Source organism: Glaciimonas sp. Gout2 (assembly GCF_035018905.1).
Classification (GTDB): Bacteria; Pseudomonadota; Gammaproteobacteria; order Burkholderiales; family Burkholderiaceae_D; genus Glaciimonas.
Map to the genome: position 1 here is coordinate 173,014 of NZ_JASJXA010000003.1, position 47,875 is coordinate 220,888.

The 47,875-nt window shown below is 49.9% G+C and carries 42 protein-coding genes (1 of these 42 cut by a window edge); 20 read left to right on the forward strand and 22 right to left on the reverse strand.

Going from position 1 to position 47,875, the window contains the following annotated elements:
* From mdoH to QN379_RS04380, 3 genes are all read left to right on the forward strand, one after another.
* Positions 1 to 1,917 carry the 3' portion of a glucans biosynthesis glucosyltransferase MdoH gene (gene mdoH, locus QN379_RS04370; protein WP_322236430.1) on the forward strand. 789 nt of this gene lie to the left of the window's left edge, so the window shows 1,917 of its 2,706 coding nt (coding positions 790-2,706); its start codon lies beyond the left edge, outside the window; the stop codon is at positions 1,915 to 1,917.
* Positions 1,918 to 2,438: 521 nt separating this feature from the next.
* A complete protein-coding gene (locus QN379_RS04375; RefSeq protein ID WP_322236432.1) occupies positions 2,439 to 3,857 on the forward strand; it encodes an efflux RND transporter periplasmic adaptor subunit in 1,419 nt (472 codons plus the stop codon).
* An 11-nt stretch (positions 3,858 to 3,868) separates the two neighbouring features.
* Complete coding sequence (locus QN379_RS04380; protein ID WP_322236434.1) at positions 3,869 to 5,335, forward strand: efflux transporter outer membrane subunit; 1,467 nt, start codon at positions 3,869 to 3,871, stop codon at positions 5,333 to 5,335.
* A gap of 239 nt (positions 5,336 to 5,574) precedes the next feature.
* Here the strand turns inward: QN379_RS04380 and QN379_RS04385 are convergent, their stop codons facing one another.
* Complete coding sequence (locus tag QN379_RS04385) at positions 5,575 to 6,549, reverse strand: thymidylate synthase (RefSeq protein WP_322236436.1); 975 nt, start codon at positions 6,547 to 6,549, stop codon at positions 5,575 to 5,577.
* 588 nt (positions 6,550 to 7,137) lie between these two features.
* Here QN379_RS04385 and QN379_RS04390 point away from each other — a divergent pair.
* Positions 7,138 to 7,686 carry a polymer-forming cytoskeletal protein gene (locus QN379_RS04390; RefSeq protein ID WP_323506103.1) on the forward strand — a complete coding sequence of 183 codons (549 nt, stop codon included), beginning with the start codon at positions 7,138 to 7,140 and terminating at the stop codon, positions 7,684 to 7,686.
* 266 nt (positions 7,687 to 7,952) lie between these two features.
* A complete protein-coding gene (gene purU, locus QN379_RS04395; RefSeq protein ID WP_322240496.1) occupies positions 7,953 to 8,822 on the forward strand; it encodes a formyltetrahydrofolate deformylase in 870 nt (289 codons plus the stop codon).
* Positions 8,823 to 8,996: 174 nt separating this feature from the next.
* Here purU and QN379_RS04400 read toward each other — a convergent pair whose 3' ends face one another.
* The 5 genes from QN379_RS04400 to QN379_RS04420 form a co-directional block, all read right to left on the reverse strand.
* Positions 8,997 to 9,443, reverse strand: coding sequence for a copper-binding protein (locus tag QN379_RS04400; RefSeq protein ID WP_323506104.1), 447 nt, complete (start codon positions 9,441 to 9,443; stop codon positions 8,997 to 8,999).
* A gap of 215 nt (positions 9,444 to 9,658) precedes the next feature.
* Positions 9,659 to 10,114, reverse strand: a complete 456-nt coding sequence (locus tag QN379_RS04405; protein WP_323506105.1) for a DUF411 domain-containing protein — start codon at positions 10,112 to 10,114, stop codon at positions 9,659 to 9,661.
* 44 nt (positions 10,115 to 10,158) lie between these two features.
* Positions 10,159 to 10,650 carry a cupredoxin family protein gene (locus tag QN379_RS04410; RefSeq protein ID WP_323506106.1) on the reverse strand — a complete coding sequence of 164 codons (492 nt, stop codon included), beginning with the start codon at positions 10,648 to 10,650 and terminating at the stop codon, positions 10,159 to 10,161.
* Between the two features lie 46 nt (positions 10,651 to 10,696).
* Complete coding sequence (cueR, locus tag QN379_RS04415; RefSeq protein WP_323506120.1) at positions 10,697 to 11,104, reverse strand: Cu(I)-responsive transcriptional regulator; 408 nt, start codon at positions 11,102 to 11,104, stop codon at positions 10,697 to 10,699.
* Positions 11,105 to 11,108: 4 nt separating this feature from the next.
* Positions 11,109 to 13,628, reverse strand: a complete 2,520-nt coding sequence (locus QN379_RS04420) for a heavy metal translocating P-type ATPase (protein WP_323506107.1) — start codon at positions 13,626 to 13,628, stop codon at positions 11,109 to 11,111.
* A gap of 155 nt (positions 13,629 to 13,783) precedes the next feature.
* Between QN379_RS04420 and QN379_RS04425 the strand changes: the two genes are divergently transcribed.
* Positions 13,784 to 13,987 (forward strand): heavy-metal-associated domain-containing protein, encoded by a 204-nt coding sequence (locus tag QN379_RS04425; RefSeq protein ID WP_322236450.1) that lies wholly within the window; start codon positions 13,784 to 13,786, stop codon positions 13,985 to 13,987.
* 82 nt (positions 13,988 to 14,069) lie between these two features.
* Here QN379_RS04425 and QN379_RS04430 read toward each other — a convergent pair whose 3' ends face one another.
* The 3 genes from QN379_RS04430 to yjgA form a co-directional block, all read right to left on the reverse strand.
* A complete protein-coding gene (locus QN379_RS04430; RefSeq protein WP_322236452.1) occupies positions 14,070 to 14,738 on the reverse strand; it encodes an alpha/beta hydrolase in 669 nt (222 codons plus the stop codon).
* A gap of 66 nt (positions 14,739 to 14,804) precedes the next feature.
* Complete coding sequence (gene mog, locus QN379_RS04435; RefSeq protein ID WP_322236454.1) at positions 14,805 to 15,542, reverse strand: molybdopterin adenylyltransferase; 738 nt, start codon at positions 15,540 to 15,542, stop codon at positions 14,805 to 14,807.
* Positions 15,484 to 16,083, reverse strand: coding sequence for a ribosome biogenesis factor YjgA (yjgA, locus tag QN379_RS04440; protein ID WP_322236456.1), 600 nt, complete (start codon positions 16,081 to 16,083; stop codon positions 15,484 to 15,486). The genes mog and yjgA overlap by 59 nt, the downstream gene beginning before the upstream one ends.
* Before the next feature lie 614 nt (positions 16,084 to 16,697).
* On the opposite strand from yjgA, the gene QN379_RS04445 reads away from it, so the two are divergent.
* The 6 genes from QN379_RS04445 to QN379_RS04470 all read left to right on the forward strand — a co-directional run bounded on the left by QN379_RS04445 (position 16,698) and on the right by QN379_RS04470 (position 22,813).
* Positions 16,698 to 17,888, forward strand: a complete 1,191-nt coding sequence (locus QN379_RS04445; RefSeq protein ID WP_322236459.1) for a CoA transferase — start codon at positions 16,698 to 16,700, stop codon at positions 17,886 to 17,888.
* A 201-nt stretch (positions 17,889 to 18,089) separates the two neighbouring features.
* Positions 18,090 to 19,289 (forward strand): acyl-CoA dehydrogenase family protein, encoded by a 1,200-nt coding sequence (locus tag QN379_RS04450; protein WP_323506108.1) that lies wholly within the window; start codon positions 18,090 to 18,092, stop codon positions 19,287 to 19,289.
* Positions 19,286 to 20,422 carry an acyl-CoA dehydrogenase family protein gene (locus QN379_RS04455; protein ID WP_323506109.1) on the forward strand — a complete coding sequence of 379 codons (1,137 nt, stop codon included), beginning with the start codon at positions 19,286 to 19,288 and terminating at the stop codon, positions 20,420 to 20,422. The genes QN379_RS04450 and QN379_RS04455 overlap by 4 nt, the downstream gene beginning before the upstream one ends.
* Before the next feature lie 32 nt (positions 20,423 to 20,454).
* On the forward strand, positions 20,455 to 20,847 hold the full coding sequence (locus QN379_RS04460) for a Zn-ribbon domain-containing OB-fold protein (protein ID WP_322236465.1): 393 nt from the start codon (positions 20,455 to 20,457) through the stop codon (positions 20,845 to 20,847).
* Positions 20,844 to 21,998 carry a thiolase gene (locus QN379_RS04465; RefSeq protein ID WP_322236467.1) on the forward strand — a complete coding sequence of 385 codons (1,155 nt, stop codon included), beginning with the start codon at positions 20,844 to 20,846 and terminating at the stop codon, positions 21,996 to 21,998. Before QN379_RS04460 ends, QN379_RS04465 begins: the two co-directional genes overlap by 4 nt.
* The gene (locus QN379_RS04470) at positions 21,890 to 22,813 is read left to right on the forward strand and encodes an enoyl-CoA hydratase/isomerase family protein (protein ID WP_322236469.1); all 924 of its coding nucleotides are present in this window, start codon (positions 21,890 to 21,892) and stop codon (positions 22,811 to 22,813) included. Before QN379_RS04465 ends, QN379_RS04470 begins: the two co-directional genes overlap by 109 nt.
* A gap of 90 nt (positions 22,814 to 22,903) precedes the next feature.
* On the opposite strand, the gene QN379_RS04475 is transcribed toward QN379_RS04470, so the two are convergent.
* The 4 genes from QN379_RS04475 to QN379_RS04490 form a co-directional block, all read right to left on the reverse strand.
* Positions 22,904 to 23,848 carry a LysR family transcriptional regulator gene (locus tag QN379_RS04475; RefSeq protein WP_322236471.1) on the reverse strand — a complete coding sequence of 315 codons (945 nt, stop codon included), beginning with the start codon at positions 23,846 to 23,848 and terminating at the stop codon, positions 22,904 to 22,906.
* Positions 23,849 to 24,208: 360 nt separating this feature from the next.
* Positions 24,209 to 26,038 (reverse strand): acyl-CoA dehydrogenase family protein, encoded by a 1,830-nt coding sequence (locus QN379_RS04480; RefSeq protein WP_322236474.1) that lies wholly within the window; start codon positions 26,036 to 26,038, stop codon positions 24,209 to 24,211.
* A gap of 95 nt (positions 26,039 to 26,133) precedes the next feature.
* Positions 26,134 to 27,336 (reverse strand): CoA transferase, encoded by a 1,203-nt coding sequence (locus QN379_RS04485; RefSeq protein ID WP_322236476.1) that lies wholly within the window; start codon positions 27,334 to 27,336, stop codon positions 26,134 to 26,136.
* Between the two features lie 59 nt (positions 27,337 to 27,395).
* Positions 27,396 to 28,364 carry a tripartite tricarboxylate transporter substrate binding protein gene (locus tag QN379_RS04490; RefSeq protein WP_323506110.1) on the reverse strand — a complete coding sequence of 323 codons (969 nt, stop codon included), beginning with the start codon at positions 28,362 to 28,364 and terminating at the stop codon, positions 27,396 to 27,398.
* 373 nt (positions 28,365 to 28,737) lie between these two features.
* Between QN379_RS04490 and pmbA the strand changes: the two genes are divergently transcribed.
* A complete protein-coding gene (pmbA, locus tag QN379_RS04495) occupies positions 28,738 to 30,102 on the forward strand; it encodes a metalloprotease PmbA (RefSeq protein ID WP_323506111.1) in 1,365 nt (454 codons plus the stop codon).
* Between the two features lie 226 nt (positions 30,103 to 30,328).
* Here pmbA and cadR read toward each other — a convergent pair whose 3' ends face one another.
* Complete coding sequence (gene cadR / locus QN379_RS04500) at positions 30,329 to 30,784, reverse strand: Cd(II)/Pb(II)-responsive transcriptional regulator (protein ID WP_322236482.1); 456 nt, start codon at positions 30,782 to 30,784, stop codon at positions 30,329 to 30,331.
* A gap of 149 nt (positions 30,785 to 30,933) precedes the next feature.
* Here cadR and QN379_RS04505 point away from each other — a divergent pair, with 149 nt between their 5' ends.
* Positions 30,934 to 33,285, forward strand: a complete 2,352-nt coding sequence (locus tag QN379_RS04505; RefSeq protein ID WP_322236483.1) for a heavy metal translocating P-type ATPase — start codon at positions 30,934 to 30,936, stop codon at positions 33,283 to 33,285.
* A 108-nt stretch (positions 33,286 to 33,393) separates the two neighbouring features.
* Here QN379_RS04505 and QN379_RS04510 read toward each other — a convergent pair whose 3' ends face one another.
* The 4 genes from QN379_RS04510 to QN379_RS04525 all read right to left on the reverse strand — a co-directional run bounded on the left by QN379_RS04510 (position 33,394) and on the right by QN379_RS04525 (position 36,208).
* Positions 33,394 to 33,627, reverse strand: a complete 234-nt coding sequence (locus tag QN379_RS04510; protein ID WP_322236485.1) for an RNA-binding S4 domain-containing protein — start codon at positions 33,625 to 33,627, stop codon at positions 33,394 to 33,396.
* A 118-nt stretch (positions 33,628 to 33,745) separates the two neighbouring features.
* Positions 33,746 to 34,138, reverse strand: a complete 393-nt coding sequence (locus tag QN379_RS04515; RefSeq protein ID WP_322236487.1) for an MAPEG family protein — start codon at positions 34,136 to 34,138, stop codon at positions 33,746 to 33,748.
* An 85-nt stretch (positions 34,139 to 34,223) separates the two neighbouring features.
* Entirely contained in the window at positions 34,224 to 35,096 is an 873-nt protein-coding gene (locus QN379_RS04520) for a neutral zinc metallopeptidase (protein ID WP_322236488.1), read from the reverse strand.
* Positions 35,097 to 35,209: 113 nt separating this feature from the next.
* Entirely contained in the window at positions 35,210 to 36,208 is a 999-nt protein-coding gene (locus tag QN379_RS04525; RefSeq protein WP_323506112.1) for a hypothetical protein, read from the reverse strand.
* Between the two features lie 760 nt (positions 36,209 to 36,968).
* On the opposite strand from QN379_RS04525, the gene QN379_RS04530 reads away from it, so the two are divergent.
* A complete protein-coding gene (locus QN379_RS04530; protein ID WP_323506113.1) occupies positions 36,969 to 39,488 on the forward strand; it encodes an acyl-CoA dehydrogenase in 2,520 nt (839 codons plus the stop codon).
* Positions 39,489 to 39,679: 191 nt separating this feature from the next.
* Positions 39,680 to 40,216 (forward strand): spermidine N1-acetyltransferase, encoded by a 537-nt coding sequence (gene speG, locus QN379_RS04535; protein ID WP_322236495.1) that lies wholly within the window; start codon positions 39,680 to 39,682, stop codon positions 40,214 to 40,216.
* A 173-nt stretch (positions 40,217 to 40,389) separates the two neighbouring features.
* On the opposite strand, the gene sbcB is transcribed toward speG, so the two are convergent.
* A complete protein-coding gene (sbcB, locus tag QN379_RS04540) occupies positions 40,390 to 41,823 on the reverse strand; it encodes an exodeoxyribonuclease I (RefSeq protein WP_323506114.1) in 1,434 nt (477 codons plus the stop codon).
* A gap of 270 nt (positions 41,824 to 42,093) precedes the next feature.
* Here sbcB and QN379_RS04545 point away from each other — a divergent pair, with 270 nt between their 5' ends.
* Positions 42,094 to 42,318, forward strand: a complete 225-nt coding sequence (locus QN379_RS04545) for a DUF3563 family protein (protein ID WP_322236498.1) — start codon at positions 42,094 to 42,096, stop codon at positions 42,316 to 42,318.
* Positions 42,319 to 42,564: 246 nt separating this feature from the next.
* Here QN379_RS04545 and QN379_RS04550 read toward each other — a convergent pair whose 3' ends face one another.
* Positions 42,565 to 42,867, reverse strand: a complete 303-nt coding sequence (locus tag QN379_RS04550; RefSeq protein ID WP_322236500.1) for an antibiotic biosynthesis monooxygenase — start codon at positions 42,865 to 42,867, stop codon at positions 42,565 to 42,567.
* A gap of 317 nt (positions 42,868 to 43,184) precedes the next feature.
* Here QN379_RS04550 and QN379_RS04555 point away from each other — a divergent pair, with 317 nt between their 5' ends.
* Positions 43,185 to 43,982 carry a transporter substrate-binding domain-containing protein gene (locus QN379_RS04555; protein WP_322236501.1) on the forward strand — a complete coding sequence of 266 codons (798 nt, stop codon included), beginning with the start codon at positions 43,185 to 43,187 and terminating at the stop codon, positions 43,980 to 43,982.
* A gap of 196 nt (positions 43,983 to 44,178) precedes the next feature.
* Here QN379_RS04555 and QN379_RS04560 read toward each other — a convergent pair whose 3' ends face one another.
* Positions 44,179 to 44,883 (reverse strand): glutathione S-transferase C-terminal domain-containing protein, encoded by a 705-nt coding sequence (locus QN379_RS04560; RefSeq protein WP_323506115.1) that lies wholly within the window; start codon positions 44,881 to 44,883, stop codon positions 44,179 to 44,181.
* A 177-nt stretch (positions 44,884 to 45,060) separates the two neighbouring features.
* Here QN379_RS04560 and QN379_RS04565 point away from each other — a divergent pair, with 177 nt between their 5' ends.
* Entirely contained in the window at positions 45,061 to 45,702 is a 642-nt protein-coding gene (locus QN379_RS04565) for an FMN-binding negative transcriptional regulator (protein ID WP_322236506.1), read from the forward strand.
* A 154-nt stretch (positions 45,703 to 45,856) separates the two neighbouring features.
* Complete coding sequence (locus QN379_RS04570) at positions 45,857 to 46,375, forward strand: DUF1269 domain-containing protein (RefSeq protein ID WP_323506116.1); 519 nt, start codon at positions 45,857 to 45,859, stop codon at positions 46,373 to 46,375.
* A 270-nt stretch (positions 46,376 to 46,645) separates the two neighbouring features.
* On the opposite strand, the gene QN379_RS04575 is transcribed toward QN379_RS04570, so the two are convergent.
* Positions 46,646 to 47,356 (reverse strand): phosphatase PAP2 family protein, encoded by a 711-nt coding sequence (locus tag QN379_RS04575; protein ID WP_323506117.1) that lies wholly within the window; start codon positions 47,354 to 47,356, stop codon positions 46,646 to 46,648.
* Positions 47,357 to 47,875: the final 519 nt, after the last annotated feature.

Below are 47,875 nucleotides of genomic sequence, written 5' to 3' on the forward strand. Positions count from 1 at the left end.
GTCCTGTTTGCGATTCTGTTTTGCTGGGTTTCGGCGGGATTCTGGACTGCGATGGCAGGTTTTCTGGTTTTGATGCGCGGGACCGATCGCTACGTTATTTCGCGGGAAGATGCGGCGCCTGGGCCGATTGCTGGCAATGTGAGAACGGCGATTGTCATGCCGATCTGTAATGAGGACGTCAATCGCGTATTTGCTGGGTTGCGTGCGACGTATGAGTCGGTATTGCAAAGTGGTGAGTTGGATCGTTTCGATTTCTTTGTACTAAGCGATAGCGGTGATCCCGATATCTGCACTGCAGAACTGGATGCATGGGTAACTTTATGTCGCACGCTCGGGGGATTTGGTCGTATTTTTTATCGACACCGTCGCCGTCGGGTTAAGCGCAAGAGTGGCAATATCGACGATTTCTGCCGCCGTTGGGGTGCGAATTATGATTACATGATTGTGCTGGACGCCGATAGTGTCATGAGCGGCACCTGTCTGACGACACTCGTGCGTTTGATGGAAGCAAATTCAAGCGCTGGTATTATTCAGACCGCGCCGCGTGCCGCTGGCCGCGATACTTTGTATGCGCGGATTCAACAGTTTTCTACACGCGTATATGGGCCGTTGTTCACCGCAGGTTTGCATTACTGGCAATTGGGCGAGTCGCACTATTGGGGCCACAACGCGATTATCCGGTTGACGCCTTTCATGAAGTATTGCGCTCTCGCACCGCTGCCTGGCGAAGGATCGTTGGCCGGTGAAATTCTGTCACATGACTTTGTCGAAGCGGCATTGATGCGACGCGCTGGTTGGGGCGTCTGGATTGCTTATGATCTGGCTGGTAGTTTTGAGGAAATGCCGCCAAATCTATTGGATGAACTTAAGCGCGATCGCCGTTGGTGTCAGGGAAATCTGATGAATTTCCGATTATTTCTGGCGCGCGGCATGCATGGTGTTCATCGTGCAGTATTTGTTACCGGTGTGATGGCGTACATTTCGGCACCACTTTGGTTCGGATTTTTAGTATTGTCGACGGCGTTGCTTGCCATGCATACGTTGATTGCACCTGAATATTTTGTGACCCCGGGTCAACTATTTCCCGTGTGGCCGGAATGGCATCCTGAGAAGGCGTTAACTTTATTTAGCGCAACAGCGACGCTGTTATTTCTTCCTAAAATCTTGAGCGTCATTTTGATTTGGGCTAAAGGCGCACGTGAGTTTGGCGGTGTTGTCCGGCTAACGATGGGCATGATCATTGAATTGTTGTTTTCTATGATGCTGGCCCCGGTCAGGATGTTATTCCACACGCGCTTTGTGGTCGGTGCTTTTCTTGGATGGGCGATTAGCTGGAAGTCACCGCCTCGCGAAGATACGGAAACCACTTGGGGCGAGGCAGTTCGGCGACACGGCTGGCACACGGCGCTGGGGATAGCGTGGGGCGCAGGTGTATTCTTTTTGGAACCATCATTTTTGTGGTGGTTATTGCCGATTGTCGGCTCTCTGGTGCTTTCGATTCCATTATCAGTATTTTCAAGCCGAGTTTCATTGGGGCGCAGTTTCCGCCACGCTGGGTTATTTGTGATTCCGGAAGAGGTCGATTTACCACCCGAACTTGCCGCGACTACGGCATATAACGAGGCAAGCAGACGCTTGGCTGGTTTTACTGAAGCAGTGGTTGATCCAATTATTAACGCATTGGTCTGTGCTTCGGTCACGGCGCGGCCAAATATTCCTGCCGCTAGTGTCGCAGCGCATGCCGCGTTAATCAAAGCAGCATTGATCCATGGACCCGATAGTTTATCCTCTGGCCAAAAAAGTGCTGTACTGGATAATCCATTGATGTTGTCGCAATTGCATTTGGACGTATGGAGTGCACCAGAGGCCAATCGCTTGTGGATGGGATTGACCGAAAGAAACGTTGCCTCTTCCTAGTGAGCGTCTTTGCGTTTCTATTGCAATCAGATTACTCAACCTGATTATTTGTGTTTGAGCATGGCATCTTAAAAGAATATGCATCCTTTTAAGATGCCCTGATAGGCATTCAAAATGCAGAGGTACAGTGCCGGTTCGGGTGACGGAGTCTTTAAATTAACGTCTGATTAAGCGTTTTATGAAGCGCCTGATTAAGCGCTCAGGACAATAAAATTCAGTCACTAAAGTGACTTCGGTATTAATAGCGAATGGGCCTGACTCCCCTAAATGTTAGTGCGTTTCGTAACAACTGTTACCATTCTGTTTTGGCGCACGACGGAGTATTTTGGTTATTCCGTCTAAAATACGGGTTGTATTTCAAATACGCGGATTGTGTTTTTTCGTCATGTTTGTCAAAAAATTAATCTACGTCACACCCTTAGTTATGTATTTATTATTCGCCCGACGCAGACCTTTGGTCAACGCTTGGGCTATTTGTGATTCTAGCCAGCTATTTTTTTGTTTATTTTGACGTGCTACCAATGACTGTTGATCAGACCAAAGCTTTACCTATTGCCTCTCGTTTTTCTTCTCGGCTATTTCGTCGCAGCAGTCTTGCTGTCGGATTGTCGCTCGTAGTCGTGCTTAGCGCAGGGGTTGTAATTGCGCAAGTGTTGCAACAGCCGAAGCCGGTATCGGCCATCAATCCTGAGATGGGACCGCCAGCGCCAATCAAGTTCGATACGGTGACTATTCAGCGCGGGGATATTCAACAGACGGTTGAGGCGGGCGGAAAGCTCCAACTTTACAAATACGCTGATGCCAACGCGCAGGTAACCGGACAAATCAAGGATGTGCTGGTTGCCGTCGGCGATACGGTGCAGATCGGCAAGATGGTTGTTGAAATTACACCAACTTTACAGCCCGCCAAAGTCGAAACCAATCGTGCTCAAATGGCGCGGTTACAGGCTGAACTGGCAGACCAGCGCGCGCAGATGGATTTTGCTGAATTGCAGTTTAAACGCCAAACGCAACTCAAAGCGCAAAACGCCACGCGTGAAGAATCTTTTGAGTCCAGCCGCATGAGTATGTCCTCTGCGAGCGCCCGCGTGGATGCTATTAATGCACAGATTCGCCAGGTTGAGGCCACACTTAAATTCGACGAGGAGAGTCGTCAGCACACGCAGGTATTGGCGCCTATTTCGGGAACGGTAGTTGCTCTGAATGCCCGCGCAGGACAATCGGTTGGTGCACCGCTGCCGGTTGTTCCACTGATGCGTATTGCCGATTTGTCAAAAATGACTGTTCAGGCGCGTGTTGCCGAAATTGATGTTACGCGTTTGCGGCGCGGCATGACGGCGAACTTTACGACGCCGGGTTATCCGGGAAAACAATGGTCAGGCAAGTTACGTCAGGTAATTCCTGTACCCGCAGATGGATCGGGCGAGCAAGGTAAGCAGACTTTTTATAACGTGTTATTTGAAGTCGATAACCCTGATCAGGAATTAATGAGCGGTATGAGTACGGAGGTTGAGTTCATCGTGGCACAAGCTAAGGATGCTGTCTTACTGCCAATAAAGCTATTGGCTAAACCTGATAGCGATGGCATTTATAGCGCTAATGTCTTGGATAGCAATCAACAACTCAGTGTGCGGAAGCTAAAAATTGGCATACGAAATCAGCAACAAGTACAAGTTTTATCCGGTTTAGCAGCCGGCGAACAGTTGCTAGTTGGACCTGTTCCTGCTGTACTGCTTAAGCCTAAACCGGTGAGTCCGCCAGTTACGCCCGCCGCGGCTGCAACTCCCGCAACTACAAGCGATGCGACCAATTCGTCGAATGCAAACAAGTCGGTGACTCCCGCGGCAGCATCATTTTCGACACTGATTCCACAGCCTAAAAATGTTATTTCGCCAAGTAATCCGTCAAATGGTGCAAGCGTTACATCGGTAACGCGTTAATGGAGCCGGACATGCGCCTTTCTCGATTGTTTCACTTGACATTTTTATCCCCTCCGTCCCTGTCCACATTAATGTTAGGTTTGCTGTGCGCCGTTTTAGCTGGCTGTGCGCACAATATCCCTATATCGGAGCCGCCTCCGGCAGTAGAGATGCCGGCAGGTTGGACATTAAGTGGAAAGGCGAGCAACCAGGAGTGGCCCGATAATGACTGGTGGAAGCGTTTTGGCAGCGCTGAGCTAACGCAATTAGTCGATGAGGGCCAGCATAGCAATCTCGAGATTGCAGCGGCCCTTGCGCGCGTGCGACAGGCGGAAGCACAAGCACGCATTGCGGGTGCACCGTTATTACCCACTGCTGAATTTTCTGCCGGTGGTAATCGCGATCTGCCCCTAGGAAATAACGGAAGCGCGAATACTTCGGCAAGCGGACTGTTGCAGGTCAGTTACGAAATTGATTTTTGGGGAAAGAATAAGGCCAGTCTGGCGTCTGCGGAAGCCTCGTTAAAAGCGAATCGTTATGATCGTCAAACTGTCGCTTTGACCGTCACAAGTGGCATCGTTTCCACGTATTTGCAGGTACTGTCATTGCATGACCGAATCAATATCGCGCGTGAGAATGTGGCGAACGCTCAAAGAGTGCTCGTGCTTGTCGAGGCGCAAAGTAGCGCCGGAGCCGCATCACCACTGGATCTCGCCCGTCAGCGCTCGGCAGTCGCCGGACAAAAGGCTTCGCTTCCAGATTTAATGCAGCAAGAACGTGAGGCGCAGTCTGCGCTGGCGATTTTGTTAGGTCGGTCATCCCAAACCTTCAAAGTGGCAGATCACGGACTTGACACCATAGGGCTGCCCGATGTGACGCCTGGACTGCCTTCGGAGTTGCTCTCAAGGCGACCGGATATTCGGCGCGCCGAGGCACAACTTGCGGCGGCCAATGCGAACGTCGCGGTGGCACGTGCTGCTTTGTTTCCGAGTATTCGCCTGACCGGATCGACGGGCGCACAGAGTAGTGCGTTGTTATCATTATTTAATGGCCCCAACTTGCTCGCCAACGTGGGAACATCCTTGGTAGCACCGATTTTTGATGCTGGCCTATTGAAAAATCAACGGGATTTGGCAATCGCACAAAAGCAGGAGTTGGTGCAGGTTTATCGGTCAACAGTTATTGCGGCGCTGTCGGAAGTAGATACCGTGCTGGGTCAGATCAGAAGTCTGGACGAGCAACGTTCATTGAAAACGACCGAAATGGAACAAGCCCGTTTTGCGTTTAATTTGTCGGAGATTCGCTATCGGGTTGGTGCTGAAGATTTGATGACCGTGCTGGATACGCAACGGGCTTTATCAGACGTGCAGAACGAATTAGGCGCATTGAAATTGAAGCGATTACAAGCCACCGTCTCGCTGTATAAGGCGCTTGGTGGCGGCTGGCAGGACGATGCAAGTCACAAGAAAACGCCGACTACCGCCGGTGCTGGCGCTTAAAATAATTGGAACGTGGTTAATATTTTGTCGGTGGAAAATAAACATAAGCCGACGATTTTGATGGCTAGTGATAGCAAATTTTGATCAACGCCGCAGCGAGATTTTTTTTGTCTTTTCCCAGGCTTTAAAAATTAAGCATAGGTAATTCCTGCTGCCTGATTGTTTGCGGATGAGCGATGCGACAAAATCAGTCTGCCACCGCAAGCCGTCACACTCGCACGGCATGGTCGGCAGCGATTTTAGACGGCCATCGGGGCAGTCAGTGGTGCATGATGTTGATAGCTATCAAGCGAAAAGTCACCAGGTTCGATTTTTTCTAGCCATTCCGGTTCGTATTTTCCTGTTTTTGCAAAATCAGGAATGCGATCCGATATCACCAGATTCGGGGCTGGATGGGGCGCACGTTGGAGTTGCTCATTCAGCATGCTCAAATGGTTCTCATAAATATGCGCATCGCCTATGAAGTAGGTGAACCACTTCGGCGTATAGCCAGTGAGCCGTGCGACTAGATGCAATAATGCAGCACCTTCAGCGAGATTAAATGGCGTACCTAAACCGATGTCATTACTTCGTATGTAGAGGCAAAGCGATATTTCTTTAGTCGCGGCATTGGGCAAAAATTGGTATAAAAGATGACACGCCGGAAGTGCAATGGCATCCAGATCGGCACAATTCCAACCGTGAAATAAAATACGCCGACTACCTGGATTTTCCATAATTGTGTCCAGACAATCGCGAAGCTGGTCAATCGCTTTGTATAAAAGAACTTTTTCTTTCCCGTCCTCTTGTAAAGAGGAAATCAGCCGAAATCCTCTTTGCTGGGCATCTGCGATCTGGCTAACCTCGGTTTTTTCCAATAGTTTATAGGCGGGCCAGGCGCGCCATTGGACACCGTATACAGGGCCTAGGTCGTCTTCCCCTAGTCGATACGGATTTGCACGCCACGCAGCATTTTCGTTTGCGTTTTGATCCCATACCTTGCATCCCAATGCGCGAAATTCGGCGGCATTACGAGATGCTCTTAAAAATCCGACTAGTTCACCAACGACGGACTTAAAAGCCAACCTTTTGGTAGTGACAGCCGGAAATCCCTCTTTTTGAAGGTCGAAGCGCATCATCGCACCCGGCATGCTGATGGTTCTTATTCCTGTACGATTTTCTTGCCAGCTTCCATTGTCCAGAACCATTCGTACAAGGTCGAGGTATTGCTTCATTGAATTTTTTCTCCGGCTTGCTGCGCGGCGAGAAGTGCCATGCAGCCTATATTGTTGAGGCCTCTAAGTATAGCGACTCATGCAGTATTCGGCGCGTTTTCCATGCGTTGTTTTGATTTACGGGCGATTCTGTCGATACGAAACTTTAATCTTTCAGAGCAAAAATTTGCTGCTGCTTTAACATAACAGCTTGCATGTGCACGTAGAACGCTTAACATGTTGTGATGGGTTTTAATCCGAGCAGTTTGTGAGAATAAAAATTGAAAGCAACTGCACAAAATTTTGAGACTGTTACAAATGATTAAATCTAAACGTGAACTTTTTAGGATTTATCTGTATCTCAAGCAAGTGTCTTTTGTCCCAATACATTTTTGCGGTACGCTTTAAAGTTGACTCTTGGTAATGTGTCAATCTAATGCAATCCAAATAACGTAATACGCATTACGGCGAAACTTACGACGAAAAACACTCGCTCGGCTTCGGCTTGTTCAGCGCCGGGTAACGGGGCAGCCAAGTTTAATTATTTTTATCCGTATGTCACTGCATGTTCCAGGCACACAGTGCGTACTATCATCATCAGGAGATTTCATGCTTCGTTCAGAAACGCTTTTTGGTAAGCGCGAAACACCGACACCAACTTCCCCTCTCAGCGCAACTAACAATTTGTCGCCGAATAGCCCGTCTAGTTTTCCAAAAGCGGGTAACCAAGTTGGCTCACCAGGCAATTCCATGCTGTCCTCACAACATTCGAACGCTTCCAGCACGAGTGAAGGCGGCAGTAAATTGATTGTGGGCCCAAATATAAAGCTCAAAGGCGTAGAGATTACCGATTGCGATACGCTGGTCGTTGAAGGCCGCGTTGAAGCCACTATGAATTCCCGTGTCATTCACATTGCTGAAAAGGGTGCTTTCATTGGCTCTGCTGAAATCGATTTGGCTGAAATTCATGGTGAATTTAATGGCGACCTGACTGTACGCGAAAAATTGGTGATTTATGCCACAGGTAAAGTTTCAGGAAAAATTCGGTACGGCAAAGTTGTGATCGAAGAAGGTGGTCAACTGATCGGTGAAGTTCAGGTTGGCACAGCCTCTGCCAAGGTCGCACCACCTGTTGCGATTGCTTCTAGCAGCGTTTGACGTATAGATTTAGCGGTGTGACCATGTTATGGCATGAATGAGCACATGTTTCTGGTGTGTTTTGAGATTTTTATTTGTTTTTAGGCAATATATTTAAGAGCCGAAGCATTTAAATTTTCACCGTACTTTTCACCTTACAAGCCCGGGCATTCTTTATAGTTTGCCCGGGTTTTGTTTGTCTGCTGAAGGCATGCGACAATGGCAGCCTTCGCCCAAAGCTAAAGTCTTACTGGTACGGGCTGGTTTGCAACCCAACAAAAATAATGATGAGCTATCCAGAATATATTCTTACTTTGTCTTGCCTCGATCAGCGCGGTATTGTCCATCGTGTATCGGGGTTTCTGGCCGAATATGGCTGCAATATCCTCGACTCAGCCCAATACGGGGATGCGCAATCGAACTTATTTTTCATGCGTGTGCATTTTTCCTCGGAAAATCCGACCTTGGCTGATGAGGCGTTGCGTGCTTCATTTGCCGCACTTGCGGCGTCCATGCAAATGACGTGGCAACTCAACGACGCAGCTAAAAAGCCACGCATGTTGTTAATGGTGTCCAAAATCGGTCATTGTTTGAACGATTTGTTGTTTCGCTACAAGAGTGGTTTGCTAGAAGTCGAAATTCCCGCGATTGTCTCCAATCACACCGATTTTTACCAATTAGCGGCAAGTTACAACATTCCTTTTCACCATTTGCCGCTGGCGAATGGTGCATCTGCGGCGGCTAAATTGGCGCAAGAAGCACGTATTTTAGAATTGGTCGAAACGAACAACGTTGATTTGGTAGTGTTGGCCCGTTACATGCAGATATTGTCACCCGCGTTGTGCACGGCCTTGAAAGGACGAGCAATCAATATTCACCACTCTTTTCTGCCTAGTTTCAAAGGTGCAAAACCTTATTATCAGGCGCATGACCGGGGTGTTAAGTTGATCGGTGCCACGGCGCACTTTGTGACCGGTGATCTGGATGAAGGCCCGATTATTGAGCAGGATGTGGCGCGGGTTGATCATGCGATGGCACCTGATACATTGACTGCGATTGGTCGCGATGTTGAGTCTGTCGTCCTGGCGCGGGCCGTCAAGTGGTTTGTCGAGCATAGAATATTGCTCAATGGTCACAAGACTGTTGTATTTAAATAAGCAGTGTGCGATTGCAACATCGCCGGTCGGCTAGGCCTGTCTATCGCGGTTCGTATGGTTGATAGACATTTATCGACAATTGGACTTAGGCATGCACGCGCTTGTACGACACAATTAATCGTACTTTTATGGAGTATAGAAAACGGGAGCCGATGGGCTCCCGTTTTTATTGATTTATGAGTTCATTTCCAGACTCACGATAGTCAACGCGCCATTACGTTTGCCAATCGAAAATTTAACCGCATCTCCGGCCTTGAACTGATGCAGCATTTCACTATCGCTCACGTTGAACGTCATCGTCATCGCTGGCATCCCAAAATTAGGAATTTGATCATGCTTCATGGTGATAGCGCTAATAAGCGGATCAACTTTGATGATTTCACCATTGACTAGCGGTAGCGCAACATTGTCGTTTGGCTCACTTAATTCTGTCTTGCTATCGGCTCTATCCACATGGGTGTTCGCCATGCTCGTCAATGGGACACCGATTAATAAGGTGATCGCGATCACCACAAAATTGCTTAATAAGTACAAATGTGTCATCGATGAAACCCTTTTCTGAAAGAGAGGTGTGGCCGGTGCCAGTGCAAACGTTGGCCAGATGCGCAGCGATATACGCATCGAATGCATTCATATCGGCTGATATCGTCACGATAATACGCAGTTGGCTATTCTCAGGAAGGCGCGGCGTGACATATTGTATGGTGCGTTATTCGAAGAAATTTACATAACGGTTTTACAGCTCGTTACGAAATAACGCATAATAATTGTAGTCTGGTATTGCTGAAATTCTCGTATTAATCAGCCGTAACAATCAGCCGTAACAATTAGCCATATCAATCACCCGCGTAATGATGGAAGACCGATTGCGTACCATCATTTTTTACGAGTATCACGTCATAAGCCATTTTGTTCGGGCCATCCATGCCCGGCGAGCCGGAAGGCATGCCTGGTACGGCAAGTCCGATTGCCTTTGGGTGTTCTTTCAATAATCGTTGAATATCTTTGGCCGGAACATGGCCTTCGATTGCGTAGCCGCCGACCACGGCGCTGTGACATGATGCCAAGGTGGCTGGGATTTGAAATTTTTTACGATACGCTGAAGTATCGGCAACATTTGTGGCATTGACCGCGAATCCGCTATCCTCTAAATGTTTAATCCAACCGGTGCAGCATCCGCAATTTGCATCCTTAAAGACGGCGATGACGGGTTTTGCCGCAAAGACGGTACTGTTGATGCCGAATACTAAAAATATGGTGACGAGTGATGCTACGGTGCGGCGACGAAACATGGTTGTCCTAAGAGCGAAGATATTAGTTTTCAACATTTTCATATTTATTCACTGACCACGACGTTTACTTTCCCCTTCATTCCGGCCTCAAAATGGCCCGGTTCCAGGCAGGCAAAGTCGACCTTCGTTGTCTTGCCAAACGTCCATATGAGATCGGCAGTTTTGCCTGGCTCTACGGTTATTTGGTTTGATTCGTGATGCTTCATCTCCGGCATTTGACGCATCATTTCAGCATGTTTGGAGAGTTCAGCCGTGCTGCCGATGACCATTTCATGCTGCAATTTACCGTTGTTAGCGACCACGAATTTGACGGTCTCGCCCTGTTTGACGGTGACATTGGCGGGTGTAAAGCGCATGTCGTCGGCCATGGCGATATGGATTGTCCTGTTGACTTTCGTGATCGTTCCTGGTGCGCCTGATGCAGGATTTTCACTTGAAGCGTGGCCAGTGTCTGCGTTAGCGATACTGGTGGTGGCTATCGCGCTAATGATAAGTGCAAAAAAAATAGAAGGTAAAAAAGAGAGAGTTGTTTTCATAGTGTTCCTGACCAATCAAAAAATGGGGACGACAAAGCAGCCAGCGTTAGTTCCGGGGAGGTGAGTATTGTTGCGCTAACTCATCGAGAATCGGACACTCGGGACGGGCGTCGCCCTGACAATTATTCGCTAAACGTTCTAACGTTATTTTCATGATTTGTAATTCATTGATTTTTTCATCCAGATCTCGAATGTGTTGCTGCGCCAATTGCTTGACTTTGCTACTAGGACGCGATTGGTCAAGCCACAGTCCGATGAGTGCGGTGATCTGTTTCATTGAAAATCCCAGTACTCGACTTTGTCGAATAAATCGGAGCAAATGCACATCGCGTTCACCGTAGGTACGATAACCGGCCTCGGTGCGCATTGGAGGTTGGATCAGGCCAATTTCTTCGTAGTGGCGAATCATCTTTGCAGAGACGCCCGAAGCCAGCGCTGCGCCGCCAATATTCATGCGATCAATGTCCATTTGTTGTCCTGTCTTCAGAATAAGTTGACACGTTTTGTTCCGGTTTCCAGCGTCGTAACAGCAACGCGTTGCTTACCACGCTGACACTGCTGAACGCCATCGCTGCACCGGCTAGCACTGGATTTAAAAATCCCAGTGCCGCCAACGGAATTCCAACAACATTATAGAAAAACGCCCAGAAGAGGTTTTGTCGGATTTTATGATAAGTGCGACGTGAAATCGCAATGGCGTCTGCTACGAGTGCCGGATCGCCTCGCATCAGCGTAATCCCGGCAGCCTGCATTGCGACATCCGTACCGGTAGACATGGCAATCCCTACATCGGCTGCGGCTAACGCTGGCGCATCGTTGATGCCGTCCCCAACCATTGCCACCACAGCGCCATTTTTTTTAAGGTCGGCTATCGCTTTGGCTTTATCAGCGGGCAGAATTTCCGCAACTATTTCAGAAATGCCGAGCTGTTTACCGACTGCGTTTGCACTCCCCCAATTATCGCCGCTTAACATGGCGACCCGGATAGAGAGTCGCTGTAAATGTTCGATTGCCAGTTTTGCTGATGGTTTGACGCTATCACCGAATGCGAGTAGTCCGCGCATCATTGGTATGTCATTGGTATTGGCAGGCTTGCTTGCCAGCCATGAAATTGTGCGTCCCTCCGCTTCGAGTGCAGCCGCATTTTCCGAGAGAGTGCCACATTCAACGCCCAGTTTTTGCATCCAGCGTGCGCTGCCGAGAGAGTAGATTCGGTCCTCAATCCTGGCTTCGATTCCATGACCGGGGACAGTACGAATTTCGCTTGCGAATGGAAATGAGAGAGTGATTGCGTTGGCCGCATTGATGACAGCCCGCGCCAATGGATGCTCACTATCACGCTGTACTGCAGCGGCTAAAGTAAGTAATTCGGTATTTATTAAGCCAGTATCCCTCAAGCCCTCATCAGTTGGCAATTCATTGCTAACTGCGGTTCTGACATCCGCAAGGCAAGCGATGAGAGTCGGATGGCCGATGGTCAGCGTACCCGTTTTATCAAAAGCAACGACGTTGATGCGATGGGCAATTTCGAGTGCTTCCGCATCCTTGATGAGAATTCCATAGCGTGCAGCTACGCCCGTTCCAACCATGATGGCTGTGGGTGTGGCGAGCCCTAACGCGCAAGGACAGGCGATGACCAACACCGCCACAGCATTCAAGATCGCCTCTTCCCAGTTTCCATTGAGCAGGCCCCAACCAAGCAGGGTGAAACAGGCGATGAGCAACACCACCGGCACGAATACCGCACTGACCTGATCAACCAAACGTTGAATCGGCGCTTTTGCCACCTGCGCTTGTTCGACTAACCGGATGATCCGGGACAACGATGTTTCTGCGCCGGTCGCCGTGGTGTGGACAAGCAGCACGCCCTCACCATTGATGGCACCAGCGATAACGTGATCGTCTTTCTGCTTTGAGACTGGCAGACTTTCGCCAGTCAGCAGCGATTCGTCCACGTGGCTACTTCCTTCCAGGACCTTACCATCGACTGCGATGCGTTCGCCGGCACGCACGACGACGACATCCTGAACACGTAAGGCGCTAACCGCGACTTGGTGATCCATGCCATCACGCCTCACCGTGGCGTGGTCAGGACGCAATGCCTGCAACGAGCGAATGGCGTCGGCGGTCTGATGTTTGGCGCGTGTTTCAAGCCATTTGCCGAGCAATACCAAGGTCATTACAGCCGCGGATGCCTCGAAATATAGGTGTCCCATTCCGTCTGCATTGGATGTCAGAAGTTGGTAGAGCGACAGGCCGTAAGCGGCACTGGTACCAAGCACCACCAGCAAGTCCATATTTCCTGTTTTGGCCTTCAATGCGCGCCAGGCAGCGCGATAGAAGCGCGCACCCAGCCAAAACTGTACAGGCGTTGCCAATGCCAACTGCCACCAACCTGACAATTGCCAATGTTGACCAACTACCATCAACAGCATAGGAATGATCAAAGGTGTGGTCAGTAAAGCTGATAAGGCAACCGGCCACCAACTTGGCCATCGGTTGCTTGAAACTACGTTCGAGCCGCTCGTCTCTGATTGCGATGCAGGCAAAGTTGCTGTGTAGCCAGCCGCTTCAATGGCCTTTATCAACAGTTCGGCTGGTATTTCCCCAACGGTATCAACGGTGGCAAGTTCGGTGGCAAGGTTGACAGATACCGACTGGACGCCACGCACTTTGAGCAGCGCTTTCTCCACTCTGCCGACGCATGTGGCGCAACTCATGCCAGTAATTGCCAGAGTAAATTCCTGGTGCTTAACGTCGTATCCGGCTTTCTCGACAGCGGTAACTAACGCGCTAACGGTGGTCGCCATATCAGACGTGACGGTAGCAAGTTCTGTGGCGAGATTGACGCTGACATGCTTAACGCCGTCGACCTTGTTTAATGCTTTTTCAACATGTCCAACACATGAGGCGCAACTCATCCCGCCAATAGGTAATGTAAATTCGATCAACGTGCTGGTGTTGGTAATGGTGCTCATGATAAGTCCTGCTTAAACAGTGGTCATACCTAGATAATGCACCTTCCTATCATAGTAAGGTCAAGCTTAATTTTATCAAAGTTTGGTTTTGATCCTGCGCTTGACCTTCCCACTATGGGATGGTGCATAGTAAGGTCTGTTACAACTAAGAGGGGATGATGATGATTGTATTTAATGTTCAGGATATGACATGCGGCCATTGCGTGGACCGGATCACCAAGGCGATTAATGCGGTAGATAGCCGCGCTAAAGTCGAGGCGCAAGTAGCGGAAAAGAAAATAGCGATTGAAAGTGATGCGGATGCAGGGCAGTTGGCGCAAGCAATTGAGGGTGCCGGTTACACGCCGGTGCAGATTTGATCTGTCGTTTTTATCAACGTGTGGCCAAGGCAGGAATCCTTGGCCACTGTATTGTAGAAGTTAGAAATCTTTACAAAAAATGTTACGACAATACTTTGCGCAGCCAGCTACCAATATCTGTGACTTCTTCCGCACAGACTGAATGTTGCATGCGATAGTCGTGCCACTCTATTTGATAGCCAAGTTGGGTCAAACTGTCACGCGACTGTTCTGCCCGGCTGAGAATAACCACGGGATCAGCAGTTCCGTGCGCCATAAAAATAGGTGTATCTTGATTGGCGCTGGACCGTTCTTTCTCGATTGTGTCGCGCAGCGGTAAGTAGCCTGACAAGCACATCAAGCCGGCCAATTTTTCCGGATACCGCAAACCGGTTTGTAATGCCATGGCGCAACCTTGTGAAAATCCGGCGACGACGATTTTGTTCGCTGGAATACCACGTGCAATTTCTTGCGCAATCAGCGCGTCTATCTGTAACTGCGATTTGCGTAATCCGGCTTCGTCTTCTCGCTTCACTAAATCAGCCGTAAAAATGTCATACCACGCTGGCATCACATGACCGTTGTTAATGGTCACCGGGATGGTTGGTGCATCGGGGAAAATGAAGCGAATACCCGGGCAGTCGCGCAGATCAAGCTCTTTAACGATCGGCACAAAGTCAGAACCGTCAGCTCCGAGGCCATGCATCCATATAACGCTAGCCGTAGGAGTGGCAGAGGTCGTAATTTCTTGGGTCGGGAGGAAGTTGGTCATAGTGCCGAGAAAGTGTTGTACTGATTATTGGATGTTAATGAATGTTAATCCATTGGCGTTGTTGATTCATGCACCAATCGGACGGAGCGCCGATTTTGGTCGGAATACCTTACAAATGGCTGCGTTAGTCTCGATATAAGGACCACCGATTAAGTCGATACAGTATGGAATCGCCGAGAAGATGCCAGAAACTTTTTGTTCTCCGTTGGCATCTTTCAAGCCTTCCAGTGTTTCTTTGATCGATTTAGGCTGACCGGGTAAATTAAGGATTAGGGCGGCATGATCGTCAATTTCACGAATCACGGCCACCTGACGCGACAAAATTGCAGTCGGTACAAACTGCAGGCTGATTTGACGCATCTGTTCGCCAAAGCCCGGCATTTCCTTGGTTCCTACCGCCAGCGTTGCTTCCGGTGTGACGTCGCGTCGCGACGGGCCAGTCCCGCCAGTGGTCAAGACCAGGTCACAACGTTGGTGATCTATTAGCTCAATGAGGGTTTGTTCGATGACTTTCTGCTCGTCTGCGATCAGACGGGTTTCGGTTTCCCACGGACTTGTTAGCGCTGCGCTAAACCAATCTTCTAGCGCAGGAATTCCCTGATCCTGATACACGCCTGCGCTGGCGCGATCTGAAATTGAAATCAGTCCGATTTTCAGACGACGGCGTTCAGGAGCAATATCAAAAATAACTGATGCTGTTTCTGAAGCGGTGACGGTCGTCGTGGACGTATCAGTGATTGTTTTATTAATAGTCGTCGCGCTCATCGTCATCGTCGCCAGTTTCTGCATCGCCATCATCGGCATTTGGCTTCTGCAACTGTTTTAGCAGTTGGAATATCTCGCGATAAGCCTTCGGCGGTTTGTTTTCAGCTTGTTCTTTGCGTGCATTGCGAATCAGTGTGCGCGTATGCTGCACGTCAAGATCAGGATGCTGAGCGAGTAACGTGGTCAACGCGCCGTCGTCTTTTAGCAAACGGTCACGATGGCGTTCCAGCGCATGCATTGCCGCCGTGTCAGATTTCGACAAACCTCTCCAGCTATCCAGTGTTTTCTGGATATCGGCAATCTCGTGTTCTTCCAGCGTGCGCATCTTCTTGCCGACATATTGGGTTTGACGGCGGCGGCCTTCGTGGTCCTTGATTTGCTGGCAAATAAGGATGGCTTCACGCACATCTTCCGGCATCGGCACGCGCTTGACGCGGTCGCGCGATTCAGCGATTAACTCTTCACCCAACTTTTGCAGCGCAGTCATTTCACGCTTAAGTTGGGACTTTGATGGACGGTCGTATTCTTGTTCGAACTCGGTGGACTGGAAGCCACAAGAGCCGCGATTTGGATTTGGCATGATTGTAGGGGTGAAACTATTCTCTTTAAACGATTGCTATGATAACCGTTTTAGTCCGAGGCTTGTCGCTCATTCGCCGTTTTTGACGCTATGGTCATACCATAAATATCTGCTAAGCCATTGAATTCTAGGGAATTTAGCTAAAATTGTATCGATTAGTCAAGTCTACAAATCCGATAATCATATGTCTTGGCCATAATGGACAGCAACTTTTTAGCATGATTACCGCGATCTTTTGATCCCTTTCTTACGTGCGCTGATCTGTCATGTATGATTTTTGTAAATCTACATTGATGTTGTAAATTAATAACAAGAAAGTGACTCAGGGGGAGGGCAATCTGGTGGGTAATTGCCGGTAATCATTAACAACAGAGTTTCGGATGTTAGAAATGAGGGTTTTGCACTATCTGACTTAGCAACAATTGGCCGACGTGGCACCGCTCCACTTCGAAGCAAGAGAACATTTGCGTAACCCGGCGAGGACAATCATTGTGCGCAAGACGCGTCAGAAAATATCAATTATTTCTAATAACAGAAGTCGAATAATTAATTTTACTCCTTGAAGGGTGGACGCTAATATTTGCGCATCTCCTAAAAGGCATGGAATTTAATCGATGACCACTGACCCGCTTAACGGCATTCAAATTCTTGACCTTACCACCGTAATAATGGGCCCTTACGCAACGCATATTCTGGCAGATATGGGAGCTGATGTTATAAAAATAGAGGCTCCTGAGGGCGATGCTTTCCGACGTTATGGACCAAGCCGGAGCGAAGGAATGGGTGGTTCGATACTGCAACTTCATCGAAACAAGCATAGTGTGGTTCTGGATTTGAAAAGCGTGGTTGGGCGTTTGGCTCTGGACCGGTTAATCGAACGTAGCGACGTAATAGTGCACAATTTGAGACCCGGCCCTGCGGTACGCCTTCGACTTGATTGGAAGTCAGTTGAAAAGGTCAACCCGAAGATCGTGCTGTGCGCCGCACGCGGATTTGGCGCTGAAGGGCCCTATGCCGATAAGGCGGCATACGACGATATCATTCAGGCGGGATCGGGCATAGCGGCATTGTACGGGCAGGTGCACGGCGTGCCAAAGTATGTTCCCACCGCGATTTGCGACAAGATTGCAGGCCAAACGATTGCCTATGCTGTGTTGGCGGCGCTCCTACATATAGAACGTGGTGGTGATGGCCAGGAGATAGAAGTCCCGATGTTCGAGACGTCTATTGATTTCATGATGGCTGAACATCTGGGGCCATCCGCATTCGAACCGCCTTTGGGGCCAGTCGGATTCAATCGGCAACTCTCCGTGCATCGCAAGCCTTATAAAACCGCTGACGGATGGATTTGCATACTTCCTTATTCTGACCGTAACTGGGCCGATTTTTTTCGCCTGATGGAAATGCCCGCGCTTTTCGAAGACCCAAGATTCGCAGATATCGATTCGCGCGGGAAGAATGTTGATGCTCTATATGCCCTGATCGATGTGGAAGCGCCCAAGCGCAGCACGGATGATTGGGTGTCCATGTGTGACAGTGCAGGGATTCCGTGCATGCCTGTTATTTCACTTCAGAAAATTGACGAAGACCTGCATGTGCGTGCTGTTGGCCTGATCGAATCTTCAATTCATCCCACAGAAGGTGCATATCGCTCCATTCGACCTCCGGTAACTTTCGGCGCGTCGCCCTATAAATTACGTAAGCATGCACCTCGTCTGGGCGAAGACAGCGAGCGAATTCTGAGTACCCTTGGATTGTCGCCGCATGATTTGCGACAGCTTTTGCCGCATGCCGACCATGAATGAATTGATGAAGTTTGAAATTGACCGGGCAATAAATGAGGTACGCCTTACCGGCGCTTTTCTGTTCATGCCGCAGGTGTGTCAACACATGATCGGGCGCAGCGAGAGGGGCGATGCTGAATCTAGCTGCATCATCAATATCTCGTCACTTACCGACAAGAGTGGAATTATTTTCGGGTCATTGGTACAGGAAAGGGCTATGCAATGAGTAGTGGAATACAGGCTTTGGACATCACTCCCTGTACCTTGGGTGAGAGATGCGAGACCTTACGCAAGGAAGTACGATCCTTCTTGCGGGAAGAGTTGGGCGAACGCACAGCGCTCCAGCGCGCTGAAAGCTGGATGGGAGTCGACGAGGACTTCAGCCGCAAGCTGGGTGAGCGAGGTTGGATCGGCATGGTTTGGCCGCGCAGCGTCGGCGGGGGTGAATTTTCCGCGCTGGAACGTTACGTAGTGTTGGAGGAGATGCTTGCTGCAGGTGCGCCGGTACAGGCGCACTGGGTGGCTGATCGCCAGAGCGGTCCGCTGTTGCTGCGCTTTGCGCCTGATACCTTGGCACGCAGAGTGCTGTCTGAAATTGCCCGAGGGGATACTTATTTTTGCATCGGCATGAGCGAACCCGATTCTGGTTCAGACCTGGCTTCGATTCGTACTAAAGCAGTGCAAGGTGACGGTGGATGGATCATTCGAGGAAGCAAGATTTGGACGACAGGTGCGCAACGAGCGCGATACATGATCGCTTTCGTGCGTACCGATGTGTCGGCCACCGATGTGTCGGCCACCGCTGTGTCGACCGCCGCTGTGCCGGACGGTCGAGACCGTCATGCCGGCTTCTCGCAATTTCTTATTGATATGTCCTCGCCAGGCATCACGGTGCAACCTATACGCAACATGCTCGGCGAGCATGAGTTCAATGAAGTCTTTCTGGAAGATGTCTGGGTGCCAGAGGAAAACCTGATCGGCCAACAGGGGGATGGATGGAAGCAGGTGACGGCAGAACTGGCCATTGAACGTAGTGGTCCTGAGCGGTATATGAGCAGCACCGAGTTGATGCTGGAAATGCTGCAGGCTGCCGATGTAGAAGATGATCGTCATGCTGTTGCGTTGGGCAGGCTAGTGGCCGACTATGGCGCTTTGCGCCAGATGTCCATTGGTATTGCGGGCATGCTGGCACGTGGAGACAATCCGGCTGTTGCTGCCTCGGTGGTCAAGGATCAGGGTGCCAGGCTGGAAAAGCTGATTCCTGAGCTGGCCCAGGATTTATTTGGCGACAAGCTGGCACTCAATTCTTCATTGCGTGAGGTGCTGTCGTACACCTTGCGCTCGTCACCGTCCTTTACTTTACGTGGCGGCACACCAGAAATTTTGCGCGGGATCATTGCCCGGGGAATGGGTTTGCGATGAACACAATATCAAGCATGTCGGGGGCGGGCATCAGTCTGGAGCCGTCCGAGTTCGAGCGCATGATTGGCGAAACCGTGCAGCGCCTATTCTCAGACCATATCGATGCCGCGCTGCTACGCAGCACTGAGAATGGTCAATGGCCAGCCGAACTGTGGCAACTACTTGAAGACACTGGCTTGCCCCTGTCACTGTGTTCGGCACAGGCGGGTGGCAGCGAGGCGCAGTGGTCGGACGTCTATGCGGTGTTGGCTGCCATCGGCCGCTGGAGCATGCCGCTGCCGCTGGCCGAAACCATGATCGCCACCTCTTTGCTCAGCCGCGCTGGCAAGTCGGTGCCACAGGGCCCAATCACGATCGCCGAAACTGGGCGGGTGGTGCTTGCAGCGGAGGCAGAACTGAAGGTGTCCGGTGTCTTGCATGGCGTTGCTTGGGCGAGGTCTTGTGCCTATGCGCTGGTTCCGATAGCGGATGCTAGTGGCGCGCATCAATTGGCGCTGATCAACTTGGGTGGTGCGGGCGTACTTGTCGTCCAGGGCACTAACATGGCCGGTGAGCCACGTGATGTGTTGCAACTGGACGCTGTAACGGTTGAGACCCTGTTTGATAATCCACTGCCAGCTCTTGAGCAACCTCTGTTTGTCCTTGGTGCCATGGCGCGCAGCGCGATGCTGGTGGGAGCGCTTGAACGTGCGTTGGAACTAACGGTGCAGTATACCAATGACCGTGTGCAGTTCGGCAAGCCGCTGAGCAAGAACCAGGTGATCCAGCATGGCTTGGCGGTAACGGCCAGCGAGATGGTTGCGGCCAAGGTGGCGACCCGAGTGGCCTTTGCCTCTCTGAACACGGCGCAGCAAGCACGCACCACTACTTTCGATGTTGCCGTAGCCAAGGTGCGTGTCGGCCAGGCAGCCAGTCGATTGGCTGATGTCGCACACCAGTTTCATGGCGCGATTGGCTTCACGCAAGAGCATTCCCTGCATCACACTACTTTGCGCCTGTGGTCGTGGCGACAAGAATTTGGCAGTGACGCAACATGGGCACGGGCATTGGGGCGTGCTGCAATTACTCAGGGCGCAGCCGCATTCTGGCCTTCCTTGACTGAGCGCAGCATGGCGCCCGCGCTTCAGGGCTGACTGCATAGATACTGAGATACCAAGAGGATTCGATGATTCAACCAGAAAAAGATTATTTGCGGTTTTTGCAGGAAGGCCACTTCATGATCCTGCACAGCAGGTCAACCGGTGGCTATGTGTTTTATCCGCGCGTCATTGAACCCAGGACAGGGGCCACCGATCTGGAGTGGGTGCCTGCCATCGGGACTGGAACTGTGTATTCTGTGACAGTCATCCGCAAACGCACGCTCGAAGAGAGTTATAACGTTGTGCTCATTGACCTCGATGAAGGACCGCGCATGATGAGCCGCGTCGACGGAATGCCATTCGAGCAAATCAAGATCGGGATGCGGGTGAAGGCCCGCATCGTGCAGGAGAACGACCAAGCTGTGGTTGTCTTCGTTTCAACTGAAAACAAGGCGCAGCCAGCTGGAGCATCCACATGAAAGACGCATTTCCCCGCGGTCAAACGGCCGTCGTTGGTGCAGCTACCTACGGAATCGGTGAGGCGCCTGGTTTCTCCTCCATGGACCTGGCCGTGCTGGCCGCTTCCAAGGCGTTGCAGCAGGCAAATCTGAAACCCAGTGACATCGATGGTGTTTTTGTGGCTACGCCGGACGACATGTTATCCGGCCTGACCCTGTCCGATTACCTCGGTATCCATCCCAAAGTGACAGACAACAATCGCACGGGTGGCTCCGCTTTTCTGACCCATATGATGTGGGCGGCGCTGGCCCTCACGACCGGACAGTGCAACGTGGCGCTGGTAGCCTACGGCAGCAACCAGCGCAGTGCTTCCGGCAAGCTGATGACGCCGTTTCAATCGTCGGTATACGAAAAACCTTACAAACCGCTACTCCCATCGTCGTCTTACGCGCTGGCCACAGCCAGGCACATGCACCAGTACGGCACGACCCGCGAGCAACTTGGCGCGGTGGCCCTGGCCGCCCGTGGATGGGCGCAGCTTAATCCCGAAGCCTTTGTTCGCACACCACTGGATATGTCCATGTACATGAGCTCGCGCATGGTATCCGAACCGTTGAGCGTGCTGGATTGTTGCCTCATCACTGACGGCGCAGCTGCCATCATCATGACCCGCTCGGATCGCGCCAGCGACTTGTCTGCCACACCGGCCTACTTGCTGGGCGCAGCGGCGGAGACCACCCATCGCGATATCGCGAGCATGCCTGATCTGACCGTGACAGGCGCCAAACTGTCGGGCGAACGCGCCTTTGCGCAAGCTGGCTACACACCCTCGGACATCAATGTGGTCGAGCTTTATGACGCCTTTACCATTAACACCATCCTGTTCCTCGAAGACCTGGGATTCTGCAAGAAAGGTGAGGGTGGCGCATTTGTTCAAGGTGGACGCATTGGGCCGGGTGGCAAACTTCCGGTTAATACCAACGGCGGGGGCCTTTCCTGTGTACATCCTGGCATGTACGGCCTGTTCACTGTGGTAGAGGCGTTTCAGCAATTAAGCGGCCAATGTGGCGCGCGCCAGGTGCCCAACGCCAAGCTGGCGCTTGCGCACGGCAATGGCGGCGTGCTGTCCAGTCAGGCCACCGTCATTCTTGGTACTGCGGAGACCGTATGAGTCAGAATTTAAGCACTACTGCGGGTGTTGACTCGTCTTTCAAGGACTTTGCGTTGCATCCTGAACTGGCACTCTCGATTGATGCGGGTGTGGCCACGTTGGAGATGTGCCGTCCACCGTATAACTTCTTTGACGAATCCCTGATAGTGGGGCTGGTCGATGCGCTGCGCTATCTGGACACATCGGATGAATGTCGGGTGGTAGTGCTGGCTTCGCGTGGCAAGACTTTCTGCGCGGGCGCCGATTTTTCCAATGACAGCATTAGCTCTCAAGGAATTGGCAAACGTTTGTACAGCCGTGCGCTGGAGATGTTTCGAACCAAAAAACCCATTGTGTGCGCCGTACAGGGCGCGGCGGTGGGAGGCGGTCTGGGCCTTGCTTTGGTGGGCGACTTCCGGGTGGTAAGTCCAGGTACGCGCATGGTGGCCAACTTTTTGCGACTAGGGATCCACCCCGGCTTTGGCTTGACGGCCACCTTACCACGTCTGGTCGGCCCTCAAAATGCCGCAATGTTATTTTATACAGGCCGCCGCATCGGGGGAGTCGAGGCGCTGGATATGGGCTTGGCCGATGTGCTGGTCGAAGATGGGCGGGTGCTCGAGGGTGCACAGGCACTGGCGCGGGAGATCGCCATCAGTGCTCCCATTGCACTGGTGTCGACCCGAGAAACGTTGCATCAGGGCCTTGCAGCGTTGGTCGAGGCTGCGATGGGCCGCGAGGCCGAGGAGCAGGACAAGCATTGGCTCACGCAGGATTTCAAGGAGGGCGTGGCTGCGATGGCGGCGCGTCGAGACCCCGTGTTCAAGGGGTATTAACAGCGCCAGCCCACCACTTTTAAATAAAGAAGCCGACTTTTCCAGCCTCGCTCTAGTCAACTGTGATTATCTTTGTGCGTTCTGACGCGATCACCGCGTTTGCACTGCGGCAAGAGCACTACTATGGGGACGCACTTTTAGTTGCATCGGTAGTTCATTTTGGTCCAGAAGATCGATGAATTGCTGGGCTGCCTTCGACTGCTTACGATCCACGGGCCAGACCAGATATATGGGACGATTAAGGTCGGAAGATGTGATAGGAATCGCCACAACATGCTTACCGTCGAAGTAGGGAATCGTTAGTTCGGGAACCACGCTCACGCCGAGATTGCTAGCTACCAGACCAGCAACTGTCGAGACCTGGTCGACCTCAAGACCGGTATCAATCAAATTGACGGTTCGTAGCGCACTTTCCAGGTATTGCGCAATGCTGCCGGTTCGGACGAGTCTGATGTAGGGATAGCCACTCAAGTCGGAAAGCGCTAAGTATTTTTTTTGCGCAAGGGCATGTGTCTTGTGACATACAACGAAAAATTTTTCTTTGAACAGCAAACGCGATTCCAGACCAGGCCGTCCGGGGCCGTCTGCCGTTACGGCAAAATCGGCTTGTCGCGTACGCACCAGTTCCAATGCGCGCTGAGTTGCTACGTCAAAAAGATTGAGCTCGATTCCGGGAAATTCGTGTGAGTATTTAGCCATCATTTGAGGTAGCCAATGGGCTGCCAGCGATGGCAGAGCAGCAATGCTGACTCGCCCTCTTCGACCCGAAGCATGTTCTTTTAAATCATGGTCAATCTCATCGAGTTCGTGCATTACCCGCTGAGCGGTGGCGATAAACCGCAAGCCTTCTGCCGTGAAACCTACGTTCCTGCGGTTGCGGTCGACGAGTTGCAAACCGACGTCTCCCTCAAGCTTTTGCACCATCTGACTGAGCGCCGATTGGGTGACGTGGCACCGCTCCGCGGCTAAGGAAAAATTGCGTAACTCGGCGAGCGCAATCATTGCGCGCAAGACGCGAGAGGAGATATCAATCATTTTCTAATGACTCAAGTAAGTTAGTATCGCGTTCCTGCCTTGGCAGAGACTAACGAGGAAACCGTAAGTCTACACTTGCGTTCTACTGACAGAAGTCGAATTATTAATATTACTCCATACGTGGGGTTTGTCTTACTTCAGTTTTGCTATGGTATGAGTCTGAAAAACTGCAATAAAACACGCATTTTTGCAGACTCAACTTCTAGGAGATTTGAGTGTTTCCGATCAGGTAATCACTTGGCTCTATTGGGCGATGCCCGAAGGCTTCGCCAGGCAGGTGACGGGCCGCAACTAGACCAGAACTTCCTTGGTGTTGGCGACTTGTTTGTTCGTCGTCGACTCTTTCTCAAGGCGTTCGTCTTATACCAGAGCGACGATATCGGGGAGCGATACCGTGCATTCGTTCTGCAAAAGGATCGCGTATGCTGCACGTTCCCATTCGCCATCTGGAGGTGACAAGGGATCGATCGGCTCCAACCGGTGTTCGAGGACAAAGCGACTAACCAGCAACTTGCGCGGATCACCATTTTCTTGCGCACTCTCCCATGCCAGGATCGCCGCACTTGCCGCGTTGTATAGACCGCTAGAGGCCTGGCGGGCCAAATGTTCATTGGCCGGTGAAGATGCCACTCTGACGGCAAAGTCGAAGCTCTTGTTTAGCGCGCTGAGAAGACGCGATCTGAAGCTGTCTGGCAATTCCTTCACCTGCTGGACCCGCTCCAGGAGCAGCGCCTTCAGCGCTTTATGGGCACCCACCTGTCCTATCGCTCGTCTCACGACATCAATGGCATTGATGTTACTTGTACCTTCCCACACCAGGCTGATGTGCGCGTCGCGGACCAGCTTTGAGTTGACCCACTCTTCGACAATACCGTTTCCTGCACGCGATTCAAGCGAGGCGCGTGCAGCAATAATCGTGTCCCGGCATGCTCGGATTTTTAAAAGGGGTGTCAAAATCCGCACAATATCCTGGGCTTCTTTAGAGCCGGAGCGTGCGAGGTCGAACTGCGCTGCCGTGAACATGGATAAGGAGAGAGCCTGTTCCGCTGGCACCAGGATCTTTACGATCTGGCGCCGCATAAGAGGCAGATCGATCAAAGTCTTGCCAAAGGCGCTGCGGTTGCGGGCAACATGAATCGCTTCATTGAAGCAGCGACGCATCTGTCCGGCAGCCCGCACGCCATGTGACAAACGCGACATGTTGACCTCGTCCATCATCTGCTTGATTCCCTGATCGAGTTTACCGACCACGTAGGCCTCAGCACCTTCAAACATCACTTCGCAGGTCGCCAATGATCTGGTTCCCATCTTTTCCTTCATTCGGATAATGCGGTACTTATTGCGCGCACCGTTGGTCAGAAACCGGGGCACAGCAAACATGGCGACCCCTTTTATGCCTGCTGGTGCGCCTTCTGGCCGCGCCAGTACAAGGGCCAGTTCCGCGTCAGTGTGAGAGGCAAACCACTTCTCGCCGTAAAGACGCCAAACGCCATTCTCAAAACGTGCAACCGTTTCTAGTGCGCCAACATCCGACCCACCCGCTTTCTCGGTCATCCATTGCGTCGCTTTCCACAACTCAGAGAGCTTGGGCGCAAGCAGCTTGGGAAGCAAGTGCTGCTTGAGTTCTTCGCTCGCGAACGTCTTCAACACATGAATGGTCGCATCGGACATATTTAACGGACACATCATCCCTATCTCGGATTGCGCAAAAAGATAGCGGGCCGCGTACTTGACGACGGACGGCACTGTGCCTTCCCAACCAAAGAAATTGGATTGATGCGACATGGAATGAAGCTGAAAATCTTCAAAGCCTATCTTCTCCATTTGGCGATAGGCGGGATGATAGGTAATGCTGTCGCGATCACGGCCGTATCGATCCCGCTGCTCCAACACCGGCGGATTACGGTCCACAATTCTTGCCAGTCGGTCCAGATCGCCGCCAACCGCCTCGCCCAAGCGCGTAAACCAGGGCGCGAAGTGCTGAGATGCTTTCGGACCCGCATGGACGCGTACGGAGGCCTGGAGACTTTGATCGATTTCGTAGAAGTTCAGACCTTGACAATCGGGAGCAATATGACCGAAGTCATTTGGGTCGAATCCGGGTTCACTTTCACTGGGCGTAAACGGATCGATGCGATTGCTGGTTACATTACTGCCAGTTACATCATTGCTGGGTACATCGTTTGCCATGTCATGTCCTCCAATATGTTTGTACTATCGCGATGTGTCGTCGACGCAGTCGCATCCATCGTCAACAGATCTACGCGCAACGGATGGAATCTGGTCTAACTGCGTTCAACATCCGAAAATGTCTCTGTTTTTTCCTTCGGCGTGATACCAAATTCTTTGAACACCTCATCCGTGTGCTCTCCCAATTGCGGTGGAAGACGATAAACGGAACAAGGCGTCAGACTGAACGTGATCGGAGGCGCAATCATCCTGATCTTGCCTTCTGTTGGATGTTCCATGGTCTTGATCAGGTCTACCGATTTGAGGTGAGGATCATTAATCAGGCCCTCAATGCTATGCATGGGCGCCCATGGAATATCGTACTTTTCCAGCGCGGTCTGCCATTCATCGGTCGTCTTGGTTTTGACAACAGCTGCCAGATAACGATACACCTCGTCATAGCTGCGCGTGCGGGTCGCGTGATCGTTAAATATGGGTGAGCTTGCGTACTCTTCAGGCCTACCGAGTATCTGGAAAAACTTCCTCCAGTGTTCATCCGTATAAACGAGCAGTGATATGAACCCATCCTTGGTTTCATATGGTCTGCGGTCGGGCGCTAAAAGCCTGTTGTAGCCAGCCGGTCCGGTGGTAGGCTCAAAACAATGTCCGCCTATATGATCGGTCAATACAAATTGCGTCATGATCTCGAACATGGGCACTTCTATACTTTGTCCTAAGCCAGTGCGTTCTTTGTAAACCAGTGCCGCCAATATCGCGTGGGCCGCTGAAAGTCCGGCCACCTTGTCAGCCATCGTTATTGGGACATATTGTGGTTTGCTATCCTGCGTGCGGCTAATTAAGGATGGTATCGCCGATATTCCCTGGATCAGATCGTCATATGCCGGACGGTCCTTGTATGGACCTTGCTGTCCATAACCGACTAACGAAGCGTAAATAATAGCGGGATTGCGGGCCTTGACATCTTCGTACCCCATTCCCAAGCGTTTTAACGCGGATGGACGAATATTGCTGACAAAAACATCCGCGTCTTCACACAGCGCTAAAAGCGCAGAACGTCCCTCTTCGGTCTTCGCGTCAAGAACCACACTTCTTTTGTTACGATTGGTTTGGAGAAATAGCGCGCCCATCTTGGGGTTTCGCATCGCGCCAGCCAGGCGGAACAGATCACCATCTTCGCTCTCAATTTTGATGACGTCCGCACCGTAATCGGCGAGGATTTGGGTTGCGAATGGCCCCATTAATACCGAAGTCATATCAATAATACGTATTCCCGCGAGCGGTCCGCCTACGTTAGTCATGAAGATTGCCTTTCTGCCGAGAAATGAGGCGCGTGGTTACCGCAAGACTGTGACGATGCCTATTTTTTTTCAATGTGCGCTACTTCCACTATCTGGGCCCATCGCTTTGTATCTGCTTCCGCAAAGCTAGCAAGTTGCTCGGGGGTAGTCGTGAATGGCGTTGCGCCAATTGTCGCCAGAAAACCAACTGTCGGAGGATCAGTGAGAACGGTGTTCATGGATGCATTAAGTCTGGTGACAACCGAACGCGGAGTTTTTGCATTAACGAAGGCTCCAACCCAGGCGATTAATTCGAAGCCGGGCAGACCACTCTCGGCTAAGGTCGGGACGTCCGGCATTGTCGCGATTCGCTTCGAGCTGGTGACCGCCAATACACGTATTAAGCCCTTTTGCGCTAAACCTGTCGCGCTAACCGGGTCGGCGATGAAGCAGTCAATGCGCCCGCCGATCAAGTCGGTCAAGGCCTGAGGCGCGCCGGTATAAGGCACGTTCAGCATGTCGATTCCTTGTCTTGCTTTCAACAATTCGCCAGCCCCCCGACCCGTCTGATTGCCGCTACCAAATGTCAGAGGGGGCGTGCTCTTCCTTGCCAAAGCAATGAATTCAGCGATATTTTTGGCTGGGAAGTCAGCCCTTACCGTGAGCAGCATAGGAATGGTTACAAGTCCCGCGACCGCCGTAAAATCAGCCTTGGGGTCGAATGGCATTGATTTATAAAGACTTACATTGGCGGCTTGTGTAGAGTTTGTGGTTACAAAAATTGTATAACCGTCCGGTTTTGCGCGAAGAGTAAATAGCGCTGCAAGATTACCATCGGCGCCAGGCTTGTTTTCTACGACGACGGGAACTTTGAAATCTTTACCTAAATCTCCAGCCAATCGACGTGCAATGCTGTCCGTGGCACTTCCGGCTGGAAAAGGTACGACAATGGTAATCATTCTTGATGGGAAATCTTCTGCCGCCGTTGTAAGTGATAATGTCATCGTCAGAACGGCTAAAATAAATCCAGTAACGGCACTACGTCTCATTAATTCCTCACATTTTCACGAATGGTGGCGATCGGCCGATACTAGCGTGGAAATATTGGTGGAGTAAAATTAATTATTTGACTTCTGTTATTAGCAAAAGGTTGATATCTTGCTAGTTTCCCTGCGGAAAATGATTGCCTCGGATCAGGATTGGAGACTTCTTTCCTAACCCTTGCTGGCTGGAAGCGGCACATCCCTGTCGCCTGACAAATCGCTCGCGATAGCGCGGACGGGGACTGTTAAACATGTGCTTTGCAGGTCATCGATTAGTTATAGGAAGGAGTGGGTTAAACTGTGCAGTGATCGCGGCGAAAGTTTTTGCATCCTTACGAATGACTTCTGTCCCCCAACTAACACTAAAGAAAACCAGCATATGAGCGAATCCGTATTTCTCCATTCTCAAGACCAATTAAAACAACTTGCACAAGATGTTTTGCGCTATGCAAGGGAAAAAGGCGCTTCCAATGCTGCCGTCGATATCAGTGAAGGCAGCGGGCTTTCGGTTGGTGTACGCAAGGGCGGTATTGAGACTATCGAGCAGAATAAAGACAAAGGCATAGGCGTGACCGTGTATCTGGGTGAGGAACGGCACACGCGACGCGGCAACGCCAGCACGTCGGACTTTTCGGCGCAGTCGTTAAAAGATACTGTCGATGCGGCATACAATATTGCGCGTTTTACTGCAGAGGACGATTGCGCCGGTTTGCCCGATGCAGAGATGTTGGAAACGCAACCGCGTGACCTGAAATTGTGCACGCCTTGGTCGATAACGACCGAAGAAGCGGTGGAGTTGGCGAAGCGTTGCGAGGCAGCGGCGTTTGCCGTTGACAAGCGGATTACCAATAGCGAAGGCGCCGGCGTCTATGCACAACAATCGCATTTTGTCAGTGCCAACTCACGCGGTTTTATGGGCGGTTACCCATTCTCGCGGCATACTTTGTCGGTCTCACCGATCGCTGGAAAAGGTGGAAAAATGCAGCGTGATAGTTGGTATTCATCGGTGCGTGATCCTAAGAAGTTAGCCAAACCGGAAGCAATTGGACGTTACGCGGCAGAGCGTGCATTGGCGCGTTTGAACGCGCGTCAGCTTGATACACGTAAGTGTCCAGTGCTGTTTGAAGCGCCGCTGGCGTCGGGTTTGTTGGGTGCTTTCGTGCAAGCCGTATCCGGTGGTGCGTTGTATCGCAAGTCGACTTTCTTGCTTGATACCCTCGGCAAATCGGTCTTTGCATCACACATTCAGATCGTCGAAGATCCGCATATTATTGGTGCCGTCAGTTCTGCGCCATTTGATGATGAGGGTGTTAAAACGCACCGCCGCGACGTGGTGAAAGACGGCGTGGTACAAGGCTATTTTTTGTCGACGTATTCAGCGCGCAAGCTAGGCATGACGACTACGGGCAATGCGGGTGGATCACATAATTTGGCGCTTACTTCCTCACTGACGGTAGCGAGTGATAACTTCAAGGCAATGTTGAAGAAGTTGCATACTGGCTTATTGGTGACGGAGTTGATGGGGTCGGGAGTGAATTATGTCACTGGTGATTACTCCCGCGGCGCATCAGGTTATTGGGTTGAGAACGGCATGATTCAGTATCCGGTTGAGGAAATCACGATTGCCGGAAATATGAAGGATATGTTGGCGCAGATTGTGGCGATTGGTGCCGACACATTGACGCGGGGAAGTAGTTTGACCGGCTCGATTTTGATTGAGAGCATGACTGTGGCGGGAAATTAAAACGAGCGCTAGTGTCGGTTGTCGTAGTTTAATCAGGGTGGAACAATATAGATGTCTATTGGCATGCATTTATATTGCCTTCACTGGAAGGCGGGCGTGATCGAGATAATTATTTACACCATCTTATTTATGCCCTCATTCCTGATTTCTCATTGCCCATAAGTATTAGTCACCAAGATCGCATCGTTCGCCTACAAATCCGAAGGGACTCTCAATATCCCACGTCTTAATGACAGCCGCCACCGTGGCTGCCCAAATTAACGACTCGCTCATCCTCCATATTCGCCAACCCTTGCAAAATTCCACAATCCTTAGCTGCCTGCACGCTATGACATTGTTTGCGCAACTGTTTTAACTGCAATTGCAGCGCCTTAAGCTCCGCAATACGGTTAGCAACGTGGTCGATGTGGTGATCTAAAAGGCTGTTAATTTTCTCGCAATTTTCTTCCGGCAAATCCCTGAACTGCAACAAACTGCGCACTTCCTCAAGTGTCATATCCAATGATCGGCAATGGCGGATAAATTGCAGACGCTCTACGTGGCTAGGTCCATACAAACGGTAGTTGCCAAGCGACCGAGCCGCTAGCGGCAGTAATCCTTCTTTTTCATAATACCGAATAGTTTCAATGGGACACCCCGCGTGCGTAGATAGCTCACCGATTTTGAGTGTGGTGGTAGTCATATTTTCCTTACCTCTCTTAGGTTACGTTCGGCAACGATAATTTGCTTAAATAACATTTTTTGCGATTTTCAAAGCTAACGCTTGACTCTATAGTAGCTTCAGGGTTTTAAATACGCAAGACGATCAAATATTGAATTGAGGAGAGATGCATGGGAAGTTGTCAACACGACCATAAGCACGCGCACCAGCATGACCCCGAGCGCGCACATTCGCAAGAACATGTGCAGGATCATGCCGAGCTCGCCCACGAGTGTGCCCACGCCCATCACGACCATGGTCCGGTTGCCACATCCACTAATGGTCAATCTGTCAATGCACCATTTTTGAGTGCCGGAGCGGCAGTTGGAAGCGCGGAAGCGGTGTTTTTAATTCAAAAAATGGATTGCCCGACGGAAGAAAAATTAATTCGTGACCGGTTTAAAAACATGGCCGGTATCGTCGGGATGCAGTTCAATCTGATCCAGCGCGAACTAACGGTGCAGCATCATCTGGATTCAGTAGCGAGCATTATCAGTTCTTTGAAGGCCCTTGATCTTGACCCGGCCCTGAAGTCCGACACGCTGACGGGAATAACCGGATTGAGCGCTGAACTCGGCGACGGCGCTTTTAAAATTGCGCGTAGTAAATGGCTATTGATCGGCGTGTCGGGGATCGCAGCCGTCGGTTCGGAAGTCGTAGCGTGGACTAGTGGCAATGAAACTTCCTGGTTCGTCATTGGATTGGCGCTGTTGGCAATTTTTACTGGTGGCCTGGATACGTTAAAAAAGGGCTGGATTGCGCTCCGGAATTTTTCGCTGAATATGAACTTCCTCATGTCGCTGGCCGTCATTGGTGCCGCGGTCATCGGCCAATGGCCAGAAGCGGCGGTGGTGATTTTCTTGTTCGCCTTGGCTGAAATGATCGAAGCGCTGTCGTTGGATCGCGCCCGTAATGCGATCAAGGGATTGATGGCAATGGCCCCGGATAAGGCGACGGTACAAGATGCAGCTGGCAGCTGGCAGGAAATTCCTACCGCTCAGGTCGTCATGGCAGCATTGGTCCGCGTCAGGCCAGGCGAACGCGTACCGCTTGACGGTATCGTCATGGCTGGTCAGACCACGATTAATCAGGCTCCGATAACCGGTGAGAGTATGCCGGTGGTCAAACAATCCGGTGATCAGGTATTTGCGGGCACAATCAACGAGCGTGGCGCATTTGACTATAAAGTCACGGCGCTACAAGCCAATTCGACCTTATCGCGCATCATCAAAAGTGTGCAACAGGCACAAGGCCAGCGCGCGCCAACGCAGCGCTTCGTGGATCAGTTTGCGCAGTATTACATTCCCGCCGTGGTGTTGATGGCATTGCTGGTGGCGGTGTTACCGCCGCTAGTGTTGGGGACCGCATTTTATCCATGGATTTATAAGGCTTTGGTATTGCTCGTGATTGCCTGTCCTTGCGCATTGGTGATCTCGACACCGGTGACGGTGGTGAGTGGACTAGCTGCGGCGGCCAAGCATGGTTTGCTCATAAAAGGTGGCGTGTATTTGGAAATGGGACGCAAGATCAAAGCCTTGGCGCTGGATAAAACCGGCACTTTGACTGTGGGTAAACCTGTGGTGACCGATACCCAATTAGCCCAGCCTCAAGACCCGACAGCGAACCTGATTGCATACCAGCGTTTGGCCGCTAGCCTTTCCCATCGCTCAGATCATCCGGTTTCAACCGCCGTGGCAGCGCATTGGCAGTTGACCAATGATGTCACCGATTTGATCGATGTTAGCGAGTTTGAGGCATTGACCGGTCTTGGTGTAAAGGGTCGTGTAGAAGGGCAGCTTTTCTATTTGGGCAATCACCGCATGGTCCACGATATGGGTATTTGTAGCCTGATACTAGAGGCGCAGTTAGAAGCCTTGGAGATGCAGGGGAAAACGACCATCGTCTTGTGTTCGGCCACCACACCATTATTGGTCCTGGCGGTCGCCGATACGGTCCGCGATACGAGTGTGGAGGCGATTACACAGTTGAAAGCGATAGGAATAGCGGCGGTCATATTGACCGGGGATAATCCGCACACCGCACAAGCTATCGGCGAGAAGGTTGGCATTGCAGACGCACGCGGCAATTTGTTGCCGGACGATAAATTAAACGCTATCAGCGATTTGATTAAGCGTTATGGCATGGTTGGAATGGTTGGCGATGGCATTAACGATGCGCCTGCTTTGGCAAAAGCAAACATTGGCTTTGCGATGGGTGCCGCCGGTACCGATACCGCACTTGAAACGGCGGATGTGGCACTCATGGATGATGACCTGCGCAAGATTCCCGACTTCATTCGTCTCAGCAAAAAAACGCATAACGTGCTGATGCAAAACATCACTCTGGCGCTCGGCATCAAAGCCGTATTTTTGGTGCTCGCCCTGACGGGGGAAGCGACGTTATGGATGGCCGTATTTGCCGATATGGGAGCAAGTTTGCTGGTGGTGTTTAACGGCTTACGTTTATTGCGGGCGTTCCGTTAGGGCGGTGAAAATTAACAATCAGACGAACGATTTATAAAAAATGGGCAGCTCAAAAGACCGCTGCCGCAATATCGATTGCCCCGTTTTAGGACGGAGCGGGGCAATCGTTTATTCAGCCGCTTGATCCGCAGCTAGTACGCGAATTTTTATATCCCCTAACGTGACGATTTGACCAGCGCGGATTTTACATGTCTTACGTAGCTCAACCTTGCCATCCACCGCTACGTCACCACTAGCGACGATCGCTTTGCCAGCGCCACCGCTGTCACACACGCCGGTTAATTTTAATAGTTGGTTAAGCTCGACGTATTCGCCATCGATATTAAATGTAAGCTGTTGCATTCAGGATTCCAATAATGATAAAAAGACGCTACGGGCAGATTTACTCGCATTCGTAGCGTTACTTCAATGGTAAGTCACTTCTGTCAGTGGGGAGGTTAAGTGGCACTTTTTATGGTATTCAATGAACAACTGGCGAGATCGCGGAGAGAACGAACAGGGCGATCACCGCTGCATAACCGACAATCCATGCAAGCGAGCGTTGTGATGATTTATCCATTAAATAGCACGCGGTATAGACCAGACGCGCTGCGATGAAGACTAGTGCCAGTGTGTTTAAGGTGTTTTGTGCTGCATGTACCTGATGCGCGATGATGACACCAGCGGCAAAAAAAGGAAATGCCTCAAAGTGATTGCGATGGGCAAAATCTGCCCGACGTCGTAATCCCGATTGCTTGTCAAGCCACGCACGTGGTTCGCTATTGTCAAAATCACGGCGACCCCATTTGGCAATGGCAACAGTGAAAGGGGCCATTAGTCCAGCAACAAGTACGCACCAGTAAGCGATGGTCATGAATACTCCACAATAAAAATCAGATAGTTTGTAAGGGGAGATGGTCATCATTTCGCAATGACGACCATGAGAAAGTTTTGGCAGGTTACAGCATTTGGGCATCAAAAGTATTGCATGCTGCAACTTGACCATTTGCAATACCTTGTTTGAACCAGCGTACCCGCTGCGCTGAAGTGCCATGGGTGAAAGAGTCGGGGACTATTTGCCCTTGGGCTTTCTGTTGTAGCGCGTCATCACCAATGGCATTGGCTGCGTTCAATGCGGCCTCTACGTCGCCTTGCTCCAAAATGTTTCGCTCTTTATTGGCATGAAAAGCCCATACGCCCGCGAGGCAGTCGGCCTGCAGTTCGACTTTGACGGACAGGGCGTTGGCTTGCTTTTCTGTTGCTGATCGCCGGGCTTTGTCAACTTTTTCCATAATCCCCAGAAGATTCTGGACGTGATGGCCGACTTCATGCGCGATGACGTACGCTTGGGCAAAATCGCCTGACACGTTAAAGCGTTGTTTCATCGTCTGGAAAAACGTCAAATCAATGTACACTTTTTGATCGCCAGGACAGTAGAAGGGGCCCGATGCGGTTTGGCCAGTCCCGCAGGATGTTGCGGTCGCGCCAGAAAATAATACCAGTTTAGGAGCGATGTAAGTTTTGCCTCCGGCGCGAAAAATTTCAGTCCATACATCTTCGGTGTCAGCCAGAACGGTTGATACAAATCGTGTAGTTTGGTCATTTGCAGGAGGCGCAAGCGGAGCACCTTGCTGCTGGGACTGGAGGGGTGCGCCGCCACCGCTGAGCAGATTGATGACTGTCATTGGACTGACGCCGAAGAAATAAGACGCTACCAGCGCGATCACAATGGTCCCTAGTCCAATCGACCGACCACCGCCAAAGCCACCACCGCCACCTGCGCCGCGACGGTCTTCGACATTATCACTTTCCCGGTTTCCATCCCATTTCATGGCGCGATCTCACTTTTGACTGTCTGGATGATTTTAGCGGAATACTGATCAGGCAAGGTGTTCAAACCGTCAAGAAATTTAAAGTGACATGGCCACTACGCTATTTTTTAATATTATCCGTAGTCCGCATGTTCCGAACATACGCAAAAACCAGACAACATATCATCGACAGTAGGACAAGGTTGTATCGTTAAACTTGCGCTAATTTCATCCCAGCTTTTGATCATTTCCGCCGCGTCTGCATCAGGATTGCGTTGATTGACGGTTTTCATGTGCTCAAACCAATGCTCCTTTATCTGTTCAAATACAGGTTCAGTTATGCGGGTAGACCAATATTCAGGGTGATTTTCACGCGTTTTTTGATCAAAATTCCATAGGAAGTGTTCAATTTTTTTATATATACCAGTCGTTTCCAGGATAGAGATTGGATTACCTTGAAGTGTAGAACTCTCGTAATATTTTGCCGGAACTGAAAGAAAGGGAAGTGCTTCGACAAGTTGATTGACAAGCATGGTTGTGCGCTGCTGAGCGGCCCAGCGGTGTCCGTCGTCAGCGTCGAATCGTTTGGCAATAAGGATTGTGAGTGGATTGTTTCTGGGTAGCCGTCTTAATAACGCATGGTTATCTGCAGCCTCCTGTAATATATATTCGGTCGTTTCAACCGCCTGCTCCTGAAACGTTGGAAAACCGATACTGTTGATACTTTCACCCCAAAGCGCCTCCAACATCTGGCATAGCCTCGTATGGTCATCTTCAGATAAATTAGATAGATCACTCTTTTCGATCAAAATGTCGTGCCACATCCATCCGGTGTTTTGTCCCATTGGTGTTTTTGAGAAACCGCTGGATACCGCATCGCACCATATCTGTAAAGTCAGATTGGCGGGTAATTCCTCCAGAAGTGCGTCCCACTCTCGTTCTTTGACATTAATAGGACACGGTGGTGGCCCATTAATCGTTTGAAGTGAATAAGACGTGGGATCGTTCCTGCTGAGGCCGGACGCATACGCACCGGTTGAACCTGCGCTAGCAGGATAACAACTTTGCGTTACCGCATTAACTGACAGTGCTTGTCCGATATAACAAGGTGAAGATACGCTTGTAATAGGCATAGGTGTCTTGTTTCTCCTGATAAAAAAATAATAGTGTTCAGGATTTACATTACTTGTCTTTCACCTCGCATCCTTGTGCTTCGCATGGTGGCAGAAAGCGTACTGTAAAGCACAAACGTTTTGTCATAAAACTCGTGCGTTGATAGGGTGATCTAGAATCAGTTTGGTCGTACCGTCTGGTGATGTAGATATTGTGGAAAACTACATCGGAATAATAATCCCGACGAAAACCGCGCACCAAAGGTTTTCCTCTTTTTGGACCATTAATAGGGAAAAGACTTAGTTTCTCTAAAGCCACGCCATCGATGAACATCATCATGATTAATGGCATTGGTGTAAAAGTTCTCATAACGATGGTGAAACGAATCTTACGAGGGTGCACTGAGTCGTCATTGGCCTTTTTAAATCAGCGGCACGCAACCTTTGCAAATAATAAATTGATAGGTTAATTATCTTTTCATACACTCAATTGACGGTGCAATTACACGCATTTTGAGAAGGCCTCCGTACCTCAGCACTGAAACATACTGTGAAATAGTTGAACTTTTGCCTAGTGGCAAGTGACCAACAGATATCGTAGAAAATCAATTGATTGCAGTTGAAATTGCGGTTTATTCAATACAAGTTAGCTATTTGTCGTCAGTTTGAAGTTTAGTGCTGTATCTGCGTGTCATTTAAATTTTGTCATAGGGACGAATATTGATCGCATGGGCGTTAGATCGACAAGGCAAATTCCTGCAACATTCATAGAGGAGAAAGCATGTTTTATTGGATCGCAGCGCTGATCATTATTGGTATCGGCCTGATGACCTTGCGGGTCAATGCCTTGATATGGCTGGTGGCGATAGCACTCTGGATCGCTGCAGGCTTTGAGTTAGCGCGGATTGGCCTCGTCGCGACTATTCTGCTGTCGTTGTTATTAGTGGCACCTGCTTTGATCGTCGCTATTAAGCCGCTACGGATGCGCTTGTTAACCGTCCCGATTCTGAAGATTTTTAAAAGAATTCTCCCGCGCATGTCGCAAACCGAACGGGATGCCATTGAAGCGGGAACGACGTGGTGGGATGCCGAATTGTTTTCCGGTAAGCCGGATTGGAAGAAATTGCTGACGTTGGCACCGCCTGCCTTAAGCGAAGAAGAGCAGGCATTTCTCGACAATGAAGTGGAGCAGTTGTGTGGGTTGATTACAGATTGGGAAACCACCGAAGTGTGGCAAGATCTGCCGCCTCATGCCTGGCAATTTATCAAGGACAAGGGGTTTCTTGGAATGATCATTCCGAAGCAATACGGCGGCAAGGCTTTCTCGGCGTATATGCATTCGCAAGTGATCATGAAGTTATCCTCGCATTGCTCGGCGGCGGCGATTTCGGTGATGGTACCTAATTCGCTCGGTCCTGCTGAGTTATTGCTGGAATATGGCACTGATGCTCAAAAAGACCATTATCTGCCGCGCTTGGCGGCGGGGGACGAAATCCCCTGTTTTGCCTTAACGAGTCCTTACGCCGGTTCCGATGCTGCGGCAATTCCCGATATCGGGGTGGTTTGCCAAGGATTACATCAAGGTCAGCAAACTTTGGGATTTCGCGTCACTTGGGACAAACGATATATCACGTTAGGCCCGGTAGCGACGGTGCTGGGCCTGGCATTTCGGGTGCATGATCCTGACGGATTGCTATCTTCCGATGGCACCTTTGAGGTGCACGGAGAAGGCGATCTGGGGATAACCTGCGCATTAATTCCGACCAACCATCCGGGCGTCGTGACGGGACGTCGTCACTGGCCTTTAGATGCTGTATTTCAAAATGGACCGACTTCCGGCAAGGATGTCTTTATCCCACTGGATTGGGTCATCGGCGGAAGCGCACAGATTGGCAAAGGTTGGCACATGTTGATGGAATGTCTGGCCGCTGGTCGGGCCATTTCGCTCCCTTCTTCGACGGTAGGATTTTCAAAGATGGCGGTGCGTGGAACCAGCGCCTATGCGGCGATGCGCAATCAATTCAAAATTCCAATAGGCAAGTTTGAGGGCATTCACGAAATGCTGGCGCGCATGGGTGGCAATCTATATCTGATTGACGCCACGCGCAGGTTGTCGGCGCTGGCCGTGGATAGCGGCGAGAAGCCATCGGTGATTTCGGCGATTTCCAAATATCACGTGACCGAACGAGGTCGTGTGATTGTTAATGCAGGTATGGACATTCTCGGTGGCAAGGGAATCTGCATGGGGCCGAATAATTTTCTGGCGCGGACCTATCAACAAATACCGATTGCGATCACTGTTGAGGGCGCAAATATTCTGACGCGATGTCTGATTATTTTCGGTCAGGGTGCAATCCGTTGCCATCCTTATGTGCTGAAGGAAATGGCCGCTGCCACGGATCAGGACGATGGCAAAGCTTTGCAAGATTTCGATCAGGCTTTTTTCGGACATATCAGTTTTATTTTTGCTAATTTCGCCAGAACCTTGTTGGGCGGACTTTCTGCCGGAACGTGGCTGGCTGCACCAAAGGCAGCGCCGGTGGAACTGCGACATTTTTATCGTGCGGTGAATCGACTGTCGGCTGCGTTTGCTTTACTTAGCGATGCATCGATGTTTGCGCTTGGCGGTTCCCTCAAATTCCGTGAGCGGATTTCGGCAAGATTGGGCGACGTATTATCGCAACTGTATTTGATCTCCAGCGTACTCAAGCGCTATGAAGATGACGGTCGCCAACAAGATGATTTGCCCTACGTGCATTGGGCTGCGCAAGATGCTTTGTATCAAGCGCAAGAGGCTTATATCGGCGTGTTGGCGAATTATCCGAACCGACCTTTGGCGTTTATCTTGCGGCTTGTGGCTTTTCCCTTTGGATTATCGTACCAAAAACCATCTGATGCGCTTGATAGCACGCTGGCGCGGGCAATGCAAACCGATGGTGCTAGTCGTGATCGCCTGATTGCCGATATATTTTTACCTGATCATGCGCAAGCTCCGACTGCTTATGGTGAACTGGCATTCAAGTTAATTCCTGCAGTCAATGCGATTGAGGCGCGTCTGAAGCCAGCGATTAAGGACGGTAATCTAGCACCGATTCCGCAAAGTTTGATTGAAATGCAGCACTGGATTGCGGAGGCCATGGCTGGTGGATTTATCACTGAGGAGGAAAATGTTGTGTTGAGTGATTTTGCACATTGCGGCGACATCAGTGTTCAGGTAGATGATTTTCCGCAGGATTTGAACCGGTTGGAAGCACTCCAAAAAAGACAGCAACTGAACCAGCTTCAGCAATATCACCAGTAGGATTTACATAAGTCCTAATCAATAGAGTTGGATTGAATAGGCGATTAATATTAAAGGATTGTGACGAGGAGGATATATTCAAAAGTGATGTCCCTGCAAAATCAAATTAAACCAACACATTAGTGCAACAAATTAGAGTATTAAGTTCAAGCAGTAGAAATACCCACAGTATTATTGAATAGAAACTCATCATGACCACATTGACCAAACCGGGCGTTAGATTGCGTCCTCTCGAACGGAATGATCTACATTTCGTCCATCAACTCGATAATAACAGTCACATCATGCGGTACTGGTTCGAGGAGCCTTATGAAGCCTATGTCGAACTGGTTCAACTTTACGACCAACACGTTCATGATCAGGGTGAACGGCGGTTTATCTTAGAGAGCGATGCGGGAGAGATGGTCGGTTTAGTGGAGCTGGTTGAAATCAATTATATTCACCGACGCGCAGAGTTTCAGATTATCGTCGCTCCCGCAGCGCAGGGAAAGGGGTATGCAGAACTCGCTTGTCGGTTGGCGATTGAGTACGCGTTTTGCGTACTCAATTTATACAAACTTTATCTATACGTCGACAAAGAAAACCTTAAGGCTATCCACATCTACGACAAATGTGATTTTACGTTAGAGAGCGAATTGCGGAGCGAATTTTTCGTCAATGGCGAATACCGCGATGCGATCAGAATGTGTATGTTTCAGGTGGAGTATTTGGAGAAGCGACAGCGTTGAGCTATTTGCTGTGGGTAGCGATTAGCGATTAAATGAGCAACCCAATCGCCAATTATCTTTGAGGTTTTAAATCAAATATGATGTGGTCATCGTGGGTTAACGATGACCAAAACTAAACAGATGTGTACTTTACTTAATTAGAATTTAATTTTAGCTTGATCGGCAGTAAATCCTCAGTCCCGCTCCGGCGCAATCATCTCCACATAATCGTAAAGCTCACCCAAAATCTCCTCGCCGCGCTCGTCGGCGGTTTCTGACAGGGCATCGATAGACGCAAAAAAGTCATCGATGTTGCGTGCGCCGCCTTTGCCGTCAAACAGGCGTGCGGCGCGGTGATCCTGCCATCGCTGACTTTCCTGTTCCGACAAGGTTTGTGGAAAGTTGCGGGCACGATAGCGGAACACCAGTTCTTCCAGTCGCTGATCGTCAAAATGGGGCACTGTGGCACTCAGCTTTTGTGGAGACATCGCACGCAAGTCGTTTAGCGTGCGGCGATCGTTGTTGCCGATAAAACCGCCATACAAATCTTCATCTACATCGACAGGAGCGTCGGCCGGGCGCTGGAATACTTGCCTCCACAATGTCGTTAGATCCGGTGCTCTTACTGCTATATCAGCGTGTGTGAGCACCAAGTCACGATCTATGCCCCATTTGGCGGTCATTTCCGGTGATAAAGTCTTTAGGTTGCTGATGACCATCGGCGACTTGTTGATATGGATCGACTTTAATGGTAAACGTGTCATTCCCTCCGGCAAATCGGCAGTTTTACTAAACAGACGCGTGCGAACGATTTCCGGATCAAGATCGAATAACTCGCTTGGATCAAAGGCCAGATTCCATGCCAATATCTCGTTTTTATTCGTCGGATGCACGCCAAGCGGCCACATCACGGCAATACAACCTTGCTCTGCCGGGAACATGCCAGAAATATGCAAGAACGGTTTTTTTGTCGTCAAACCTAGCTCCGCTGCAACCCGATCTTTTTTATGTAATCCCAGACAAAAGTCGAATAACTTAGGCTGATGTTGACGAATTAATCGGGCCAAAGCGATGGTGGCGCGCACGTCTGAAAGCGCATCATGTGCGGCCTCGTGACTTAGCCCGTTGGCGGCGGTTAAATGCTCCAGACGAAAACTCGGCCGGCCTTCGTCATTGATGGGCCACTGTATGCCTTCCGGGCGCAGCGCATACGCGGTACGCACGACGTCCAGAATGTCCCATCGCCCGCAATTATTTTGCCACTCACGTGCATAAGGATCAATCAGATTGCGCCAAAACATGAACCGCGTAATTTCATCATCGAAGCGAATCGTGTTGTAACCCACACCAATCGTGCCTTCTTGTGAAAAGGCGCGTTCAATCTCAGCTGCAAACTGGAACTCAGGGACGCCACGTTCCAGACATTGCTGCGGCGTGATATGCGTAATCAGGCACGACTGCGGATCGGGCAGAAAATCTGGGGCGGGTTTGCAATAAAGCATGATCGGATCGCCGATTTCATTCAACTCGGCATCAGTGCGAATTGCCGCAAACTGGGCCGGGCGGTCTCGTCGCGGCTGCGCGCCAAAAGTTTCGTAGTCGTGCCAGAGAAAGGTGTGATTGGACATCAATATTGGATTTTGTATGGAAAGATTGAGCGGGAATGGTTAGTAAATGTTGCATGCTGCACAGTTCTTTTATAACAACTAGCCTCTTTTTACAACAATTGAAGCGTTCTACTAAAAAGCCGAAAGTCGAGGTGTTAGCCCCTGGAATTCACAAAGCTGATAACTGCTATCGGGATTCGAAATTGGTACTTTTCCCTGTAAACGCTATTGTGATGGTGCGCCGCAACAATTGTAAGCCGTTTGCGGTAATTATTGAAATAGGAAAATATCATGTCTACGATGACCATTAGCACCACCCGCGCAGCACAATCAAGCAGTTTTTTCGGCAGCATTGCATCTTTCTTCAAGCGCATCGGTAACGCGTACGAACTGTCGGAAGCCGCACGTAAAGAAGCGTATTTGTCAGAAGCAGCCGATTTGTACGATTTGGAATATCGCATTCGTCAATTGGATCGCGAGACAGTACAGTCAGCAGCATGGATGAAGGGTTACTAACTCTTCGTCATTTTAAGACGTATCCGGGAAGTCTTTCCTGAAAGTAGTGCGTCAGTAAATAGTTGTCCATGTTGAAAAGCTGATTTGACGCGCCGCAATGGCGAATGCATCAGTTGGTTCCTCCACCCATGATTGCGACACGCATTGCGTGTAGCGCGCACCTATTGTCACATTAGGGCACGCCCAACGTTGATCATCGCTGCGAACCTGTAATATCGTAATGCGCGTGACGCTACCGTTACGTCGTTAGTTTGACTTTGCCAACAGCGAGAAATGCTCGACTGTTGGCGGTACGGCAAATAACGGTCCCACAATCCCCCGCCATTCGGCAAATGCGGCAGACTCACGAAAATCCACTGTGTGGTTTTCTAATGTCTCCCAATAAATCATCAATACATAACGTTCTGGTGACTCTATCCCTTTGTGTATTTTAAAGCCTGAAAAGCCCTTGGCTTTGCTGATGGCTTCTGCTACGCCACGTTGAATCGCTATGTCAAATTCGGCTTGTTTGCCAGGTTGAATGCGGATGTCTGCGAGTTCAAGAATCATGTTGGCTCCGTTTATTTTGTGTGATTGAATACAAGGCCTAATTGTCGCATTTTTGGAGGGCGGCCGACGAATGGCTTTAAATTTTGTATTTGATAGTACTGAAGGTTGACCTATCTATAATAGTCAGCGGTTATAGTTGCCGGGAACTAAGCGATATGGTTGTATTGCTACCAGGAAATTAAGCCAGATGGCGTGAATAGGCATAGATTAGGCATAGATATTGCTAAAGGTAGTTGGTCAGGATAGTGCTTAAAATAGTTCACACAATGACATCTGTATTACATTCTTTTCCTTCACATCATTCACCGGGATCCACAATGAAATTCAAAAAAATATTGTTGCTGTCATCTGTTTATGTCATGGCGCTGGCCGCTCAAAGCGCGCATGCGGATGCGCTGGCAGATATTCAGAAGTCAGGTGTTCTCCGTATCGCTGTACCGCAGGATTTTCCGCCTTATGGCTCGGTTACCTCGGATATGCAGTTGCAAGGATTAGATATTGATGTCGCAAAACTACTAGCTAAAGGTCTCGGTGTGAAGGCCGAGCTTATTCCGGTGGGCAGTGCTAATCGCATGGCTTATTTGCAAACGCGTAAAGCGGATTTAGTTGTTTCTTCTCTGGGTAAAAATGCAGAGCGCGAGAAGGTCATCAGTTTTTCGCAACCCTACGCACCATTCAACAATAGCCTTTATGGTGCAGCGGACATTAAAGTGACGAATGCGGCCGAATTAGCCAATCAGACTGTGGGCGTTGCACGCGGTACTTTTGAGGATACATTGTTATCGGACAGCGTTCCAAAAAGCACTGTGATGAAGCGCTACGAAGACAACAATACGCTGATTTCGGCCTATATCTCGGGACAAGTGCGGTTGATCGGTACCGGTGACTTTGTAGCTATCACAATCGGCGAAAAAGATCCCAAGCACAAACCGGTCATGAAATATATTATTCAGGAATCCAAGTGCTTGGTCGGTATGAATAAGGACGAACCAGCTCTTATGGCCAAGGTTAACGACGTTTTGACCAAGTCTAAAAAATCAGGTGAATTGAATGCCATTGTTAAAAAATGGCTGAACGTTCCTTTGCCTGATAAATTGGCGAACGCTTACGAGTAAGCAGACAGGCTGCTTAAGTCCCATGCAGCCAGTTCGATATCCAGCCATCTGATCGGTATTTTGCGTTTAATGTTCCTCTGTGTACCGGCGACCTGTCTTAGCCGGTACAGTGGACAAGCTGGTTGCTGAGACACTATGGTAAGTCATACGGGTACTTAGGTTGTGCGGATATTGAGCTGAACCAGATTTTTTAAAATCACGTTCGCTTGGGGATCGCAAGACCTTTAATAACCGCCGGACGCGTAACGAAAGTATTAAGCGCGCGTGTCACGTGGGGGAAGTCAGTGATGCCGACCAGATCAGCGGCCTCATAAAAACCAATCAAATTGCGTATCCACGGAAAGATCGCGATGTCAGCGATGGTATAAGACTCACCCATAATCCAGGGGCGGTCTGCGAGTCGCCGATTTAATACATCCAGCAGACGTTTGGATTCTGCAACATAGCGGTCACGTGGACGTTTGTCTTCATACTCTTTGCCAGCGAATTTATTAAAGAAGCCGAGTTGCCCAAACATCGGCCCAATTCCACCAATCTGGAACATTAACCATTGAATGGTTTCATAGCGTCCAGCAGTATCCTGCGGCATAAACTGCCCACTCTTTTCCGCGAGATAGATCAGAATGGCGCCAGATTCAAATAGCGCGAGTGGTTTGCCATCTGGACCGTTGGGATCTAGTATCGCTGGAATTTTGTTATTCGGATTGAGCGATAAAAACTCAGGTGACAGTTGATCATTGGTCTCGAAATTGACGAGGTGTGGCTCGTAAGCCAGACCAGTCTCTTCCAGCATGATCGAGGCCTTGACGCCGTTTGGCGTTGGCAGAGAATAGAGTTGAATTCGATTAGGATGCCTGGCTGGCCATTTTTGCGTTATCGGGTAAGGTGAAAGATCAGCCATGATGGGTCCTTTAGAGTGTTATTGGGAGGTTTGTATATGCTAAAAATCGAAGTCAGAAAGACCATCGACTTAACGACAGCCCTATAGAATATCGGAAATAGCTTTCATCTGAGAAATTTGGGCTGAATTGAACGATTCAGGCACAATAACGATACCAATCCTTTTAAGTGATTCTTTATGTATCTCCCCAAACATTTTGCAGAACCTAGCGTGGAAGTGATGCACGATCTCATTCGCGCTCATCCTTTATCCACGCTGATTACGATGACCGCAGATGGGATTGAGGCAAACCATATTCCATTGTTGCTATCGGCGCAGCCGGGTCCTTTCGGTACATTGTATGGACATGTGGCACGGGCGAATCCGCTTTGGCAGATATATCAAAAAGAATGTGAAATACTGGCAGTTTTCAGTGGCCCGAATGCGTATATTTCGCCAACGTGGTACGCGACCAAAAAAGAGCACGGTAAAGTTGTCCCGACCTGGAATTATGCGGTTACCCATGCTTATGGCACATTGCGTGTAATTGATGATGCCGTGTGGCTGCGCAGTCACCTTACGGCACTTACCGCTAATAACGAGGCCAATTTGCCTACGCCGTGGGCGGTTGAAGATGCGCCTCATGATTACACTGAAAAGATGATTTCGGCCGTTGTTGGCATTGAAATTACTATTACGCGTTTAATTGGCAAGTGGAAAGTAAGCCAGAATCAGTCCACACAAAATCGTGCAACTGTCATTGAGGCGCTGAATGCCAGCGGCGGGGCGCAAGCAGTTTCTATGGCGATGCTTATCCGTGATGCCGCTAAAAAAAATTGATGCCAGTTATCGCGTCGCCGTTATTTATAATGGGCATTGTGTGACTTGCCCCGTTACGAATCATTGATATTAATGTTCGACAACATATAAACTTTGTCTATTCGTCTTTGATTGCCTATGCTGTAAATATCACTTATAGGTGAAGGAGATTGTTATGTTAGCCCGACAAAGACTCTATTTCATGTTGCCTGACGTGTTGAGTGCGCGTGGCATGTTGGATGAACTGCTGTTAGCGCGTATCGAAATTCGGCACATGCATTTCTGGGCAGCCGAGGGAACCCTGCCGGATGACATGCCCGACGCAAATATCTGGCATAAAACGGATCTGACACATGGTGCGCAAAACGGCATGATTATGGGCGGCGTGATGGGGTTTTTAGGCGGGATATGGCTGGTCTATTTTCCTCCAGACTGGGTTCATCTCAACATGCTCGCGATAGTCGTCTCAACAATTGCCGGTATCATACTCGGCGGTTGGATGTCAGGAATGGCGGCAGCGGCGTTACCCAATTCGCGGTTAGAAAATTTTCAGAGTGATATCGCTAGCGGTAAGGTATTGTTGCTAGTGGATGTTCCGTTCAAAAAAGTACACGCTATCGAGGATTTAATCCAAAAAAGGCATCCGGAAGCAAAATTTGGTGGTGTCGAATCGCATATTCCAGTATTTCCTTAAAGCATAGAAGTGGCAGAGGGAACTAAAAACCTCGAATGGTTTGTTCGGGGTTTTTTTTCCAATTTTTTTGTCTTAAGCGATCAATCTTTGTTTCTCTCAAGACTTACGCAATGAGAGCCTGAAAATTTTTTATTCAAGAGACTAGCAATGGTGAATCTCCGCATTTGGTTCGCTGGCGGCGACTTAACCTCGTCAATGACAAAACGCAAGCAATGTTGCTTACTTTTGTGGACATGTCGAATCAGCGCCGTGATGCACGGCGCTTGCAATTCAATGGAGGTACTTCGATAGTCCATGAAAAAGCAGCCGTACGTCATAAAACAGCAAACAAATTTCGGTGCAACTTACAAAAATAATTGCTTGAATGGCTGCCGGATAGCGCCGCGACAATGCGTTAAATTGATTGTCGTAAAGACGAATGAAGCGCGCTCGGTTGCACAATAATACAAGACCCGTTCCCAGAATTGCGCCAGCAATAATGTCGGTCGTGTAGTGCAAACCCAGATAAATCCGGGGTAGGGCTATAAAAAGCAGAACATAAATGTAAGTGTAGATTCCAAATATTCTTGAAATCAAAAATATGCCTGTGGCGAAGCCAAAAAATAGCGCCGCATGATCGCTAGGAAAAGAGTTCCAAATATACAAATCCTGACTTTCCGGCGGTGGCAACCCAACATAATCGTAATGAGTGAGTAGCAGGTTTGCGATCGGACGCGGTTGAAATTGGCCGAGATTGTTGACGCCTCGAGCAATGCCAGCAGCGATGATGCAGCCTATAAGCGTTGCAATAATAATTCTGCGAGTATTTAATTTTGAGTCATTTTCTCTTAACCAAAAAAACCAAATCACTCCCATAAAAGGAAAGCCTTTCACCAGGTCCGAACCAGCCATGTAGTGAAGGATTTGGTTGAAGGCTGCTGAAGCGGTTGTGTATTGTCCTAGCCAGTTGAACACCGCCAGATTTAAAGAATTGTTCCACATTTTCCCCTTCCTTCCCTTAACAATTTAGTTAAACGATCAGGTTAAATTTACCAATTTTTATTTTTTTGGGCAAGATACTGGATGCAAGCTCCCTGCAGCCCGTATTTTTTCTTAAACGGTGAACAGCACTTTTGTACATTGTGGTTTTTACAGCATTCTAGCTTGCTATAACGGTAACAATTATTCGTAAAGCATCAAGCGGCAGACCTATTTTGTTAAGCCATGGTGCGCGCGCTCTTATGCAAATAAAAATAAGGTAACGAAATTATTTCGATAGCCTCGCAGAAAGGTTTCTATACAGAATATTTTATTACTCATTTGCAATGCAGGCCCTTGCAGAGGCTAGCGCCAATGCGTTTTCTTTACTTCAATTGCTGAAAATAAGGATACGCCGATAGCGGGAAATTTTCAAAAAAATATTGCATTGCAACAAAGAAACATTTAATAAAATGAGAGCTGGAGTTATGACCGGCGCATCGGACCAGCCCACGAGAATTTCATTGTCGTAGTATTTAATAT

Coding starts and splice junctions, on each gene's coding strand:
- QN379_RS04545 (WP_322236498.1), top strand. CDS start 42,094: ATGTCTACGATGACCATTAGCACCACCCGCGCAGCACAATCAAGCAGT.
- QN379_RS04560 (WP_323506115.1), bottom strand. CDS start 44,883: ATGGCTGATCTTTCACCTTACCCGATAACGCAAAAATGGCCAGCCAGG.
- QN379_RS04520 (WP_322236488.1), bottom strand. CDS start 35,096: ATGAAATGGGATGGAAACCGGGAAAGTGATAATGTCGAAGACCGTCGC.
- QN379_RS04525 (WP_323506112.1), bottom strand. CDS start 36,208: ATGCCTATTACAAGCGTATCTTCACCTTGTTATATCGGACAAGCACTG.
- QN379_RS04445 (WP_322236459.1), top strand. CDS start 16,698: ATGACCACTGACCCGCTTAACGGCATTCAAATTCTTGACCTTACCACC.
- QN379_RS04380 (WP_322236434.1), top strand. CDS start 3,869: ATGCGCCTTTCTCGATTGTTTCACTTGACATTTTTATCCCCTCCGTCC.
- QN379_RS04405 (WP_323506105.1), bottom strand. CDS start 10,114: ATGTTTCGTCGCCGCACCGTAGCATCACTCGTCACCATATTTTTAGTA.
- QN379_RS04570 (WP_323506116.1), top strand. CDS start 45,857: ATGTTAGCCCGACAAAGACTCTATTTCATGTTGCCTGACGTGTTGAGT.
- QN379_RS04505 (WP_322236483.1), top strand. CDS start 30,934: ATGGGAAGTTGTCAACACGACCATAAGCACGCGCACCAGCATGACCCC.
- QN379_RS04450 (WP_323506108.1), top strand. CDS start 18,090: ATGAGTAGTGGAATACAGGCTTTGGACATCACTCCCTGTACCTTGGGT.
- QN379_RS04400 (WP_323506104.1), bottom strand. CDS start 9,443: ATGCGTATATCGCTGCGCATCTGGCCAACGTTTGCACTGGCACCGGCC.
- QN379_RS04465 (WP_322236467.1), top strand. CDS start 20,844: ATGAAAGACGCATTTCCCCGCGGTCAAACGGCCGTCGTTGGTGCAGCT.
- QN379_RS04480 (WP_322236474.1), bottom strand. CDS start 26,038: ATGGCAAACGATGTACCCAGCAATGATGTAACTGGCAGTAATGTAACC.
- QN379_RS04410 (WP_323506106.1), bottom strand. CDS start 10,650: ATGAAAACAACTCTCTCTTTTTTACCTTCTATTTTTTTTGCACTTATC.
- QN379_RS04510 (WP_322236485.1), bottom strand. CDS start 33,627: ATGCAACAGCTTACATTTAATATCGATGGCGAATACGTCGAGCTTAAC.
- QN379_RS04420 (WP_323506107.1), bottom strand. CDS start 13,628: ATGAGCACCATTACCAACACCAGCACGTTGATCGAATTTACATTACCT.
- mog (WP_322236454.1), bottom strand. CDS start 15,542: ATGCCGATGATGGCGATGCAGAAACTGGCGACGATGACGATGAGCGCG.
- sbcB (WP_323506114.1), bottom strand. CDS start 41,823: ATGTCCAATCACACCTTTCTCTGGCACGACTACGAAACTTTTGGCGCG.
- QN379_RS04475 (WP_322236471.1), bottom strand. CDS start 23,848: ATGATTGATATCTCCTCTCGCGTCTTGCGCGCAATGATTGCGCTCGCC.
- QN379_RS04490 (WP_323506110.1), bottom strand. CDS start 28,364: ATGAGACGTAGTGCCGTTACTGGATTTATTTTAGCCGTTCTGACGATG.
- QN379_RS04485 (WP_322236476.1), bottom strand. CDS start 27,336: ATGACTAACGTAGGCGGACCGCTCGCGGGAATACGTATTATTGATATG.
- QN379_RS04430 (WP_322236452.1), bottom strand. CDS start 14,738: ATGACCAACTTCCTCCCGACCCAAGAAATTACGACCTCTGCCACTCCT.
- QN379_RS04550 (WP_322236500.1), bottom strand. CDS start 42,867: ATGATTCTTGAACTCGCAGACATCCGCATTCAACCTGGCAAACAAGCC.
- QN379_RS04565 (WP_322236506.1), top strand. CDS start 45,061: ATGTATCTCCCCAAACATTTTGCAGAACCTAGCGTGGAAGTGATGCAC.
- QN379_RS04390 (WP_323506103.1), top strand. CDS start 7,138: ATGCTTCGTTCAGAAACGCTTTTTGGTAAGCGCGAAACACCGACACCA.
- pmbA (WP_323506111.1), top strand. CDS start 28,738: ATGAGCGAATCCGTATTTCTCCATTCTCAAGACCAATTAAAACAACTT.
- cueR (WP_323506120.1), bottom strand. CDS start 11,104: ATGAATATTGGCGGCGCAGCGCTGGCTTCGGGCGTCTCTGCAAAGATG.
- QN379_RS04425 (WP_322236450.1), top strand. CDS start 13,784: ATGATGATGATTGTATTTAATGTTCAGGATATGACATGCGGCCATTGC.
- cadR (WP_322236482.1), bottom strand. CDS start 30,784: ATGACTACCACCACACTCAAAATCGGTGAGCTATCTACGCACGCGGGG.
- speG (WP_322236495.1), top strand. CDS start 39,680: ATGACCACATTGACCAAACCGGGCGTTAGATTGCGTCCTCTCGAACGG.
- QN379_RS04460 (WP_322236465.1), top strand. CDS start 20,455: ATGATTCAACCAGAAAAAGATTATTTGCGGTTTTTGCAGGAAGGCCAC.
- yjgA (WP_322236456.1), bottom strand. CDS start 16,083: ATGCCAAATCCAAATCGCGGCTCTTGTGGCTTCCAGTCCACCGAGTTC.
- purU (WP_322240496.1), top strand. CDS start 7,953: ATGAGCTATCCAGAATATATTCTTACTTTGTCTTGCCTCGATCAGCGC.
- QN379_RS04375 (WP_322236432.1), top strand. CDS start 2,439: ATGACTGTTGATCAGACCAAAGCTTTACCTATTGCCTCTCGTTTTTCT.
- QN379_RS04515 (WP_322236487.1), bottom strand. CDS start 34,138: ATGACCATCGCTTACTGGTGCGTACTTGTTGCTGGACTAATGGCCCCT.
- QN379_RS04575 (WP_323506117.1), bottom strand. CDS start 47,356: ATGTGGAACAATTCTTTAAATCTGGCGGTGTTCAACTGGCTAGGACAA.
- QN379_RS04530 (WP_323506113.1), top strand. CDS start 36,969: ATGTTTTATTGGATCGCAGCGCTGATCATTATTGGTATCGGCCTGATG.
- QN379_RS04385 (WP_322236436.1), bottom strand. CDS start 6,549: ATGAAGCAATACCTCGACCTTGTACGAATGGTTCTGGACAATGGAAGC.
- QN379_RS04470 (WP_322236469.1), top strand. CDS start 21,890: ATGTGGCGCGCGCCAGGTGCCCAACGCCAAGCTGGCGCTTGCGCACGG.
- QN379_RS04555 (WP_322236501.1), top strand. CDS start 43,185: ATGAAATTCAAAAAAATATTGTTGCTGTCATCTGTTTATGTCATGGCG.
- QN379_RS04455 (WP_323506109.1), top strand. CDS start 19,286: ATGAACACAATATCAAGCATGTCGGGGGCGGGCATCAGTCTGGAGCCG.